Source organism: Paraburkholderia graminis (genome assembly GCF_003330785.1).
GTDB lineage: Bacteria > Pseudomonadota > Gammaproteobacteria > Burkholderiales > Burkholderiaceae > Paraburkholderia > Paraburkholderia graminis.
In genome coordinates this window covers 1-57,671 of sequence record NZ_CP024935.1, presented here as the reverse complement: position 1 = coordinate 57,671, position 57,671 = coordinate 1, and the positions used below count along the sequence as shown (strand labels likewise).

Annotated in this window: 44 protein-coding genes (1 of these 44 running past the window's edge); 17 read left to right on the top strand and 27 right to left on the bottom strand. The window is 57.0% G+C overall.

Features of this window, described 5'->3' with window-relative positions; all coding sequences use genetic code 11:
- From CUJ91_RS18445 to CUJ91_RS18420, 6 genes are all read left to right on the top strand, one after another.
- Positions 1-1,076: the 3' portion of a nucleotide-binding domain-containing protein gene (locus CUJ91_RS18445; protein ID WP_114156799.1), read on the top strand. Its footprint begins 283 nt before the window's first position; the window shows 1,076 of its 1,359 coding nt (coding positions 284-1,359); the start codon falls outside the window, past its left edge; it ends in the stop codon at positions 1,074-1,076.
- 467 nt (positions 1,077-1,543) lie between these two features.
- On the top strand, positions 1,544-6,859 hold the full coding sequence (locus CUJ91_RS18440) for a DEAD/DEAH box helicase (protein WP_114156798.1): 5,316 nt from the start codon (positions 1,544-1,546) through the stop codon (positions 6,857-6,859).
- Positions 6,860-6,864: 5 nt separating this feature from the next.
- Positions 6,865-9,708: a helicase-related protein gene (locus tag CUJ91_RS18435; RefSeq protein ID WP_341868930.1), complete on the top strand. Its 2,844-nt coding sequence runs from the start codon at positions 6,865-6,867 to the stop codon at positions 9,706-9,708.
- Positions 9,709-9,739: 31 nt separating this feature from the next.
- Complete coding sequence (locus CUJ91_RS18430) at positions 9,740-14,647, top strand: Eco57I restriction-modification methylase domain-containing protein (protein WP_114156796.1); 4,908 nt, start codon at positions 9,740-9,742, stop codon at positions 14,645-14,647.
- 9 nt (positions 14,648-14,656) lie between these two features.
- Complete coding sequence (locus CUJ91_RS18425) at positions 14,657-16,642, top strand: coiled-coil domain-containing protein (RefSeq protein ID WP_114156795.1); 1,986 nt, start codon at positions 14,657-14,659, stop codon at positions 16,640-16,642.
- 168 nt (positions 16,643-16,810) lie between these two features.
- Positions 16,811-17,629, top strand: coding sequence for an HNH endonuclease (locus tag CUJ91_RS18420; RefSeq protein WP_114156794.1), 819 nt, complete (start codon positions 16,811-16,813; stop codon positions 17,627-17,629).
- Positions 17,630-17,985: 356 nt separating this feature from the next.
- On the opposite strand, the gene CUJ91_RS18415 is transcribed toward CUJ91_RS18420, so the two are convergent.
- Positions 17,986-18,717: a DUF6710 family protein gene (locus tag CUJ91_RS18415; protein WP_114156793.1), complete on the bottom strand. Its 732-nt coding sequence runs from the start codon at positions 18,715-18,717 to the stop codon at positions 17,986-17,988.
- Between the two features lie 276 nt (positions 18,718-18,993).
- Here CUJ91_RS18415 and CUJ91_RS18410 point away from each other — a divergent pair, with 276 nt between their 5' ends.
- Entirely contained in the window at positions 18,994-19,632 is a 639-nt protein-coding gene (locus CUJ91_RS18410) for an SEL1-like repeat protein (protein ID WP_114156792.1), read from the top strand.
- 247 nt (positions 19,633-19,879) lie between these two features.
- Here the strand turns inward: CUJ91_RS18410 and CUJ91_RS18405 are convergent, their stop codons facing one another.
- Together CUJ91_RS18405 and CUJ91_RS18400 are read right to left on the bottom strand one after the other, a co-directional pair.
- Positions 19,880-20,512 (bottom strand): hypothetical protein, encoded by a 633-nt coding sequence (locus tag CUJ91_RS18405; RefSeq protein ID WP_114156791.1) that lies wholly within the window; start codon positions 20,510-20,512, stop codon positions 19,880-19,882.
- A 65-nt stretch (positions 20,513-20,577) separates the two neighbouring features.
- Positions 20,578-21,042, bottom strand: a complete 465-nt coding sequence (locus CUJ91_RS18400; RefSeq protein ID WP_153067640.1) for a hypothetical protein — start codon at positions 21,040-21,042, stop codon at positions 20,578-20,580.
- 672 nt (positions 21,043-21,714) lie between these two features.
- On the opposite strand from CUJ91_RS18400, the gene CUJ91_RS18390 reads away from it, so the two are divergent.
- The 3 genes from CUJ91_RS18390 (at position 21,715) to CUJ91_RS34025 (ending at position 23,547) form a co-directional block, all read left to right on the top strand.
- Positions 21,715-21,906, top strand: coding sequence for a hypothetical protein (locus tag CUJ91_RS18390; RefSeq protein WP_114156788.1), 192 nt, complete (start codon positions 21,715-21,717; stop codon positions 21,904-21,906).
- Between the two features lie 72 nt (positions 21,907-21,978).
- Positions 21,979-23,177 (top strand): IS3 family transposase gene (locus CUJ91_RS18385; RefSeq protein WP_167450682.1). Its coding sequence is split into 2 segments (ribosomal slippage): positions 21,979-22,294 and positions 22,294-23,177, totalling 1,200 coding nucleotides; the frame shifts between segments, so codons are not numbered across the junction.
- A 61-nt stretch (positions 23,178-23,238) separates the two neighbouring features.
- On the top strand, positions 23,239-23,547 hold the full coding sequence (locus CUJ91_RS34025; RefSeq protein WP_153067639.1) for a hypothetical protein: 309 nt from the start codon (positions 23,239-23,241) through the stop codon (positions 23,545-23,547).
- A gap of 139 nt (positions 23,548-23,686) precedes the next feature.
- On the opposite strand, the gene CUJ91_RS18380 is transcribed toward CUJ91_RS34025, so the two are convergent.
- The 8 genes from CUJ91_RS18380 to CUJ91_RS18340 form a co-directional block, all read right to left on the bottom strand.
- Positions 23,687-25,135, bottom strand: coding sequence for a PIN-like domain-containing protein (locus CUJ91_RS18380; RefSeq protein WP_153067638.1), 1,449 nt, complete (start codon positions 25,133-25,135; stop codon positions 23,687-23,689).
- Positions 25,136-25,241: 106 nt separating this feature from the next.
- Positions 25,242-26,207 carry a DUF2971 domain-containing protein gene (locus tag CUJ91_RS18375; RefSeq protein ID WP_161966584.1) on the bottom strand — a complete coding sequence of 322 codons (966 nt, stop codon included), beginning with the start codon at positions 26,205-26,207 and terminating at the stop codon, positions 25,242-25,244.
- A 261-nt stretch (positions 26,208-26,468) separates the two neighbouring features.
- Positions 26,469-26,603, bottom strand: coding sequence for a GIY-YIG nuclease family protein (locus CUJ91_RS35205; RefSeq protein WP_341868940.1), 135 nt, complete (start codon positions 26,601-26,603; stop codon positions 26,469-26,471).
- 434 nt (positions 26,604-27,037) lie between these two features.
- On the bottom strand, positions 27,038-29,674 hold the full coding sequence (locus CUJ91_RS18360; RefSeq protein WP_114156782.1) for a UvrD-helicase domain-containing protein: 2,637 nt from the start codon (positions 29,672-29,674) through the stop codon (positions 27,038-27,040).
- A gap of 760 nt (positions 29,675-30,434) precedes the next feature.
- Positions 30,435-31,145 (bottom strand): H-NS family nucleoid-associated regulatory protein, encoded by a 711-nt coding sequence (locus CUJ91_RS18355; protein WP_114156781.1) that lies wholly within the window; start codon positions 31,143-31,145, stop codon positions 30,435-30,437.
- A gap of 29 nt (positions 31,146-31,174) precedes the next feature.
- A complete protein-coding gene (locus CUJ91_RS18350) occupies positions 31,175-31,438 on the bottom strand; it encodes a hypothetical protein (protein WP_114156780.1) in 264 nt (87 codons plus the stop codon).
- A gap of 13 nt (positions 31,439-31,451) precedes the next feature.
- Positions 31,452-31,976 carry a P-loop nucleotide/nucleoside kinase family protein gene (locus CUJ91_RS18345; RefSeq protein WP_114156779.1) on the bottom strand — a complete coding sequence of 175 codons (525 nt, stop codon included), beginning with the start codon at positions 31,974-31,976 and terminating at the stop codon, positions 31,452-31,454.
- Positions 31,977-32,053: 77 nt separating this feature from the next.
- Positions 32,054-32,857, bottom strand: coding sequence for a lipid II flippase Amj family protein (locus CUJ91_RS18340; protein WP_114156778.1), 804 nt, complete (start codon positions 32,855-32,857; stop codon positions 32,054-32,056).
- Positions 32,858-33,271: 414 nt separating this feature from the next.
- Between CUJ91_RS18340 and CUJ91_RS18335 the strand changes: the two genes are divergently transcribed.
- From CUJ91_RS18335 to CUJ91_RS18325, 3 genes are all read left to right on the top strand, one after another.
- Entirely contained in the window at positions 33,272-33,766 is a 495-nt protein-coding gene (locus CUJ91_RS18335; RefSeq protein ID WP_153067637.1) for a hypothetical protein, read from the top strand.
- Positions 33,767-33,904: 138 nt separating this feature from the next.
- Positions 33,905-34,855, top strand: a complete 951-nt coding sequence (locus CUJ91_RS18330) for a dienelactone hydrolase family protein (RefSeq protein ID WP_114156776.1) — start codon at positions 33,905-33,907, stop codon at positions 34,853-34,855.
- A gap of 756 nt (positions 34,856-35,611) precedes the next feature.
- Complete coding sequence (locus tag CUJ91_RS18325) at positions 35,612-36,646, top strand: phosphotransferase enzyme family protein (RefSeq protein ID WP_114156775.1); 1,035 nt, start codon at positions 35,612-35,614, stop codon at positions 36,644-36,646.
- Between the two features lie 639 nt (positions 36,647-37,285).
- On the opposite strand, the gene CUJ91_RS18315 is transcribed toward CUJ91_RS18325, so the two are convergent.
- From CUJ91_RS18315 to CUJ91_RS18285, 6 genes are all read right to left on the bottom strand, one after another.
- Complete coding sequence (locus CUJ91_RS18315; protein ID WP_114156773.1) at positions 37,286-37,570, bottom strand: PAAR domain-containing protein; 285 nt, start codon at positions 37,568-37,570, stop codon at positions 37,286-37,288.
- 46 nt (positions 37,571-37,616) lie between these two features.
- Positions 37,617-38,723 (bottom strand): Imm72 family immunity protein, encoded by a 1,107-nt coding sequence (locus CUJ91_RS18310; protein ID WP_114156772.1) that lies wholly within the window; start codon positions 38,721-38,723, stop codon positions 37,617-37,619.
- Entirely contained in the window at positions 38,720-39,151 is a 432-nt protein-coding gene (locus CUJ91_RS18305; protein ID WP_167450659.1) for a hypothetical protein, read from the bottom strand. The genes CUJ91_RS18310 and CUJ91_RS18305 overlap by 4 nt, the downstream gene beginning before the upstream one ends.
- The gene (locus CUJ91_RS18300; protein ID WP_244231058.1) at positions 39,102-39,479 is read right to left on the bottom strand and encodes a hypothetical protein; all 378 of its coding nucleotides are present in this window, start codon (positions 39,477-39,479) and stop codon (positions 39,102-39,104) included. The genes CUJ91_RS18305 and CUJ91_RS18300 overlap by 50 nt, the downstream gene beginning before the upstream one ends.
- A gap of 1,195 nt (positions 39,480-40,674) precedes the next feature.
- Entirely contained in the window at positions 40,675-42,105 is a 1,431-nt protein-coding gene (locus tag CUJ91_RS18290; RefSeq protein ID WP_114156769.1) for a hypothetical protein, read from the bottom strand.
- 121 nt (positions 42,106-42,226) lie between these two features.
- Positions 42,227-42,862, bottom strand: a complete 636-nt coding sequence (locus CUJ91_RS18285; RefSeq protein WP_114156768.1) for a hypothetical protein — start codon at positions 42,860-42,862, stop codon at positions 42,227-42,229.
- A 200-nt stretch (positions 42,863-43,062) separates the two neighbouring features.
- Here CUJ91_RS18285 and CUJ91_RS18280 point away from each other — a divergent pair, with 200 nt between their 5' ends.
- On the top strand, positions 43,063-43,623 hold the full coding sequence (locus tag CUJ91_RS18280) for a hypothetical protein (RefSeq protein WP_114156767.1): 561 nt from the start codon (positions 43,063-43,065) through the stop codon (positions 43,621-43,623).
- A 690-nt stretch (positions 43,624-44,313) separates the two neighbouring features.
- Here the strand turns inward: CUJ91_RS18280 and CUJ91_RS18270 are convergent.
- Positions 44,314-44,898, bottom strand: coding sequence for a TetR/AcrR family transcriptional regulator (locus CUJ91_RS18270; RefSeq protein ID WP_006046896.1), 585 nt, complete (start codon positions 44,896-44,898; stop codon positions 44,314-44,316).
- 117 nt (positions 44,899-45,015) lie between these two features.
- Here CUJ91_RS18270 and CUJ91_RS18265 point away from each other — a divergent pair, with 117 nt between their 5' ends.
- Positions 45,016-46,005: an SDR family NAD(P)-dependent oxidoreductase gene (locus tag CUJ91_RS18265; protein WP_114156765.1), complete on the top strand. Its 990-nt coding sequence runs from the start codon at positions 45,016-45,018 to the stop codon at positions 46,003-46,005.
- A gap of 61 nt (positions 46,006-46,066) precedes the next feature.
- Here the strand turns inward: CUJ91_RS18265 and CUJ91_RS18260 are convergent, their stop codons facing one another.
- From CUJ91_RS18260 to CUJ91_RS34170, 3 genes are all read right to left on the bottom strand, one after another.
- The gene (locus CUJ91_RS18260; RefSeq protein WP_114156764.1) at positions 46,067-46,930 is read right to left on the bottom strand and encodes a hypothetical protein; all 864 of its coding nucleotides are present in this window, start codon (positions 46,928-46,930) and stop codon (positions 46,067-46,069) included.
- A gap of 79 nt (positions 46,931-47,009) precedes the next feature.
- Positions 47,010-47,417 carry a hypothetical protein gene (locus tag CUJ91_RS18255; protein WP_114156763.1) on the bottom strand — a complete coding sequence of 136 codons (408 nt, stop codon included), beginning with the start codon at positions 47,415-47,417 and terminating at the stop codon, positions 47,010-47,012.
- 1,280 nt (positions 47,418-48,697) lie between these two features.
- Positions 48,698-49,135 carry a nuclear transport factor 2 family protein gene (locus CUJ91_RS34170; RefSeq protein WP_161966583.1) on the bottom strand — a complete coding sequence of 146 codons (438 nt, stop codon included), beginning with the start codon at positions 49,133-49,135 and terminating at the stop codon, positions 48,698-48,700.
- A gap of 1,198 nt (positions 49,136-50,333) precedes the next feature.
- Between CUJ91_RS34170 and CUJ91_RS18240 the strand changes: the two genes are divergently transcribed.
- Both CUJ91_RS18240 and CUJ91_RS34875 read left to right on the top strand, forming a co-directional pair.
- Positions 50,334-50,633, top strand: a complete 300-nt coding sequence (locus tag CUJ91_RS18240; RefSeq protein WP_114156760.1) for a hypothetical protein — start codon at positions 50,334-50,336, stop codon at positions 50,631-50,633.
- A gap of 53 nt (positions 50,634-50,686) precedes the next feature.
- Positions 50,687-50,935 (top strand): hypothetical protein, encoded by a 249-nt coding sequence (locus tag CUJ91_RS34875; protein WP_114156759.1) that lies wholly within the window; start codon positions 50,687-50,689, stop codon positions 50,933-50,935.
- A gap of 70 nt (positions 50,936-51,005) precedes the next feature.
- Here the strand turns inward: CUJ91_RS34875 and CUJ91_RS18230 are convergent, their stop codons facing one another.
- From CUJ91_RS18230 to CUJ91_RS18210, 6 genes are all read right to left on the bottom strand, one after another.
- On the bottom strand, positions 51,006-51,785 hold the full coding sequence (locus tag CUJ91_RS18230) for an H-NS family nucleoid-associated regulatory protein (RefSeq protein ID WP_114156758.1): 780 nt from the start codon (positions 51,783-51,785) through the stop codon (positions 51,006-51,008).
- Positions 51,786-51,921: 136 nt separating this feature from the next.
- Positions 51,922-52,206: a PAAR domain-containing protein gene (locus CUJ91_RS18225; protein ID WP_114156757.1), complete on the bottom strand. Its 285-nt coding sequence runs from the start codon at positions 52,204-52,206 to the stop codon at positions 51,922-51,924.
- A gap of 45 nt (positions 52,207-52,251) precedes the next feature.
- Positions 52,252-53,178, bottom strand: coding sequence for an Imm72 family immunity protein (locus CUJ91_RS18220; protein ID WP_244231057.1), 927 nt, complete (start codon positions 53,176-53,178; stop codon positions 52,252-52,254).
- Entirely contained in the window at positions 53,139-53,330 is a 192-nt protein-coding gene (locus CUJ91_RS34870) for an Imm71 family immunity protein (RefSeq protein ID WP_244231100.1), read from the bottom strand. Before CUJ91_RS34870 ends, CUJ91_RS18220 begins: the two co-directional genes overlap by 40 nt.
- A gap of 32 nt (positions 53,331-53,362) precedes the next feature.
- Positions 53,363-54,901: a hypothetical protein gene (locus CUJ91_RS18215; RefSeq protein WP_114157988.1), complete on the bottom strand. Its 1,539-nt coding sequence runs from the start codon at positions 54,899-54,901 to the stop codon at positions 53,363-53,365.
- Positions 54,786-57,671: a type VI secretion system Vgr family protein gene (locus CUJ91_RS18210; RefSeq protein ID WP_244231056.1), complete on the bottom strand. Its 2,886-nt coding sequence runs from the start codon at positions 57,669-57,671 to the stop codon at positions 54,786-54,788. The genes CUJ91_RS18215 and CUJ91_RS18210 overlap by 116 nt, the downstream gene beginning before the upstream one ends.

The window sequence follows — 57,671 nt, the reverse complement described above, 5'->3', positions numbered from 1 at the left end:
ACGTCACCACTATGTTCATCGACGTGAAGGATTCGACGCGCCTCGGTCTGCGATACCCGCTCGAAGTGGTTCAACACATCAAGAATTCAATTCTGCGAGCAGCATCGGAAACGGTGCGCGCAATGGACGGTCACGTGCATCGCTTCATGGGTGATGCATTGATGGCCTTCTTCGGTGGGAAGGACCAGACCAAGGAGTCGTCTGCGATGGCGGCCATCTCTTGCGCCGCTATGCTGCAAGCTCTCATGCAAGAGTCTGTGGTTCCTGCTCTTACGAAGCGGAACATCGACGCGCAAGATATCGGTTTCCGTGTTGGCCTCGACTTTGGCGACGACAGCGAGGTCCTTTGGTCATCCTATGGCTACACTGCGGTGAACGAGGTGACGGCCACATCGTTTTTTGTAGATGTGTCGGCGAAACTGCAGTCAATGGCGTCCAAGGACACTGCCATGCTCGGCCAGAACCTGATGCAGTATCTCGATTTCCCCGAAGCACTCGTTCGCCGCAAAAAGGAAAAGCATGGGGACGAGATGGTTCCGGTGCCGTACTTACGCCCGAATTATGAGAAGCAGGACGGGAGCTTGCTGAACTACGCGGTTCGTAAGCTTGATTTCAGGGCGTTCGCGCGGCTGCTGCCGCTGCCGACCGAGTTCAAGCAAATCATCTTGCCTGACATCAAGGCGCGAGCAGGCTTCAGTTTCCGCGCGAACGTGCTTGGGGGCGCCACTGGCGCGAGGCCTTATCCGTCGCTGTCGGAATGCCTGCCGAAGAACGTCGAAGTCGCATTCACTTTCCGCGCGGAGCCGCATGCTCTTGATGGATTGCGCCTACCTCTGTCAGGCAAGTTCATCAAGCAGAACCACGGCAAAGAGGCTGACGAAGAGAACTCCCTGCAAGCCGAGTTCGAGGAATTCACGATGCGGCCGGTCTTTGACGCCTACAAAAACGCCAAGGTTTGCACAAGAACCTTCAAGCGGCATACCGCGTACCGCGGAATTCATACGGTGACTGTGCATGTCGTGGACGCCGCCGGCCAGGTCGTGTTTAACGACACGATTGCCGTGCACATCCGTTAGGCTATTTGACCTGCGCGGTCGCGTCGCATCAGGGCGTGTTTCCGGCGCCGCAGCTGATACCGCGGAGTTTTAGATGGAGAGTCCCATGCCGAATGTATTCGTCCCATTTATATGAGCCCGCCGTCGTCCGTGGAACAGAACTGCTTCCGAAGTGTCTGCTGATGTAACAGGTGGGCGACGCAACTTGAACGGGCAAATCGGTTGAGGAATCTTGCCGACAAGTGTCAAGCCGAAAAACTGTCTTCAACCGACGGGGTGATTGACGCCGGCTGGATTCGCCGCGCGGCAGATTGGTTGGACCCGACTGTAGTGCGCCGCTGGGATGATATGGATGGTCCAGCAGTCGTTATTGCTGGAAAAGCGCCGTCGTGTCGGTAGAATCATTGGCCACAACGAAAATATTCGGCGACAGACCAAGTGCTCATTCTCGTGGGCGTTCGACCGGCCGACCATCGAGGGCAAACAAAATGGACGTTTTTGAGTTTCGGGGAAAACTCGTTTCTGATTACGAGACATTCACGAGAAGCTTCACCCGTATCAAAGCGGCAGACATCAAGGCGTACGTCGACCGTGCGTATGACTCCGAGCGGTATTGGCCGGCGCCGCTAGTACAGGTAAACCCTAATTTCAAGACGGCATCCACGGTAGATGCGCTCGTAAAAGAGGGAACCCTTCATAAAGAATGCTCCCGCATTTTCCGTGCCGGAAAATCGGCTTCCAGTCCGGGCGTTTCGCTGACTCTGTTCAAACATCAAGAACAAGCCATAAGTTGCGCTCAGAATGGGCAAAGCTACGTGCTGACGACTGGTACAGGCTCGGGGAAGTCGCTCGCCTACTTTATTCCTGTAATCGACGGCATTTTAAAAGCCAAGGCGTCAGACAGCACGCCGCGTACGCGTGCGATTGTCATTTACCCGATGAACGCGCTGGCGAATAGCCAGATGGAGGAGCTCGGCAAGTTTCTCGCCGACTACGGCCAGCATTCGCCTGTGACATACGGTCGGTACACGGGCCAAGAAAAAGACGAAGAACGTCAGCGGCTGGCCTCAAATCCGCCGGACATACTGCTCACGAACTTCATGATGCTTGAGCTCCTGATGACGCGTCAGGATGACAAGGATAAGGCCGTTATCCGCAATGCTGAGGGGCTGCGATTCCTTGTCCTCGACGAACTGCATACCTATCGCGGCCGACAGGGCGCAGACGTCGCATTGCTCGTTCGCCGTGTGCGAGAAGCTCTCGCCGATGAGCTTCAGTGCATCGGGACGTCGGCAACGATGGCAACGGAAGGGTCAGAGGAGGTGAAAAACGCGAAGGTTGCAGAGGTGGCGAGCCGACTCTTCGGCACTAACATCAGCGTTGCCAATGTAATCACTGAAACCCTGCAACGGGTGACTCCTGAACACCTGCTCGTCGAACATGTTCGGCACGAACTAGGGGACGCGATACGAGCAGGGATTCCCTTCGAGCCCTCCTTCGAGGCACTAGCTAAACATCCGCTCGCTGTCTGGGTCGAATTGGACTTGGGGCTAACGCGAGACGTAGGGCCGTGGCGACGAGCTCGGCCAATAACGTTGACTCAAGCTGGCAAGCGGCTCGCCGAAGACGCGGGGATTTCTGAAGAGTTGGCGCGGAGTACCCTTGCGGACTTTCTGCTGCTAGCGTATCGAACCACGGACAAGCCCCCGCAGGATGGCGGCCGGAGCTTGTTCGCCTTCAAATTGCACCAGTTCATTTCGGGAGGAAGCAAGGTCTACGGGACTCTTGAAGCCTCAGATAAGCGCTACCTAACTCTTGATGGCAGCCAGTATGTTCCGGGTGAGCGCGACCGGCGTCTATTTGCTCTGCATTTCTGCCGCGAGTGTGGACAAGAATATGCACCTGTGTGGGATGAGCACACCTCGAGCGGGCGCATGTTCAACCCACGCGGCATCGAAGAGCGCACGCACGAAGATGAAGACATCAAAAGTGGCTATTTCATGCCCGACACAACGGGTGTATGGGACGACACGCTCGACCGCTACCCGGAAACTTGGCTGGAAGCGAAGAAGGACGGCGACCTGAGGCTTAAGTCGACCTTCAAAAAGCGCCAGCCCCAGCACGTCCGCGTCGACGCGGAAGGAAAGCAAAGCCCCGACGGTACGCCGGGATGGTACATGCCCGGCAATTTTGGATTCTGCCTGCACTGTGGGGTGGTTCATCAAAGTGCAGGTAAAGAGTCGCTGAGGCTTACGGGGCTTTCAGGGGAAGGAAGAAGCTCGGCGACGACCATGCTCACGCTCTCCGCGTTACGGTACTTGTACGAAGAAGACGAACAGCTGAAGGACGAAGCTAAAAAGGTCCTCGGTTTCACGGACAATCGGCAAGACGCCGCGCTACAGGTCGGTCACTTCAATGATTTTCTGCAGGTTTTGCTGCAACGGGCTGCTCTATTGGCGGCCGTCGAAAAATCAGGTGGCTCACTGAAGGAGAGTGATATTCCTCACGCCGTGTTTACCGCCTTGGGTTTTGAGCGAGATGACCCTGGCGTGCGGGCGGAGTACATGCAGGAACCCGACGTTAAGGGCAATGCACGTCGCCAGGTACAGGATGTCATGCGGGCGATTCTGGGCTACCGTGTCTATTTCGACCTGCGCCGTGGTTGGCGCTTCAATAATCCGAACCTGGAACAACTTGGGCTCGTGCGCATTGAATACCAGGACCTCGATGACCTTGCTGGTGACACTGGAGAGTGGGCGACAGCACCTATGGTGCTGCAAGCAGCTTCAACGGTTGTCCGAAAAAAGCTTCTCAAGATGGTTTTCGATGCGATGCGGCAAGGTCTATGTCTATCTTCTCGCTATCTGGACCGTACTGAGCTCGACAAGCTCAAGACGGCGAGCTTTGCCAACTTGCGTGAGCCATGGGGCTTCACCGAGGAGGAAAACCCGGTTGCCGCGAATTGGTTCATAACGACCGGCCGGCCACGTGACGAAGACAGGCGAAATGTCGAATACCTTGTCTCCGGGAGCTCCCGTTCCAAATTAGGCAAGGAAATCAAACGGTCCAGCACCTGGAAAGAGGTCGACGCGAACGGGGTGGAAAGTAGCAATCCTCACGCCACCAAAATCAAGGATGCTGACTACAGCGAAATCGTCGCGGCTTTGCTGAAGGCGGCCAAATCCTATGGACTGGTCGTTTCGGAGGAAACGGAGTTTGGCATGACCGGCTACCAATTGAACGGTACCGGCTTAGTGTGGACGTTAGGCGAAGGAAAAAGCGAACGCGTCGCTGATGACAACGCGTTTTTCCGTAGTCTTTACGGCAACATTGCAGGCATGCTTGCCAACCCAGTTCATCGGATGTTCGATTTCGAGGCACGTGAACACACCGCACAGGTAGAGCAAGACGACCGCATGGAGCGCGAGGCTCGCTTTCGCTTCACGCCGAAAGACCGCGAAGATTGGCTCAACGCCAACGGCAAACCGCTTGAATGGCTTCCGGTTCTGTTTTGTTCGCCGACGATGGAACTCGGTGTCGACATCTCGTCGCTCAATACAGTCTACCTGCGGAACGTTCCGCCGACGCCAGCGAACTACGCACAGCGCAGCGGCCGTGCCGGTCGTGCCGGGCAACCAGCACTGGTCATAACATACTGCGCGGCACAGTCGCCTCACGACCAGTATTTCTTCCGCGACCCTGTACGTATGGTGCATGGTCAGGTGAATCCGCCGACGCTCGACCTGGCAAATCGAGAGCTCATTCAGAGCCACCTGCATGCGATTTGGTTGTCCGAGACCGGCAAAAAACTCGACAACAGCGTGCGTGGCCTCTTAGACATGAATGACCCGGCAGCGCCACTTACCGATGATTATCGCCAGGCGATGGACGCCGACGGACCGCAGCGGCGCGGCCACGCACGCGGCTTACGCGTCCTCGACATGCTTTCCTCAGAACTCACCGCTGATAAGGCTCCGTGGTTCACCGAAAATTTTCCAGAGCAGGTTTACCGGCGCGCCTTCGATTCGTTTGACCATGCGCTTGACCGCTGGCGAGACTTGTTTGCGGCGACCAAGCGGCAAATGGAAATCAACCAGAAGGTGATGAACAACCCGGCTGCGAGCGAGCGCGAGCGCCGCGACGCGAAACAACGTCACGACGAAGCGTTCCGTCAGCAGTCGCTTCTTCTGCAGGAGTCAGGGTCAGCGAATTCGGATTTTTACACCTACCGGTATCTTGCCAGCCAAGGCTTCTTACCAGGCTACAACTTCCCCCGCCTTCCGTTGATGGCTTATATCCCGGCACGGAAAGGCAAGGTCGGACGAGAGAACTTCCTTTCTCGTCCGCGCTTCCTCGCTCTTTCGGAGTTCGGACCGTACAGCCTCATCTATCACGAAGGCAGTCAATACAGAGTGACGAGAGCTCTGCTGTCGGTCGGTGCAGAGGACCAAGTCTCGTCGGGCACGAAGCTTACGACGGAAGTGGCACGCATCTGCCCTGCCTGCGGCTATGGGCATTTTCGCGGTCAACGCGACGCCGACAGGTGCATTTCATGTTCTGCGCTGTTGGCCGATGCTGTCGCAGTGAAGAACCTCTATCGTATCGAGAACGTCAGCACCAAACGTGCCGAACGCATTACTGCCAACGAGGAAGAGCGAGTCCGCCAAGGCTATGAAATGCAAACGACTATCCAGTTCGGCGAGCAGGATGGAACCTTGCAGGTTCGTCATGCAGAGTTGAAAGACAAAGACGGAATTGTTCTGGAACTGCAGTATGGGTCAGCGGCGACGGTCTGGCGAATGAACTTGGGTTGGCGTCGACGCAAGGAAAAAAGCATTCACGGGTTCTCCATAAACCCAGTGTCAGGTCATTGGATGGGCGGAGCGAATGAAGAAGGGGATGCTGACGGTGAGGCGGCTCCAGATAAGACGCCTGCGCAGCGAATTGTTCCGTACGTCGAAGACCGTCGCAACGTGCTGATTATCCGGCCGGTCGAAGAATTCGACATAAAAACCATGGCAACGCTCCAGTACGCGCTCAAGCGGGGTATTGAGGCGGTGTATCAACTCGAAGAAAGTGAACTGATGGCAGAGCCGCTTCCGAAGTCAGACCTGCGACGTTCAATCCTGTTGTATGAGTCGGCTGAGGGCGGTGCGGGCGTTCTCACGCGGCTGGCCTCGGAGCCCGGCGCGTTGGCGCTGGTCGCGGCCGAAGCGTTGAGCATCATGCATTTCATTCCGCCGGTGAACGGAGATTGGGTGTCCGGTGAGCTGGAAGAGCACAAGGATGATGAGGGTAAGCCTCTATGCGAAGCGGGCTGCTACAAATGCCTGCTCTCGTACTACAACCAACCAGACCACACTCGCATCGACCGCCAAGACGTCGACAATGATGGCAAGGTATTGGAGGTGCTGCGCAGGTTGACGCGAGCTCAAGGCTCTGTTGGTTCCTTCGGGCGGACACCGGAGGCCCAATCCGGAGAGCTAAACCGCATTTCCGGGAGCTCGCTTGAGCATGCGTGGCTGAAATATGTTGAAGAGCACGGGTATGTCATGCCGGACCGAGGGCAGGAGCGGATTGAGCGCTGCAATACAGCGGCCGACTTCTTTTATGCCGATTGGAAAGCCGCCATCTTCATAGATGGCCCCTATCACGATGTGGAAAAGCAGGCCGACGCCGACGCAGCAATCAATAGATGCCTGGAAGGGGCCGGCTACTACGTTGTGCGCTTCCCCAAAGAAGTTGACCGCTGGTCGGAAATCTTTGCGACTCACGCTTCGCTGTTCGGAACAGGAAAACAATAAGAATCATGGTTCAAGCTACGTATCAACCGGGCAGCCTTGTTTCCGCGCGTGGGCGTGAATGGATTGTGCTTCCTCAGTCGACCGAAGACACACTTCATCTTCGCCCGCTCGGTGCGACCGAGGATGACGCAACACTCATCTACCTGCCCATCGAACCGACGCCAGTTGGTCCGGCGACGTTCCCTTCGCCGACCGTACAGCAGGCGTCAAACTTCGCGGCCGGGCAACTGCTGCGCGATGCGCTCCAACTAAAGCTACGAACTGGGGCGGGCCCCTTTCGCAGCTTCGGGAATATCGCCGTCGAGCCAAGGGCATATCAACTCGTGCCGATGCTGATGGCTCTGAAACAGGATGTCGTTCGCCTCCTGATAGCGGATGACGTCGGCATCGGCAAAACCATCGAAGCAGCGCTCATTGTTCGAGAGCTTTTAGACCGCGGTGAGATATCACGCGTCGCGGTCCTTTGCCCGCCGCATCTTTGCGAACAATGGCAGCGGGAGCTGAAAGACAGGTTTCACATCAATGCGGTTGTTGTGCGTAGCACTACGGCCAGCCGTCTTGAGCGGGGGTTACCGGCGAACCAATCGGTGTTTGAGGCCTATCCGTTTACTGTGGTGAGCCTAGACTATATTAAGTCCGACCGTCGACGGGACGAATTTCAACGAGCCTGTCCCGAGTGCGTCATCGTCGATGAAGCACACACTTGCACTTATAGCGGCCAAGGCCGTCAGCAGCGTTACGCCTTGCTGAAGGGGTTGAGCGAAAATCCAGAGCGACACATGGTGTTGCTTACGGCGACGCCACACTCTGGAGACGACGATTCTTTTTATAACTTACTTGGCTTATTGAATCCTGCCTTCCGCGAGTTAAAGGACATCCCGGCGGACGGCCGCAAGCAACTACGCGAAGAGCTTGCTAACCACTTCGTCCAGCGTCGCCGACCTGATATCGAAGAGTGGCAGGACCGCCAACTCTTCCCCGAGCGGCTGACGGCTGAAATCTTTTACAAGCTCACTGGCGAGTGGGGCAAGCTCTTTGATGACGTGCTCGACTACGCACGCGAACTTGTCATCCGGGCGGAAGGGCAAGATTTGATGCAGCAACGCATGAGCTGGTGGGCCGCATTGGCGCTTCTGCGCTGCATATCTTCCTCTCCCAAGGCCGCGGTGAACGCTCTACGGACCCGTCTTCAGGGGCGAGCGCTGGCCGGGCAAGATGATACGGAAACGCTAACGCTCGAGGATGCGGAGGTACAGGGCAAGGAGCGCGTACTCGATGGTGCAGAAGACAACCTGACAACCCAGGATATCGAGCCGGGCGCAAAAACGGAAGACGGCGCGCTGTTGGCGGACCTCGTCGCCCGCGCCGAAGAGTTGTCCGGCATAGTCAAAGACCCCAAGCTAAAGCGCCTTATCGACCACCTGAAAGAACTCACCGGTGCAGGCTTTCAGCCAGTGGTTTTCTGCCGCTACATCGCTACGGCCCACTACGTCGCCGAGCAATTGCGTTCAATTTTCCCGGACCACGAGGTCAAGGCCGTAACTGGCCAGTTCGCGGCGGCGGAACGGGAAGCCGCCGTGGAAGCAATGGGCGAGGCGGAGCGGCGTATCCTTGTTGCCACAGATTGCCTCTCGGAAGGTATCAACCTTCAGAATCTCTTCACGGCGGTGGTCCACTACGACCTGTCGTGGAACCCAACCCGCCACGAACAACGCGAGGGCCGCGTTGACCGGTTTGGCCAGGAGGCACGCGAGGTCCGCACCACCATGTTATACGGTCAGGACAACCCGGTCGATGGGGCGGTGTTGCAGGTCATCCTGCGCAAAGCGGAGAGCATCAGGAAGGAACTCGGTGTGCTCGTCCCCATGCCCGATGACCAAGGAAAACTGACCCAGGCACTCTTAGGTGCCGTGTTGTTGAGAAAGGGGACAACTGCCGCCAAAATGCCCCAGCTCGGTTTGGATTTCGGTGCGCCTGAAGAGGCCATCGACACGGCTTGGCAGTCTGCGCGAGAGAAGGCTTCGAAAAATCGCACCCTTTTTTCTCAACGCCGCCTCAAACCGGAAGACGTCCTTCCCGAGTGGCAGAAGACGCTGGCTGTACTTGGTGGTGAAGCTGATGTCGAACGCTTCGTCAAACGCGCTGCTGTGCAACTCGGAGCACCGCTCGAGCAGAGCATTAGGGGCGGCGCCAAACATTGGAAGCTTCATGCGGCTAGCTTGCCATCAGGGATACGCGAGCGTCTTGAACGAGAGGGGCTCGCCGGCACTTTGCGTATCGATTTTCACCAACCCGTCGCGGCGGGCGGTCAATACATTCATCGCACTCATCCGCTGGTGTCCGCGCTGGCTGACCATCTGCTCGAAACAGCGTTGGACGAATGCAGAGAGCCGGAGGAAGTCGGCGCAGATGCTGTGGCCCGTGCCGGCGCCATTTTTACCGAGATGGTCGATGTTCGTACCGCAGTGCTACTCATTCGTCTGCGCCACCAATTGACGGTGACACACCGCGGCAAGTCTCAATTGCTGCTCTGTGAAGAAGCGTTGGCTGTCGGCGTGTCGGCCGAAGACGAGTCCAACCTGCTGGACGACGCAACAGCGCGTGCGCTGATGGCTGCAGAGCCCGCCCGCAACATGCCTCGGCCCCTGCGAGACCAGCACCTCGCGCGGGCGCTTGACCAATTACCCGGTTGGCAGCCTGCGCTGGAAGACCTAGCTCGCACCCGAGCCCAGTTACTTCTTGACGACCATCGCCGCGTTCGGGAGGCTTCCGGCGCACGAGGGGAGTATCGCGTCACGCCGAGCCTTCCTGTAGACCTAATGGGTGTCTTTGTCCTCATTCCGGCCTAAGGCCAGCCCACGAACAGGAATTTAATAGAAAATGGCTCGCCGCTTAACACAAGAACTCGCCTTCTCCGCCCTCGCCATCGAAGGTGGCCTGCTGGCGCCCGACTTCCTCAACAAGGTCGCCCGTCTGGAAGCATCGGAGCAATCCGAGGCCGATTACGACGTCCCTCGCGGGCTCAAGCTGCGTGACGAAATCGGTCGCTACTGGAAAATTGCCCAGAACCTCTGGCAAGACTTCGACGCCAAGCGCCGTCGGTCTGACCTCGATACGCATGCCATCACCGTGCGGGAGTTTCTGGAGCCCCTGTGTCGGCAGGTGTTGGGTTTTTCGGATTTACGGCCAATCGGCCAAGTCGTGCTTGATGAGCGTGTCTTCCCGATTGGCTTCAGCGCAGGGGAGGGACGGGTGCCGGTGATTTTCGCCGCGTATGACCAGGGGCTGGACAAGCCGAGTAGCCGCCATGGAGACGGAATCCGCCGCCGCTCTCCGTTTCTGCTCGCTCAGGAATGCCTGAACGCGTGCGAACAGGCGCTGTGGGCGGTTGTTAGCAACGGGCTCAAGTTCCGCGTCCTGCGCGATAACCCAAGCCTTACCCGCCCTGCGTATATTGAAGCGGACCTCGAAGCCATCTTTAGCGAGGGACTGTACCCAGACTTCACCGCGTTGTGGCTACTGACTCACGGCACCCGCTTCGGCAAGGTGGGGGCTGAACCGGCTGACTGCCCGATTGAGCGCTGGCGTAACACAGCGCAAGAGGACGGCGTCCGCGCCCGCGACCGCTTGCGGGTTGGCGTCACCGAAGCGCTTCGTGCACTCGGCACAGGTTTTATCGCGCATTCGGCCAATAGTGCGTTGCGCAAACGCATCGAGGCGGGTGAGCTTTCCACCCAAACGTACTTCGAGCAACTCCTCCGCCTGATTTACCGCCTTATCTTCCTCGCCACAATCGAGGACCGTGAACTGGTGTTCGCGCCGGATGCCAGTGCGCAGGCCAAGACCCGCTACCAAGCCGGCTACAGCCTGCAGCGCTTGCGTCAACTCGCCGCACGCCGACGAAGCTATGACCGACACTTCGACCTGTGGCAGGTTCTCACCATTACCGTCGCTGGCCTGAGCAACGGCCAAGCTGCACTTGGCTTGCCAGCCCTAGGCGGCCTGTTCGACGCCGGCCAATGCCCTGACCTCGACAGGGCCGTATTGGAAAACCAAGCGTTGCTTTCGGCATTGTTCAGCCTATGTTTCTTTCGAGAGGGAGCGGCGCTCTCACGGGTGAACTACCGCGACATGGATTCCGAAGAACTCGGGAGCGTCTATGAAAGTTTGCTGGAGCTGGTGCCGGTCGTCACGCTCACGGGCGGAGCGCGGACCTTCCGCTTCATCGGCGATGACGACGAGGGCAGTACGAAAGGCAATGCGCGCAAACTCACCGGTTCCTACTACACACCTGACACCCTCGTACAGGAACTCATCAAGAGTGCGCTGGAGCCGGTTATCGAACAAACGTTGAAGGCCAATCCGCGCGAGCCAGTCAAGGCGCTGCTCGATTTGACAGTATGCGACCCTGCTTGCGGCTCCGGACACTTTTTGCTTGCGGCCGCCCGTCGCATCGCCGAAGAAGTCGCAAGGCTTAATGCGGCTGACGGCAACCCGTTGCCGGAGGACTACAGGCACGCGTTGCGTGACGTTGTCGCCCACTGCGTCTTTGGCGTCGATAAGAACCCTATGGCGGTGGAGCTCTCGCGCATGGCGCTGTGGCTGGAAGCTTACACGCCCGACAGGCCGCTGACTTTTCTTGACCATCACCTCCAATGTGGTGATGCGCTTCTCGGAGTCCTAGACCCCAAAATTTTGGAGGGGGGCATCCCGGATGAAGCCTTCGCTGCGCTTTCAGGCGATGATAAGCCTACCGCATCGGCGTTGAAGAAACAAAATAAGGCCGACCTCAGGAGTTGGAAATCGATTGCGGCCGGAGACCTCTTCACTAAGACCGGGCTTGCAAGCCAAGCCGATTCTGTAGAGCACTTGGCAGACGACAACCTCACGAGCATTGCTGCAAAACGCGATGCGTGGAAGCGCAGTTCCACCTTAGCAAAGGAAAGCTTGTTAGCGAAACTAGCCGATACCTACGTGGCGGCTTTTTTAGCGCCGAAGGTGCCGGCCGAGGCGACACGTGTTCCGTTGTCGGGCTATCTATGGGGTTTGTCTACTGGACAGGTTGCCAGTCAAGATATCGACAATGCGGCGAGCGCTATTTGCGCGCGTCACGGAGTCTTTCACTGGTGGCTTGCCTTTCCGCAGATAGCGGCGAAGGGTGGCTTCTCGGTGATGCTTGGCAATCCGCCATGGGAGCGTATCAAGCTGCAGGAAGAAGAGTTTTTTGCCAATCGCAGCCCATTGGTCGCGATGGCCAAGAACAAGGCGCAGCGCGCGGACCGCATTGAGTTACTGCAGCAGGGTTTGTTGCTTCACACACTCTATCCGGACGTCGAAGCCGCCGAAGGTCTTTCCCCCCCGAATCAAGCAGAAATGCAGCTTTATGAGGCCTTCATCGAGGCCCGGCGGGGTGCCGAGGCCGCGAGCTTATTCGCTCACGATAGCCGACGGTATCCTCTGACGGGACTAGGTGACGTCAATACCTATGCATTGTTCGCAGAAACCTTTTTACAGCTCGTTTCACAAGAGGGCCGCGCGGGTTTCATCGTGCCGCTGGGCATTGCGACCGACGACAATACCAGTCAATACTTTGAAACCGTCTCCGAAGGACGACTCGTCAGTATGTTCGGTTTTCGGACCGGCCCGGGGATGTGGGCCGACGTTGGCCATCAGACGTTCAGATTCTGCTTGGTTACCATCGGTAACGTTGCAGTCGGCAAGCTCAGTTTTAACGCATTGTCCGTCGACGAGCTTCATGACGAAAGACGTGTCTTTTCGTTAAGTCCCGACGATTTTAGGCTCATCAATCCGAATACACGGACTTGCCCCGTGTTTCGAAGCCAACGGGATGCCGAATTAACCAAGAAACTCTACCGTGCCGCGCCTGTACTTATAGAAGAAGGTCGCTCGAACGACGACGGTAACGTTTTGGACGACGTGAATCCATGGGGCATCCGCTTTTTTACAATGTTTCATATGTCGGCCGACAGTAGTGTGTTTCGCGATGAGGCTGCTGGAGCGAGTGATTCGACACGATTGCCGCTATACGAGGCGAAGATGATTCATCAGTTCGACCACCGTTGGGCCACATACGTCGACGCCTTCGGCAAGCCGGATGGGCTGGACACTGAAGACTGCACTGAATCGCAGAAGCGCGACCCGCGATTCACTGTTCGGCCACGTTACTGGGTGGATGAACGCTTGGTGCTTGCACGCATTGCCCGAGTGCCAGGCCGTATCGCCAGCGCTTGGTTGGCCACGCACGCGGCTGGCACCGGCGAACCGCCCAAACCGGAGAAATCGCTGGAGGTGGCGATTGCGAGCTGGGTGGCGGGCGAGTTGTTTCGACGTGCGGCGGGGACGCCAGACAGAAAGACGGGCTGGTCCGGCAAGACCCTGGCGCAGGCCTTCCAGACGGCCCAGAGCGAGATGGAACTGCGTTTCTCGCGGCTCGCGCAGGCGCTGCGGGGCGTTGGTATCGATGGGAAAAAGTCGTTGAGCGAGTTTCCTCGCTGGGCAACGCTGGATGCCGAAGTAGGGCTGAGTGACCGTGAGTTGTCGGACATAGAAGATTGGAGCCAGCGCCAGTACGGGTTGTCGGACGATGAATATCGTGTGCGAGGCCTTCTCGACCGGATGGACTGCTGGATGGACGCACGCAGCCCCAAGTGGCTGATGGGTTGGAGAGATATATCTAAAACCCAGAACGAGAGGACGTTAATTGCGTCCGTCATGCCGCGCGTCTGCGTAGGTCATACCCTTCCACTTCTTTACACGTGCCAATCTCCCTCGCTGCAAGCCGCCCTGCTCGCCAACTGGTCGTCGCTAGTATTTGACTACGTGGTCCGTCAGAAGGTTGGAGGTACTCACCTGACGTACGGCTACCTGAAACAGTTCCCGGTGTTGCCGCCCGACCGATATAGCAAAGATGACCTTGAGTTCATCGTGCCCCGCGTGCTCGAACTCACCTATACGGCCGACGACCTAAAACCGTGGGCCGAGGACCTTGACTATCGCGCTGCGCCGTTCTCGTGGGACCAAAATCGCCGAGAGCAGTTACGGGCCGAACTCGATGCGTACTTTGCACGTCTTTATGGTTTGAATCGAGAAGAGTTGCGTTTCATTCTGGAGCCCGCCGACGCGATGGGTGCCGACTATCCATCTGAGACCTTCAGGGTTTTGAAGACCAATGAGACGCGGCAGTTCGGGGAGTATCGGACTCAGAGATTGGTTCTTGATGCATGGGACCGTTTGGCGTCGGGTGACCTGGTGTCTGAACCCATCCGAACCAACGGGGCGCCGGTCGTTTATTCGGAGCTTGCAGTCATCCGTACTGAGAGCGAAGCCGAGCTTGCAGGGCTAATAGCCGCGCTGGTGGCGCAATATGAGAACGGCATTTCGGTCGCTAGCTTACAGGACGTGGTCGCTCGCACGGTGGCCCCGGGTTACGCCGAGTTGTTCCTTGAACCCAAGGACGCGGAAAGAATGCAATTTCTGGTCAGAGACATGAGCGTGCTGACTTCCTCTGCAAGCTTGGCTCAGATTCCGCTACTTGTACGTCGTCTTGAGGGGAGCGGTGCAATTCGTCCCGAACGCAAAGGTGTTGCGACTATTTTCGTTTCCGGGGCCAGCCCGCTTCCGACGGACGTGCGAAGCTTGCCTGAACACCCTGAGTTGGCTGGCTTGATGTTCAAGCTTGAGGCGCGGCGAGAGCTTGCACGAAAGAATGATGTTCGTCTGAATGAGTTCGGTGAGCGCGGAACTGACGCCGGTACCGGCACCCGCTAAGGAGGAGCGATGGGAAGTTGGCTACAGGCGTACCCGCCGACCAGGGAGTTACCTCGGCTTTGGGTTGAACAGTTATGGCTCGTTAAATCGAAGGAGCCGCTGGCCATCGTCCGTAAAGTCGACCTGCACCCGGGCGTGAACATAGTCTGGGCCAAGGAGCCCGAATCCAGCGACGCGTCTGGGCTGGCCAGCGCCGGTCATGGGGTTGGCAAGACTTCCCTTTGTTTGCTGCTTCGCTACTGCTTGGGGGATGACGCCCCCTCTATCGCCGCACTTCGCGAAAAAGCTGCGGCGTCCTTCCCACGGGGAGGTGTCGCGGCAAAGATTCATATTGATGGGATAGCCTGGGTTGTGTTCAGGCCGTACGAAACTAATAGCCATTCGACAGCAGGAGTCGATTGCGAACTCGAAGCTTTGTTCGCAGAAGAGGCAATGCCGGGCGGATTTCCATCGTTTCTCGCAGCCCTAAGCGAGTCCTTTATAGCAAGGCTCCCTGCGACCTCGCTCCCGGGAAGCAACCAAGCCCTGGAATGGAAGCACTTACTGGCGTGGTGCGTTAGAGACCAAAAAACGCGATTCGACGGGTTTTTCCACTGGCGGGATGGCGACGGCCTCGGGTTTCGCCGTTCTCGACAGGACCCGCCTCTATTCGTGCGAGCCGTACTAGGACTTCTCGAGGCTGAGGGAGACCGCCTCATTCGCGAGGTGGAGTCATCTCAGACGGAGCTCAAGCGCCTCGAGGAGCAACTGCTCTCGCTAGAACGCGAGCAGGCCTATGGGCTGACTTACGTCGAGGCGCGACTCCGCACTTGGCTTCGCGCTGGCGCTGACGTCCCAATCTTTACGAGCATCTTAGGACCTTCGCTGGAGGAGATAGTAGCCGACTTGAAGGCTAGGGCGGAGGCTTACGAGGCCGAAGTCGACAGAGAGTCCGAACGGTTAGAAGATGCGATTGCACCGCTAATTGTCAACCTTGGTGAACTGCGGCAAGAACTCACTTTGCGTACGAAAGAGACGGAAATCGCTCAGGCCTTACTTGACGCGAATCAAGCGGAATACACGCGCTTGCTAACCGAGCGTCAGGAGTTAAATAGTCTCGTAGGCCTATGTCGTTTGGGCCAGGTCGAGTTTTCAGATTGTCACCATATCTCGACAAGGCGCAGCACGTACAACTTGCCTCAGCTTATCAATCAGCGTGCGACAAAGGCAAATGAGCCACAGCGGCTGTTCGAGCTGCAGGAGGCCAGCCGACTCGAGAGCGAATGCCGAGAAGAACTTGAAACTCAAGAATCACTTGTCCACAAGAGGCGCGTAGAGGTTCGTCGGCTCCAAGTACGAAAGGGAACAAGCGAGGCACAACGAAACTCTCTCGAGGAGCTTTGGGATGATTTGAAGTCTCGCGCATTGGCCCGTGAGAACGGTCTCGCGTCGCAGTCGTTGGAGCGAGGTCGGACGCAACGAGACCTTCAGGCGCTAGACCTGAACGAAAAACGAGCCGCACTGCTCAGGCGAGACCACGAGCTCTCGGAGCGAGCGACCACTTTGCATCGGCTTACTCAAACGGTCGCCGCGCGCCTGCTCGGGGAGTCTGGCCAGGGCCGGTTCATTCCGGATTCGGATGACCGACTTTTCGAGCTCGCACTCGGCGGTGAAGCGTACCAAGTGCTCGAGGTCTTGCTTGGTGACATCACCTGTCTGATTGATTCTGCAACCACCGAAGAGAGTCACTATCCGGGCTTTCTGGTTCACGACTGCCCACGTGAGGCCGACATGAGCGAGCGCCTTTATCGGGAGTTCCTGTCGACCGTGGCTGACGCAGCTTTTGAGCTGTCCACCATCCAAGGTACCGTGCCTTTCCAATATATTGTAACCACAACGTCTCCGCCCCCGGAAGCTCTCAAGACGGACGCTCACCTGACGCTTGTTCTGCAACCGGGCTCCGATGAAGGGTTGCTTTTCAGGCGACGACTCGGGCCGGGAACGCTAAGTTTTTAGCCAGTCCCAAGCGGCGCCTGATAGCGGTGAGACAGGAGGCTTCATGCATAGTTTGCACACGTTCCAACCCGTTCCGGCACTAGGTAGCCTGTCTTGGACACCTCTTGGTTTGTGGAGGCCACATCATAGCGTTCGCGTAGGGAAGTCGGCGCCCGCACGAGGCTCGATATGAATGACACAGTCGGATATTCCAGTCTCGATGCGGTACCGCCGTCTCCGGTTCAGTGGAACATTCTCGAGCAAACTCGTGTCGAAAAGGCCGCGTCTGATGGAGGTTTCGACATTACTTTGACGCGTGAAGGAAGCTGGCTCGTCTTTCGGTCAAGCGCCTTCTCCCAACGCCTTGGCGTTGAACAGCAATCCGCCCAAACCTACCGCGTGGAGTTTTCAGACTTGACGTGGGGAAAGACAGTGGCGGAAGACTGTTCGCTTCTCGTCCTGCAGCAGGAAGGGCTGTGGCCCATAGTCGCAAGTAACGTGACAGGCTATGACTTCCTCCATCACGTGCTGCTTCGCGCAGCAAGCCTGTGTCGCGTCCTAGCGAACGAGACTTTCGGTCAGTTTCGGGCTGCCACCGTTGACTTGCCTGCTTCCACTGAAGCTGAAAGACTGGTAATCCAGCGGGTGGGCCAGGACATCTTCCGACGCGGCCTCATCGAATACTGGCAAGGCCAGTGCGCTGTAACGCAGCTCGATGTTATTCCATTGCTGAAGGCGTCCCACATTCGACCGTGGGCTGCCTGCGATACGGATGTGCAGCGACTGGACGTTTTCAACGGCCTCCTCTTGGCGCCACACGTAGATGCCTTGTTCGATGGAGGCTGGATTTCTTTCTGCGATAGTGGCGAAGTGATTGTGAGTGAACTGCTGCCCATCCCGGCTCGGTCGCATCTTGGCGTGCGACCCGACTGGAAATTGGCATCTGTGACCGACTGTCACAACTCATACATCGCTTACCATCGCGACAAGGTATTTCGCAAGCACTAGACTTTGGTGAGTTGCAGGAACGAAGGGGAGCCCTACCTGCCGCGGCTATACATTTGAACGCCGAAAGTCGCTATCGGTGGCGTATGCTCAGCAGGCCGTGACAGGTCTGGCGCCGGGCGCGAGACCTAAATGGCATCAACACGGAGTGCATTTCGACGACGTATCTACGCAAGCCTCCTATGGAGGCACCACACTAAAGGTTGCGACCGGCATTGGCGGCGCAAATGGCAACCGGCGTGACGTACGGCGGTGAAGCGCAATTCGAAGGCTTCACCTGCGCTCAGGTCGCCGGAACCTGGGCGACGCCAGTTGGTTGAGGACCCACCACTTAGAGGCTTGGCGGGTCATGGTCATTTTTATGACACGAGCGACTTCGGGCGGACGAGAGTGGTTGGCGCCAAGCCGTGTGCCAACATAAGCCGGCCAATTTCAAACACGGCCGCAACCCTTTCGTCTCTGACCGTCGCAATAATCTGATTCGTCGCAGTCTCTCGGAAATGCTGCCCGTCACAGTGGATAAGCCTGAGAAGGTCCGACATGTCGTGTACCTCTCCGGGAATCAATTCGCCTTCGCCAGCGACAATTCCGACCGCGAGTGAATGGTTTCCACCGCCGACGAAAGTGATTCCCCACGGAAGCCAGAGAATCAGTTGATGATTTCCGAAATCCTGCCTCCACTCTCCCGCTCGCTTTCCCTTCCCTATGAAGGCCAAAGCGCTCGAGATGCGCTGCCTATTCCACGGCCACGGCAATACAACGTCGGTCGCAAGCCTGACCATAAAATCTTCTGCGGGCAGTTGCTTGCCAATGCCATAGACAATGGATTGAATGCGGCGGTCATCGAAGAAGAACGTCGACGGATGGATATTCCCCGGCGCCTCATGAGCAGCGTTCTCGATGACGCCGACCAGCGCCGCCGATTGAACCGGGCGCAGTAGAACCTTGACGAGGTCGTAAAGCGCAGCGGGGTTCTTTTCAGCGATGTCCCGTGCCATCTCCATGACGTTCTGGAAATGCGTTATGGACGATTTCCTTTTCGACAGGCGTAGATGTCCACGGAGCAACGCCTTGAATTTAGCAACGTTCATGCTTTCCTTTTTTGGTAACAAGCTCAAAAACTCAGGCGCACACGCCATACGCAACAATCAACCTTTGTCGGGACTTACAATCCGAAGAATTCATCCCGCACATCGGTTTCGACGGTGGCCGAAGTAGCCGGTTTTGCCCCCTTCTGTCTTACGGCACCAAAATTCGATTCTTTAAGTCGAGCAGCGGCGAATGCGGCGTCGCCATGCCTGAGACGTCGGCGTCAGTAGCGGTGAGGTATCATCGCCCTCATCACTCACCACGGGGCGCCAAATCTGATGTCCGTAGATTCCAGCTGGTTTAGCCAGATTGAACACGAGTGGGCGCAACTTCGCCAATGCGACCCGTCGCTCGACGTGGAAAGGTTCTTCCGGCACGTTGTATCGGCAAACAAGGTCGGATTTCTTTCACTTGAATCTATCGCGGCTATTGCGAACGGCCTGCTGACAAGCTCGTTGTTGGGCGCGCCTTATCTCGGCCGGCGACTGCTTGAACGGGTTGGCCCTGGCCGGCACCCCTCCCTTCGGGTCGCGCTTGCGCTGTCTCTTGTCACCGAGACAGGTGGTCCTGCGGATTACGAAGGCGGACACCTCATTCTGGGCGATGTGCTTAAGGACGATACGGCGAGCGACCCGCTGCGCGGCATGGCGGCAGCAGCTCTTGCGGACAGTGCGCGGGTTGGCCGCGGCATGGACGCCGACCTCGAGATGGCCAAGGGCATGTACGCCACGGCGGTGGAGCTTGGGCACCGGGCCGCCGCGTACAACTTGGGCTTGTACTGGGAGGGTCACTGGGACAGAAGTGCTCCCGGCGACCTCCTCCCCGACCGCACTAAGGCAGCACAGGCATATAAGCGCGGTGGTTCGAACGCAAAATGCGCTGCCCGTCTCGACGCATTGCGGACGCGTTCGAGGTAAACGACGCCAATCGCGCGTGATGACGCAACGAAAAGCGAGCTCTAGGCGCTCGCCTTCACGTCGTTTACGCAGCAGCTTCCAGCGCGGCCGCGACATTCATCTTAGCGCCCATCTTTTTGGCGCCAACCAATTTCTTCGTCAGTGCCTTCTTCGCCACACTGTCTTTGTCGCGGGCTTCTCCGCGACGGCCTCCGACTTGGTCGCAGCGGCAGAATGCGCAACTCCGCTACCCAACATAAGCAACGGCTTATTCGATAACTCCATGTTGTCGCAACCACTGTCCGTGCTCAGAGACAATGGTCGAGAACGGCGAAGGATTTTCGCGGTACATTACCTTGAACAAAGAGAGGCAATCCGGGGGCGACTTGTCTGTGCTGACACTTTGTACTGACGCGTCAACTAATGAACTTGTGGGACCGAGCTGGATGGCCTTCTCAGCAGCGACGGTCGTTGACATCATGTCGTCGGTACCCTGTAGCGCACATGTTCGGAAAGCGCTGCGGGCGGCCACGTTAAAGGCTGAGCTTCCTTTAACTTGTCCGAACAGTCCGAATTCGATGTTCATGCTCTGGTGCCATATTTCCAGCTGTACTTTTTGCCTTTCCAAGTCGGCGCCGGGCGTTTCGGAGAACACCGATACTATCGAGAGACCCGTACAGAGGGCAGCACCTGCGTCCCACCACGGTGAACGCAAAGAATCGATGAAGCCCAGCATAACCGCCGCGCCGACCAAAATCCCGCACAGAAGGGTCGCTGCCGCACCAACGTACTCAGCCGCAACCAGGGGTTTGATAGCAAGGCCCACTCCCAACAAAAGAGCCGCAGCCGAAATAGTAGCTCGTATTCTCATAAACTTGTCGGTAGCATCTTCGCGAATCATCAGCAACCTGCCAACCGTCGCCTAGCTTGAACGAAACGGAGCGACGCGCGCCAGGGTCTTAGAAGCTAGTTAGAAGCCGCTTTAGTCCTGACGGCGCTGGGTTCGCCCGTTTGCTTGAATATGTCATCCATCAAGTCTTGGACGACGCCGTCGGCATTTGGAAACTGATGCAAAACCGAATTTTTCCAGTGCCCGGACGCGATGAGACCGCCGTTTGGCGCCTTGTAAAAACGGATGTCCATCGACCGCAGGTACATGACGATGTCCCAAAACCAACTGTCGCTGTACGTGACGTTCATGTCTGCTTTGTCGCACGCGGGGGCAACCGACACCGACACGCCGTGGTTTTCCAGGTTGCGTTGTATGGCTGCGTCCATATCCGCCGACCTGCCTCCATGGGCCGTGAAGCACGCCGTTGTCATCGGAGAATTCTTTACCTGCGGTCCAGCAGTGACGTTTTGAGTCGTTGAACATCCAGAAAGACTGGCGAGCGCCAACACAGCGGCGACAGCGGAGACCAGAGTGCGCATTTTATTTTTCCGGTTTGAATGCAAAAACGGCACTCTGAATATCGGCAGCTACGTCGCAGACTTGAATAAGCGGCCCTCCGCCGACAAGAGTAGCGCCTTCCCAACGAACCGTTCCTGCTTGCGGTCAGCGGCCCCGGGCTATTTCCGTACCGTCGCGGGTTCGTGCAGAATTACCGTTCCGCGGTGTGTGGGTGCGTCAACCGGATAATAGAACCAGGCTGCCCAAACATGACATACCGGGTGACAAACGTGATTTTTGTGCCGTGGATTGGCGCTAGGTACGAGGCGGGGGGCTTTCGTGGGCTGCGAACATAGGCGTAAGCCGCATCGCGCGCATCGTCTCTGATGAGCGCGAGTTGTTTCTCATGCTTGACGCAACCGGATGCGACAGTTTCCGCGCCGAACATGGCAGCTTCTATTTCGAGGGACGCGATGAAAGTTTCCGCGTCGAGGTAGCGTGGGTCGACATGACTGGCAAGGATGCCGAGGCAAAGAAAGCCGATGCCGCTCCGACACTGAAGTCAGTGTTCCAGCGCTACCTGCCCTACCGTCAGGCGCTACCTGGTAACGTATCGGAAGCTCTGCTCGCTGTTGGGGGTACCGGCAGCCAATTCGACCTGGCATGCACGCGCAAGTTACCAACGCATCGAGGCGCTTGCCACAGGGCAGGCCATGACTATCGCAGCGCTAGCGAGCAAAGCAGAAGTCGCCTTCCGCGACGTGAAGCGGCTGCAGGATTTCGAACTCGCCGCGCCGGCGCTGATTATCAAACTGGCGTTGACCCTAGATGTCGCGCCCGGCGATTTGCTCACGCAACACGAAAATGGTGTTGGGTTCGCTGCTGGAGCAGCCCCACGTATCTGAGGACACAAGGACCCTCTTAAAATAACGGATAGTCTTGTGTCTAACAGTAAGCCTAGTCATTACGTGGAACCCATCGAAATTCTGAGTGAGCCGGAGCGCCGTCGGCGGCGCACGGCGCAAGAAAAAATCGCCATCGTGCAGGAGACGCTGACACCCGGCGCATCGGTGTCAGCCGTTGCCCGACGGCATGGCGTGAACCCGAACCAGGTGTTCGGCTGGCGCAAGCAATATCAGGAAGGCAGTCTGGCGGCAGTAAAAGCGGGCGAGACCGTGGTGCCGGCATCAGAACTCGCCGCAGCCATCAAGGAAATCAAGGAGCTGCAACGACTACTCGGGAAGAAGACGATGGAGGTCGAAATCCTGAAGGAAGCCGTGGAATGGGGCCGCTCAAAAAACCTGATTGCGCGCTCGCCCTTGCTGCCGGGGGACGACCATTGAAAACGGTCTGTGAAGTTCTCGGCGTGGCGCGCTCTGGTGTAGCAGCAAAACAGGCTCGCTCGTCGGATTGGCAAGATGGTCGTAGCGCCAGACCGACCGACGACGCTGAACTGGTCGAGGAAATCCAGGCCCACGTCGCGCACCTACCGACCTACGGCTACCGACGCATCTGGGCACTGCTGCGCCGTAGTCGAGAACAGACCAGCGCGCCTTGCATCAACCACAAGCGGGTGTATCGGGTTATGCGTGAGCACCAGTTGCTGCTGCGTCGTCCCGGCGTGCGGCGAGACACGCGGCGGCATGACGGTCGAGTTGCCGTGGACCGCAGCGATAAACGCTGGTGCTCCGATGGCTTTGAGTTCCGGTGCGACGATGGCACGCCGCTGCGCGTAACGTTCGCGTTGGACTGCTGCGACCGGGAGGCGATTAGCTGGGCTGCGACAACGGGAGGCCATAGCGGCGACGTGGTGCGCGACGTGATGCTCGCTGCCGTCGAACAGCGCTTCGGCACTACGCAGGCCGCGCAGCCCATCGAATCGCTGACGGACAACGGCTCCGCATACATCGACCATCGCACGCGCAGCTTTGCGCGCGAACTGGGCCTGCAGCCGCTGACCACGCCCGTGCGCTCGCCACAGAGCAACGGTATGGCTGAGTCGTTCGTGAAGACCATGAAGCACAACTACGTCGCCTATATGGATAAGCCTGACGCGCCAACGGCCCTCTCGCGTCTGGCCGTTGCGTTTGAACACTACAATGAGCGCCACCCACACAAAGCACTGAAATATCGCTCGCCTCGCGAGTTCAGGCGTGCTGCGAAGTCATCAATCTAACGGTGTCCGCGTGTCCTCAGTTACAGGGGCAACTCCAGCTGCTGATACCGGCGACCAGTTCATGAAAATGGTATCTGGAGCCATGGCGTACCGATGTCTAGAAGGTAACTCACTGCGCAACGATGATTTCGGTGACGCACGAAGCCTACTCGAAACAGCAAAAGACATTGCAGAAATCGCGGCATTCGAAACCGGAGAATATGCGAACAGTTCTAACTCATTCGACGAACTGGCTCCGCGCTTCGAAACGATGGCACAAGAGCTGTTGGAAGGCGCAAACAGCTGCGGTATCAAGCTAATTTTCAGCCGGGAGGTGGAGTTTGTTCAGTCACGCGAAGGACATTGGGGGACGCGGGCTTTATGGCAATGAACGTCCTGACTATCTACGCGGAGCGGGCTGATGGTGCAACGTCCGCAATGTGGACGTCTATTGACTAGCACCCACACGCCCGGGCAGCCCGTCAGGCTGCTCGGATGTGCAATGGACGCTGAAGTCATCAAATTTTTTGTCAGCGAGCCGACCCGTCGGCGTCGTAGTCGCTGCCTATGACGCTGCTATCGATTTGTGACACTGCGGAAAATCCATCGCGTCCTACAAAACCCACGAGAGCAGAACAGAGTGGATATTTGCGAACAAGGCTGAACAGAACCTTACGTATTCTTCGAGCCTCCTCGGACTCAACGACCATCCACTGCTCATTGAATTCCAGAACCACCACCACCGTAAAGGCGTCGAGTTTCCCCTGACTAACCTCAGCGTAGCCCTGTGCCAAGGCAAATTCAACTGACCGCCGGAACGGCGTTCGCTCAAGTGCCTTGATGAATCTAACTTCATACCCGTGTGCGCCGCCTTCTGTATCCACTCCTAGTATGTCGGGGAAACCTATTGCTTGCGCAGAGTATTCACCCTCTTTTTCTTTCTCCAACCACTCCAAAAAAGCGAACTTTGCCCACTCGCCGGCTTGCTCGACCGGCGAGTTGGGGGCGGATATGCCTTCTCTTTGTCTAGCCCCCCGCTGAATCAGTTCCCGTGTGTGAGATATGCCCTCGACCTGAGTGACTGCTTGCTCCGAGACCTCTGCGCCGAGGTAACTGGCTGCGTGCTTAAGCAACTGGTCTGCGGTGTACATCCAGAAATGTTCCACTTCTGCGACGGCCTTAATCTCGCGAATTAGCTCAGGACGAGGACCAAGAGTTCGGCCATGCTCCTCCCACCACCAGTCCTCCTTTCTATCGGATGTGATGAAAAGAACTAACTTCGTCTTGCTCGCTTTTGTATGGTCGAGAAGCTGACGCCAGATGATGAGGTCGCCGTATTGGCGCTCATACTTTAATCCATCGAAAAGAAAGTGTGCGTCGGCCGGGTTCTTGGCCTTTCCAGCGTCTCGATACCCGGGAGGAATCTTATCGGCGTAGCGTTGTGCTCCGTCTCGCACGAGCGCATCCAGCCCGTCTTGATTCTCCGGCGCCGTGCCTACGCACCCATCACCCAACAGGTCGTCCAGCGCTGTTCGTACCGGGTCATGAGATGAGATATCCATCTGCTCGTTGTGCGCCTTCCTCACTGCTTCGACGATTTTGGCATTCGCTGTCTCGAGTTCCAACAGCATCCCGTCCACGTCGACATCGATGCCCCGCTTCTCCAATTCTAGCCGTTGAAGTTTCTTCCGGGCGTCGTCTACCGTAGCACTAAAGCTGGTCAAAACTTTTTCCGTTTCTGACCGTTCATTCCAAATTGCTGACAGGCGACGCCGTTGGTATTCAAGAGCGACGTGATGCGGAATCCACAGCCGACCCTTGAGTCGCCCCAAGGCCGACAATAGTGCTTCGCGACCCAATTGGGGGAGGCGATAAAGGTCAAGCAGGACATTGGTGTCAAGAACAATCGTACCTTCCAGCCAAAGCTGCGAAAGCTCATCTGCAGTAGGCGGGTAATAGCCTGAAAAGCTCGAGCGCATTTTTATACTCTGGGGTGATTTGGTTGCCGATAGCAACAGCGAGCGGGTAGCCGGAGTAGTCTCGTCGCTACAGCGATATGCGTAAATTTCTTAGGTTGAGCACGGCCTAGGCGGCCCTGTATGGAATCGTGGACGACAGCAGTTTCGGCACAAGCGCTCCTCGTCCGATGCGTTCCAGCATGCGTGCCACAGACAGTCGATGAATATCCGCGGCGGACGTCGGCCCCAAAATAATTTTGTGGACTATTTTATCTATTAACACCGCTTCATCCGCCACGCCCTTAAGGGGTGCGATGTCAAATTTCAACTTCGGCTCAGCACCACGCGGACCGATATGATAGTCGAGCATCTTCGCCAACAATCCCTCTTGGTCTCGATGCTGCATATACACAATCCGCCATTCTTGCTCCTCGTGAAATCCGGAATGTTTTGTGTACAGCGTGAAAATCAGCAGTCTCTCGAACAGTATCCACGAGGCGAACCGTAATTCCTCGTCGGGGACGCTGTGCGCTTGCAGAATCTCAGCAAATGTTGCGATGATGCCGTCTATCCACTCAATGCGCTCGTTGCGGCTCGCGTATTCGACTTTGCCAATGATTAGAGGCGACTCATCCACCTCATTTAGCTCGCTGGTATCGAAGACGATGCATGCACCGTTTCCGTTGGCCCCGTAGCCACGCCACATTGACAGTAGACCGTCATCGTCGTTACGCCGGTGTTGAGCGAAGCAGGCGATATAGACGTCAAACGCGCCCTCCTTCGCAAAGCCATCAAAAAGATTCTCCAAGAGGTTCTTGAAGTCGTTGTAACGGGACTGCGAACCCAAGGCGACTTTCAACTGCTCGTTGCTACGGAACCTTTCACGGCCAGTCAGCATGCCGAACCGAAGCTCCTCAAGGTCGTTCATGAGCAACGGATTGGAGAACCAGATTTGGCGATACTTGAGTATCGATTCGAGTGTTGATGTGGAGCAGTAGTGAGAGATGAGCGGCTTGGTCGCCGGAAAATTCTCTCCTCGCACGGTCCGTTCTGACAAGAGCGAACGAATCTCCCGCAATGTGACTTCACTCATGGCCAACCTTCCTAAATTTGCAGGCCGCCCTCCGGCTGCGATTTTGTTAAAGAATGCATCACTCATTGTCAAAAAGCGACGTCCTGGCTCTCGACGGATGCGCCTTCGTCTTCACCTATCGCTGCCTCGTATGCAGTGTGCTGCCGAAAACCATTTATCCAGCATAGCTGGGTCGGCCTCAGTTCGACGCACTATCGCGAAACTTTCCCGATACTGGGTCGCAGCTTCCGTGCTGGTCCAGGAGACTTCGAGGTCCATGTCTTAGGCTGTCTCCCGGAGGTCGGCGAGACCCACGCGGAAGAACTCTTTACGAGGAGTCACCTTGTTCACTTGGGCCTCCACGAACTTGCGATGAAGCGTTTTCTCTAGGACCGGCGCGTTCTCCAACCAAGTCATCGCTTGTACATCGGATGCAAATGAAATGGTAGCGTCGCCCGTTTCCCGAACTCGGTCCACATGCGAAGAGCTCAATCAGCCGCCCTTGCTCTTGAACAGGCGCTCGTGCATCCACCCCTCATTGGTTGCAACCAGCACTGCCTTGTCTCCAGGGGACCCAGTCACATCATGCTGGACTGACGGGTAATCGCTTTTCGCTCCCCGCAGTGAGCCTGACTCTACTGCGACCGTTGTGCTTTCAAATAGCGCGCCTGCCAGACTGCAGATTGAGGCGGAACGCCCTATTGATGTGCTCGGGCAGCGGATGCTTTGACGGCGACCCGAGGCGTGATTGGGCGAGACCTGATTGCTCGCCTGAACCTCTTTTCGACACATTTAGTAATATGGCCCTCGGGACGAACTCGGACTTGCGGTATCTGTCCGTGTGCGGCACGTTAGCGCTTCAGAGTCAGAATTCGGCGACCCGTCGCTGGCTTTGGCTCGACCGAGCGAAGCGCTAAGCGGCCGTGCAGACCAACATACTCATCCCACATTGCACGGCTCACGAAGTTTGTCGTGTGGAGCGCGGGTGACTTGCGAAGCGACTCGAAAAACGAATCGAATGTCTTCCACCCAATCTGTTTGTTTCCTCGATAGCGATTGTTTCCTGCCACGAGCTGGGTCAGCTTTTCTTGCGCCGCGCTGGACAATCCAACGGCCTCGGGACACATGAGGACGGCCTCGCCATCGAGCTCCGAATTTTGCAAAACCGGTTCTGCGGAAAATCGTCCTGACCGTATTCTGAGGGTCTTTTGTTCGCGTGCATCGGCGTAGTCATGCCATTCACCGATTGTGAAGAGGTCAACAACTTTGCCAAGAAAGGCCGACGCTTCTCTCGAGTAGGAGATTATGAGCTCCCGCTTCGCGCGAGTCATTGCCACGTATAATTTGCAGAGCTCCCGGTACGATTCTTCCGCAGGGAGGTGCGGATGCGGAATTGCCGCGGCGGCACAGTTAAGAATAATCATGGAGTCGAACTCAAATCCTTTCGTTTGCTCCAAATCGGACAGAAAGACCTTGCCTGCGACGACGTTGGTGTCCCCATTCAAAACGTCCAGAGAGATTTGCCTCGAAAGGTCCTCAAGCTCGGACTGTGCGAGCCCGCAGACTGCGATGCACGACTTAAACGAGTGATTAACGCTGTCATTGTGTTTAGCATGAAGATGTCCGAGGGCGAACAGTACCTCGTCTTTCAGTGAAGGCGCGGTCAGAAGGAGCGGCGGAGAAGATGAGAAATTGGCGAACTCAGGGTCCAGAATCTCAATCCCTGGAGCAGACGCGAACATATCTTTGTTGCGCTTGAAGAGCTCAGAGGCGGCGTTCAAAATCTCTCGGCTATTACGATAGTTCTTGAGTATAGAATGGGAACGCCCCACGACGTCGATTCCCGCGTCTGAAAGCCGGTGGTACTTTGTGAGGACGCTCTGTGCTGGGTCGCCTGAGAGAAAGATATCGTTCACGTCCGGCCGGACCAAGTTCCGGACAATTTTTAATTCGACGGAGCCGAAGTCCTGCATCTCATCGACCAAGATGCATCGATAGGACGGCTCCAGCTTTTCGAGGTGTTTGTAGAGAGCAGTCGTGAGGCCGAGATAGTCGACCGCGCCGACATCGGTCATTTTCCGCTCCCATGCTACGAGTCCATCGATGACGCACCGGCGGTAGCGTTCTTCCAAAGGAATCGCACGCCCCTCCCGTTCCAAGGCAAGATATTGTTCCCGCTCAGACGGTGCGAGTGCGCTGCGCAAGTAGTCAAACTCCTGGCGGATATAGTCGCAAGGATAGATGCTGCGCACCAGCAGCGTGCGATGTAACGGCGCTAAAACCTTTGCGTCGCGGTTGTTATTCCGTTGTTCGTAATATTCGGCCCAGATGTCATCGATGTACTCGCTAACCGCGAAGGGATTGGTCGCCACCGTCTTGTCGGTGTACAAGAGGTGGTTATGTGGTTCAATCCCAGCCAATTTCTCTCGGCACAGTTCCCAAAATGACTTCACCTCCAAGTTCAGCGGCGTACCGTCGCCCAAGGCCAAGCTTACTAGGTCGTGAATCATCCGTGATAATGCACGATTCAACGTAAGTACCAGTACCTTCTCATTCGGATACAGGCGAGCGAGGCGGATTGCTCGGTGAATCAGCACTGATGTTTTGCCTGACCCGCTGACGCCAGTCAGTTTCGTCGGCCCATTGAAGTCCTTGTTCGCGAATCCACGCTGGCTGGGATGAAGGTACATCATCCACTTCTCGTACGACGCAGTTTTGACGAAATGTTCAAACAGGACGGGGTCAACGTCTTCGACCAACATCACTTCATCGCCGGAGACAGCTGTTTCCAACGCGGCCGGGCTCGCGTTCTCAAGGGGCACTACGCTCCCTTCAAATCGGTCGACACGGGCTTTCGCCTCTTGTACGAATCCACCACGAAGTAGGTCGAACACATCGTAGAGCAGGTCACTCTGTCCGCTAGTCGGAGCCTGGCAGGCAAGCGGAACAAGTTCTTCGTCTGACACAATGGACGAAATGGCCTTCAGTTCGGCCACCAGTTCGGGCGCGAGCCCCACCGTCATGGTTTCGAAGTAGCGCAGCGGCAGTTTTTCCCAAAGTGCTCCGGTAGAGAAATCCGAGACGGTCTGCAATCGGCTTGCGGCGTTCGCTACGCTCTCGGTGACACGTGTCGACTGAATAATCCGCCCATCTTGAGTTTCCTTCAAATGGAAACGCTTTCCTTTGTTTGTTTCCAACCACTCATCGCAGCCTTCATGGTCGCCGGCAAACAGCAAAAGACAGATGCCGTCATGCTGGACGGTAATGAGGCGACAACTGCCTTGAAGGTCGTATTTCGTACAGTGCTGTATCCGCGACTCGCCGTGATTTGTTGTAACCAGGCCCGCAAACACTTCCGCCAGTTCTGTCTTTCTTTGGGATAGTCTGAGGACGCCTATCACTTGAGCGGCAGCTCGTCCGAATTTTCCACCCTTGATAGTCAAGGTTTGCAGAGACTGCATAAAGTCTTTGTCGGTCGCGAACTTCATCTTTGTGGTTTATATTTCAGTTATAGCTGACATCTCGCTAGCCAGAAGAAGTCCGCATGACGCGCGGGGCCTTTTCACCAGCGTAAGTCACGACGCTAAGCCATCGGAAAGCGTCGATGCTTCGGTCATGATGCTCGCAATGAAAGATTCCGGTTTTCACCAATGTCTTTTCGGCACCATAGCGCAAAACTTGAGAAATTCTGCTGAGCGTTGTGCAACGCTTTTGCGCTTCGTCGCAGACGCTAGCTTTTCCGTCCATCATCTCAGAGCAAGGTCATAAGGACTCGCGCGGCCATCCGATGCTCACATAGTAGCGAGCTGTACCGTCGAATTCGGCAATGCACCGCCGCCTGCCCGTGTTGTATTCCCACCACTGCGGTCGCTGCCGCGTACGGCGACGATTGGCGCGAACATGAACGCTGCAACCACGAAGGGCGTGAGCACGATTGCCGGGCGCATCAAGAATAGTGCGGCTATCGGAACCACGTCGGACAACAGCACGTCCGAAGAATACAGCCTTTGAGTGACCGAACTCTAAAAACTCCGCCTTGATAATAACCACGCCACCCTTCACAAGAATGGACACGGCGCACGCGCGGGTCGCCTCAAGGAGCGATGGTCTGTCACCCTGCCAAGCGGCACGTGCAACAGCGAGCTCAACAGTAGAGCGCGCACTTCAAGCGGTCCGGCGCAACGGTCGTTCGCATTTTTTCCCGTGTACCCACAAATCGCTGGTCCACCGGGCACCTGACAACTACGATTAGGTCGTCAACTCGACGCCCGACTTGACCGTGGCCACCGGAGCGGCCGCGGTTACGCTCTTCTGCGGTGTCGCTTTCGCCAAAGGTTTTTTGGCCGAGGCCTTGTTCGCCGACACCTTCGCGCTCGCGGACTTCTTGGCAACAGTTTTCTTCGCCGTCGGGGCTTTCTTGGCAGCAGCCTTTTGCACCGGCTTTTTGTCGGCTGCGGCCGCACCCTCAATTAGGAATTTGGTACGGTCCTTCGCGTTAGCAATCCAAGCCGGCGGGCGTGCACGCCCACTCCACGTCGCGCCAGTCTTTGGGTCACGATAGAGCGCCGGCTGCGGGCCTCTGACGTAGTTGCCAGCCTTCGCGGTCTTCTTGATAGCAGGAGTCGACACTGCGGCGTCGTCTCCGACCAGAAACTTACTGCGGTCCTTCGCGTTTGCTATCCATCGGGGCGTACGGCCGCGCCCTGACCAAGTCGCGCCGGTCTTCGCGTCGCGATAATAAGCTACTGCACTCGGAGCTTTGGCTGCAGCCTTGGCGCCCGGTTTGGGTCCACGTTTTTTGCCGCCAGTGTGCGCATCGATGTCAGCAGTCGTTAGTCCGTGTTCTGCCATCAAGTTTTTAATCTTCTGGATTACAGCACTCGACTTTTTCGCGCGGAGCGCATCGGCTTGCGCCTGCAGCCTCTGGATTTTTGCTTGCAAGGATTCTAAGGTCGCCATTTGTCGTTTCTCCCATTGAACTGCCTGCACTATGCCATGTGGATAAGCGCGTCGGCTAGTTCTGCCTTCCACAGGGCCGACGCGATTCCACGATTGAACGCCCGACGAATAGACATCAGGTTTCTGCAGAACGTATCAGCAGGCAAACCGCCGATGATGCCGCCAGCGTCACGTGCAAACACCCGCAGCGCTGCAAAGTCGTTTATCGCGAGCTCGGCGTTATACGCTCGAAGCTGCGCCAGAACGAAACCGTCGTGCTGCACATCGCGGTCATCCGTCAGTTCAATTCTCATGGTCGCTGCGAGCCTAGCGATTCAGGGCTTTCGGAGACGATTTCGACACGTGACGCTCGATTGTTTCGACGGCGTGCTCAACGGAAACTACGGCTGTGTCGACTACGAGGCGCTCGCAGTTCCACGGGTCGTATTGACGTTCAAGCACGCTTTTCCAGTTCGGGAGCATGTGGTCAGGGATATCGGCCCGTCTTCCCTCCACCCTCTGACGATGCGTCAGCACATCGGAACAGACGATTTCAACTTGCAACGCGGGCGCACCTGCCTGAAGCGCCACATCTGTCCATGCACGACGAGTCACATGCAGTGCATTAACCGAGTCGGCGATGACAGTCAAACCGAGGCGCAGGTTGTCGGCCGCGACTGCATAGGCGGCCATGTAGCCGGCAGGCCCGATAGCAAACTGACCGCCCGCGGACTTTATGAATGCCTGCTCGAAAGTATCGATGCGCAGGTACACTGCGGCGAGCTTGCGGGCAAGCGCTTGCGCTACCGTTGTCTTTCCAGTCCCCGGTAGTCCCGCAAAGGCTATCAGCATCTACTACGCTCCTGACAACGGGGAAAGTCATTCACACTACTAAGTGTGTGGTAGTGAAATCGCTCAAACTACAAGGGCTAAATGAGTTCCGCAACTCGCGCGATGACAAGCGCCGCTGGTACAAGTAAAAACTGCGCAAACAGTGTTCCGAGAACACGCGCCGCGGAAAGTGCCGTAATAGCGCGCCTAAAGCTGTTCTCGGTAATGCGGCCTTCAATGACATCATCCGTCATTACGGAAACTTGCGGGTCGATGACCACTGCGAGCACCACAGTCGCGAAACCGTTAATGACGGAAGACAGGTTTGCGCAGGTCACCCTCAGTTCCGGCTTCATGTAACCTGCGTAGAGTGAGGCAAAAACACCGACCGTCCAAACGGCCATCGCAAATACATTCAGCGCAATCACGGTCCAGGGAACGCCGATACCGGCTGCGAGCTGCGCGACGTTTCGTCCCGAAGGAAAGCGAGCGCCATCGCGCAGATAGTTGATGCCTCCCCGACTGAACACGTGAAGCAGCAGGCGTGGAACCGAACGATGTGTCTGGAAGTGCTCGACGGCGCGGCTGAAGTATCGCTGAAACGTCGGTATCAACAACGTGCCGACAATGGTTGCCACGGTCGCCGTTATCAGAAAAAGACGAAAGTCGCCAAGAAGGCCGTGTTCGAGATGCCAGGCTATGTCGAGCTCCACCCGCTTTGCGACGAATGGGCCTTGAACCGAGTTGGCCGTTCGAGACACGAGGGCGATGATTCCAAAGAGGGAGAACGAAACTGCAATCCGGCGAGTGCGGACGCCGGCGATACGCACCGCATACGCCAACGTTGCAATGACATGGATTACAAATGTAAGTCCACAGATAATCAGCAGTTGAGCGTCCATGGAACCGCTTCGGGAGTTATCGCTAGCTCGACTATACCGGACAGGTGCGGCCACGCGAAACAGCACATTGTTCGCCGCAGATGAGCTTAGTCGGCGAATGGTAGAGCCCTGCAGGCAAATACCTGCCGTGACTGCTATGCGCACATTAACCAGTGCGCACGACTCCGGATATGCCAGCGCGGGGAAGCAGCGCAACATCAAATTAGCATTGCAAGAAGAGCACGTTCCTAAAACCGGGTATCAGCCACCAATTAGGTTAACGTTCTCCATTCTGTCGCTTACAACTAGCTTCGCGGCATTCCTTTTATTTGCTTGACCAATTAGGGCCTCAAATGCTCTTATTGCGAGAGAAAACTTAGTACGCTCAAAAGCAATTCCAATATCACAAGCCGCAAGACGGACGGGGAAGCAAAAATGACAAGAAACACCATGGCGAAGCTTGCGGTGCTTACGGCTCTTGCGTCAGCTCAGTGGGCTGCGGCGCAGACAATTCCGCTTCCCGACTTGGGATTCAAACTGGGAGACGACCTGTCGACGGCGAAGACCGCACTGAAGACAACTGCGGAGACTGAGCCGATGGTAAGAAACGCTGCTCTACCCCCCGGTATCCCTGACCCAAACAAGGGTAGGTCTGTCCTGCATCTTCGAACAAAAGGCGTTTGGGCATTCTTCAATGCGGCCGGAACTGTGGAGTCGATTCGCATCGACGCACCTTTCAGTGGCAACGTTCTTGGCATCAAACTGGGCGACGACGCACGGAAGATTACGTCCAGGCTCGGCAATCCTATCAAGAAGCCTTACCCCGCATTTTTTGTCATGCAGGGATATCAGTACGCGCTGGACGACTCTGCGTACGCGACGTTTGATGTGAATGACGACGGAGTTCAGGTCATTTTGATATCCAGATAGCCTCGGGACTGCGAGCAGTGTCTTCGTAGCATGGAACGACCGGCACAGCGTTGTCTGGATTACCCGGCGCGCAGTACCGCTCTGAAACTCGCCGCAACCGCTACTGACAATGCGGGGTAGCCGGCCACTGGAGGAGCTATGCAAACCAGCTTGCGTACGTTGTCCAAGCTTGTGAGCGTCATGATTCTTTTGCATTTGCCCGTTGCTGACGCTGCGGAATCGGACCCAATTGCGACCGATTTGCACGAAACCGTCGTCGCGGTACCAACAACAGAAAAGGGCCTTTTCGGCATAGGCCAGCGTGAGCTGGTCGCTACGACCTACATGCCAGATGGGCCCGGCCCGTTTCCCCTCATCGTTCTCAGCCATGGCAATCCGCCCAATGCGCATGACAGGATAAAGATTGGGCGATATCGCAAGCTCGCGCAGATTCGCGAGTTTATCCGCATGGGATTCACCGTTATTGTTCCAATACGACGTGGATATGGAGCCACCGGTGGTACGTTTGCCGAGGACACTGGCTCCTGCCGTGCGCCCGATTTCGAAGCGGCCGGAGCTGAGGCGGCGAAGGACCTGCTAGCTACCGTCAACTTTGCAGACACACTCCCGCAAGTCGACCGGGAGCGAGTGATTCTGGTTGGCCAATCCGCAGGTGGGTTCGCGTCACTAGCTGCGGCAAGCTACGCTCCCAAAGGTCTAATCGCGGTGGTCAATTTCTCGGGCGGGCGCGGCGGCCGTCCCGCTACGCATCCCGGAGAGCCGTGTGCGCCGGAAAGAATGGCCGACGCAATCGGCCATTTTGCAGCCACGACACGTGTTCCAGTGCTCTGGCACTACGTACAAAACGACATGTATTTTTCACCTGATGTCGTTCGAACGTGGTTCGACGCCTTCCAGGCGGCGGGCGGAACTGGGCAGCTCGTGATTGAGCAACCATTTGGCCGCGACGGACACGGGATGTTCGCTGTTGACAGCGCCATTCCAATATGGGAACCAGGCTTTGAAAAGTTTGTGTCTTCCGTGTTGCCATCAATCGACGGTCACGATAGTGATGCACCGAGCCGCGGCAGGCAAGCCGCCCAATACTGACAGACCCCGCCGAAGAATTTACTTCACGAAACCTATGACATCAGATTGGATTTCGAAGTTTGCTGTGATTGTCACGCTTTTCTTTCCGCTTGCATCACACGCCGACTGGACAGAACTCGGTGCGCAGTACAGGTGCGACGCGCGTCGGTCGCTGGTAAGTTTCATGGCGTATGAGCAGAACAGCTCTGACTATCGAACCGCTGTACCCCGCGGCTACAGAGTCTTACCCACGGGAGATTACACTCTTACTTGCCGTACTCAAACCGGGACAATTCGCAGCACCTTGCGTATCTTGCCTGCAAGCCCCGGCGAGTGCATGGGCTCCGGCGCTGTGTTAATCAGCGCAATCGTTACCAGAGGAAAAAACATTATAGCCGGCGAAAGTACGCGCCTAAATTTCCAGTGCGTCTTCAGCGATTACTATCTGTCGCGTCTAAATGTGAAGCTACTGAAGCAGTCTGCAGTCGTGACCCGCTGCATCAGCCATGTATTCCGAACGACCAATGAGCTCGGCTGTGCCGATGAGTCAGTAGCGCTTCCATGACATATTCCGCAGACAGCGACGGTGCTTCGCAAGATGCTCAATTCTCGAACTCATCCGGGACGTCGTCGCATGCTGGCCGCAAGTGCACTTCGCTCCATTTGCCGACGCAGGTTGACCAGCGATGCTCCGGCCCCGTTCGTGGCAACGCAGCGTGTCGTCCCACTCACTAAGGGCGATATTTTCAGGCTTAACCGCCTTCCTGGACACTAGCGATGAACCTCTCAAACAGAGAAGGGACTCTTGACGTTTGTATCGTTCGGTCTATGGTTGATGCGCGGAGCATCGGCCAAATTGTCGAGAGCGAGTTTCCGATTGGTCCAATTGAAGACTGCAGTCTCCTCCGCCGCGGCTTTAACGACGTCTACGAGGTCCGACTCGCCAATGGCGGCCGTCGTGTTGCTCGGCTGAGCGCATTGCGTTCGCGTGGGCAGGCGAATATTGCATTCGAGCTTTCCTTGCTGGAGCACCTGAAAGCCAACGGCGTTGCTGTCGCCGCTTCTTATAAAACCCGGAGCCACACGTTTGCAGCGGAGATTCCCGCACCGGAAGGCAAACGCGCGCTCGTGCTCTTCGACTATCTCGAAGGTGACCCAGCTGGCGACGATGCGGATAACGTGCGCTCGACCGGCGCAGAGTTGGCGAGAATCCATGTTGCCGCGTGCACCTATGACGGCCCCGCGAGTAGATATACGCTGGACGCCGGCCACTTGATTTCGAAACCGCTCGCACGCATCGAAGCGCTCCGGCACCTAGATTCGGCACTCAAGGCCGACTTTACAGACGCTGCCGCCGCACTTGCCGATAGCATTCTGGGAGCCGCGCTCACGAAGGTCGTATGCCACGGTGACTGCCATGGCGGCAACACGCTGGTCAGCGAGAGTGCTGATGGCCATCGCAGAGCATGGTTCTTCGACTTCGACGACAGCGGGCCAGGTTACCTGGCTTACGACCTGGCCGTGTATCTCTGGGGCAGGTTGCTGCAAGGTAATTTGAGCGAGCCGGACGAAAAGGTTGGCGTAATGTGGAACGCCTTTCTCGATGGTTATCGGTCGGTCGCTGACATCGCGGAGCCCGACCTCGATGCAATCTACACTTTCGTAGCAATACGCCAGCTCTGGTTATTGGGTGAATACGCCAGCCACGCCACGTACGTCGGGACTCAGAATTTACCCAACAATTGGTTTCGCATGATGTTTCAACTACTCGAGAAATGGCAGGCGCTATCGAAACAGGTAACAGGCGGGTAGCTTCACCGTTCTTGCGTCCGTCAGTCAGTACTCGGATGGCGGAGATTCCTTTGCCGTTTTTCGTCCGTATGGCTAGGAAGTCGCTTGTGACCCGCATGGGCTTTTCATGACTGTTCGCTCAACAGACGCAGCCTCCGCGCTTGCCTTGGAAGCACAACGTAAAGAGCAGCCGCTATCTGAGTGAGGAAGACGACAAAGTGGGCCGGTAGGCCGTAATGCGTACCGCGAAACGGCGAAATTAGCAGATTCAGTGGTATTCCTGTAACCACGGACCATCCCGCCGTTGTCAGGCCGACCATAACCGCCTGCCAGAACGTCAGACGCTCGGGTGCAACTAGCCCCTGCACAGCAAAACCTCGGCGCGCCGTGTATCCAATCAACGGGAGAGAGGCGAAGAAACAGATTGGCAGGACAACCGCCAATGCGGCCAATACGGAGGCGAGCCAATGATGGTGCGGGCGCTCGCGCGTGAATACCCATGTGGCGGCGAGCCCGAGACCGAGGCCCCAGAGTGGCAATGTGAATAGCAACTGCCGCCATAGGCATGACCACCAGACGGCCAGGCGTTGGCGAAGGTTCATAGCTGGCAGCATCCGAAACATAGTCGCTCCCTCCGGTTTGTTACTTTCTCTGCGACTCTCAGGTCAACAATGTTCCGGTTGCCTGCGATGCCACGAGTTTCGGCAAAGGCTCGCATTTGCACTGACTTAGGTCGTTTTCCAGCGCTACCTGCTTGCCCATCACTGTCATCGTTCGGGGTGAGCCGTCGCCGACGATGGGGCCCTCGGCTCCGCAGGTATTGCAAAAAACGGCAGCGCCAAGATAGGCCAACGGACGGCCGTCGAAGGATGAGTCAGCAATGCCCTCTAGCACCAGGCCGTTACGGTCCGTCTTGTCGCCCTTAAGGATGAACCGGCGGTTCATGTATTTGCTTCCCTTTTCTGAATCGAGTTGTCGACAACGCGTCTTATCACGCTTGCCTGACGAGACGCCACGTGACCCAGTGAACACGGCGCTCACCGGAACCGGGCACGCTCGCGAGAACGTCGGGCATGACCTTGCCCTTCGATACCTCGATGCGATGATTTTCGAAGTCTTTCGCTTCCCAAATGCCAGTTACCGGGCAAACGTCACCTGTCCGTACCTCGATTTCCTCCGCGGGTTGGCCGTGGTCCGTTGGCGCGTCCGTCGGCGCATGTTCAAGGAAATATTCAGATTCGTCGGGAATGACACCGTCCTTGTATCGGGTGTCTTCCCACACGAGCCGCCAATGGGTGCTGACCTTGTCTACCTTGCCTGTCGCCGCATGAACTTCTCCCGTTATCGTGGGCGCTCGCGTGCCAGCTACGAGATAGTTAAAGCAGCCCTCATTCGTTTCTCTTTTTGCGCCGAAAGCGATAACCCCAAGTACTTTCTCGCGACTTATTGCTACCGGCTCCCAAATCCCATCGACCGGAACTTCCTGACCGGAGCGCACAATCTGCTCCGTACCCGGAGGCACTTCTGGCAAGTTGCTTGGAAACACCGGATAGGGGAGCTGGTAGAACTCGTACTTATAAGCGTCTGGGTTCAATAGTCCGCCGGGCGATGTCCAGTGTGCCGATAGATGCGGAAGATATGGCACCTCGAGAGGAGACTGCTCGCCGTGATACTCTGAAGCGCGCATCAGGCGATTTAGCGCCTCCACCTTAGGCGGATAAGGAGCCTCCTGCTGACCGCGCTCCCAATAACGGGGGTCTGTAAAGAAGTAGCTCGTGACAGTATAGTAATTCGTAATTGCCGACCGAAATGGTTGGCCTTCGCGCCAGACGAAACGTCGGCCTTTCGCCAACTCGTCCAAACCTTTGTTATAGAGACTTAACATCTCGTAGATGGTTGGGAGCAGGTCCGCAGACATCTGCTCCGGGTCGCTCTTTGGCCACGTCTTGACCGCCTTGTCGTAGGCATTCGTAGACGTTTCCCATGCGTCTCGCTTTCGCGCCCAGAGCGAATAGCTGCTCAACCTCTTCAGTAACCTGAATACTTGACGTCGTGTACTGTCGTCCTGCATATCGTACTGCGTCACCAGATAGCTCACTGCGCTCGCTCCTCGTTCGCGCTTTCAACGCGTAGGCCAGCTGTCGCCTTGGCATTTGTCACTTTTGTCTGAATTTCGTCACTTGCCAGTCTCCTCGTTTTCACCGCACCGTGAGTAGTCGAGGAGAACTTGCTATAGCCATACACATCTTCGACGTTTGTCCAATGGGTAGGAAAAAACTCCATGCGCACTCCGTCTATCATCATCGATTCTGCTTTCTCCGTTTCTTTCACGCGTTCATCAACGACGTTAATGTGCTCGGCAAATTTTCCAATATCAATGACAAGCTGGTGCGCGCGCCCCAGCAATGTGACTGCGGTCAGATTCCCACGATGTTCTCGTGAAACCAGTCGTTGAACGTGTCGAACCCTTGCACAGTTAATCCAAGTCGATTGGAGTTCTCGCAGGCACGCACCAGCATCCAGCACGCGGCTTCCTCAAGGTCCGCACGAAATGCGGCTCGTCGGCGCTGTCAAAGTGCCGCAGCGCGTTGAAAACTCGGTTCTCCGTTTCGGCAAAATTCTGTTTGGTCAGCGGCTGTCCGTGAAGCTGCATATGCACCAAGGCTAACAGGTCGAACTCCCAGTCCAGCACTGCCTGCTCACCTCTGTGCCGCAATGCCTGCCCAAGCACACGCTCGGCAGCGCCAGACAACGTGATGGCCGAAGCGAAGCTTCGATGCTCGAGGAACAGCACTAGGGCTGACTCGAGCTGCTCGCGCGCGACGTCAATCCGGTTGCAAGTTTGCGAGGTCATCAAGGAGTTCCTCAGGATGTACGGGAGACGATACGGTCATTATGCGAATGCTGCGGCGTCAATCCGCCAGCGGTTGCAGAACTTCGCTTCTGGTGACCGCAGCGTCGGAGCCGGAAGCGATGCCAGTCCAACGACTTTTACTTCGTAAGTCGCCAACCTGGCGCCAGATTGCGGTGCTCGCGAATCACGTTTTGGGCAATGCCTAATGCAGCGACGCCCTCCAGTCCGTTCGTCGAGCGTTTTGGCGTGGGCGCACTTGCGAACCGACAGCCGCTGATTGCAGTATCGGTAAAACGCGTTGCCGACGGATGGGCGAGTGTTCGGAACGGTTCGTCAACCCGGTGACGAACATAGTGGGTCGCAGCACACAGGACCAGCTTTGAGACCAGGGAGCCGCCGTGTATTATTGTTCTCGATTTGCCGTGCGGCTCCAAGGCCTAGTGCAATTCAATCGTTGCTTGGCATAGTTGCAGTTTGTGTTGACCGCGTTGCCAAAGCGCGATGACGTACAGACGCTCGGGCTGATGGAAGCGTTGCAGCTTCGGCCCCCGCGGGGGCACGCATTTTAATGCGACGCTGGTCATGCAACCGAGTGCCGCCCCGGGCGGCACGGCAGACGGCAAATGTCTCAAAGACATCGCGAATGTCAGTGCATCCATATCAAACTTTGGGCTTACAGATGCGCCATGTCTATCTTGACCACAACTTCGTCACGCGACAGCAAATGGCGTTCGGCCGTTGTGGCAATAGTGGTGCGAGTTCGAACCGTCATCACGCGCGCTCCGCGTCGTGCCTGTCTTGATGTCAACGCTCACACCATCGACAGCTCACTTCGGCTCACGATTCGATTGTGCGGAAAGGACCGCTCTTATGTGAGGCCTGAGTCGCCGTACCTGGAACTGGAACACGAACGTATAACTTAAGTACAAGGTCACGGAAGTAATGATGGTCAGATTGCTACTCGAAATTCTGGGCTCTGCTAGGCGATTGAAAAGAACTGTCGATACTCCGGCGAAGACAAGCCATCCTAAGAAAAGCCGGAACTGGCTGCGGCCTTCCGCGGTCCCCGCGAGCGCCCGCGCAGCCTTCCGTATGACCTCCTTACGCTCTCCGCGAGGAACGGAGGCAAGTTCCGGAACCGAGCTGTACGAGAAGTAGATGTGCATCGTGATGTCCGCTGCGCCAAACGCTCCCTCTATCGCTCTATCGTCACATCATGGACGCGCGACATCGTCAGGCCGTAGTTGTCGATTTCGAACAGCCTGACGGAGATGTTGTAGTCATAGAGAAAGGCTTCTCGAACCTGATACTTTGGTTCATCCGTGCGAGATACTGCCCGGCAACTAACGTCCACCGCATCGCCCGTCAAACCTCGAAACAGCTTTGACGCTGGATATTTCCCGTACGTTTCACATTCGTAGTTACTGACATCGTCAGTTGATGGCTGCGTTGCTGGCATCTGGAACATGCTGTCGGGTTTAGGCACAAAGTTACTTTCGCTCGCCTTCGGAAATTGCGAACGAGGAAACAACTGTGGTGACAAAATTCGAATTCCAGTCCCGACCTCCTGATTCCTCAATCCTGCGAACCCGTACTCTGTCTGAAAGAATCCCCAGACAGTCTGCTTGCCTTCATCAGCACGGCTCAAAAAGCTCGCGACAGTGCCCGAGTCGTCAAGATTCCAGTACGTTTTGCGATACCTACCAGCGACTTCAGGGTGTGAGCGGTTCTCCCACTCTCCTTTTATTACCAACCTCCGGAAACCTAATTGTCGGGTCCTCGGCGGCGGGAGTCGGCTGGCTAGCTCCGCAGGCAACTTGTCTCGCCCAAACTCATCGTTGGCGTAATCGTCCGCTGTCTGCAGGACATGCGCGCTGGCAAGACCATGCCAAGGCGACGATAAGAAATCCCAAGTCGCCACGGTCCTAGCAGGCTCTGGCGCATTAAGAAATGCACGAATTGTTGCCAATGCCGCGATGCACGAATGCTTGCCCTCGAAGATTGCGGGCATGTCTTGCATCTCGCTCGCATCAATCTCTTTGGTCTTTCGGAGTTCCGCCTGGCTGAGCATTTCGACGGTGCTGTCTGCATCCAGCGCCTGAGCGATTGAGTACGATTCCTTCGGACCCTCGACGTGCGCCGTCCTTTGGACGGCGGAATTGACCACCGACAGAAGGGCATCAAGCTGTTTGGCCGACAGGACGTTGGCGCCAACCGGCGGTCCGTCTCCTCCACGCATCTTGCTGCACTCCTCTGCCTTTAATCCCGATATTGCGCTCAGAAGCACACGGAGCAGCGCCTCGCGCTCACGAGGCGATAACGCGGTGCCCAACCGGCGCATCAAGGAACCGCTGCCGCCCGGCTCGCCGCTTGATGACGCCACGACTGTCTGCCACGCCGGGTCTGTTGCAATTTGAATCAACCATCGCTTAATGACTTTTCCAGCGTCGCTGTTTGGCTCAAAACCAGACCGCCTTACCTGCGCATTAAGCATGTCGTCGGCGGGCGCGGGAATGGCAGGCGCTGCAGCTGTCACGGCGTATGGGCGAGCTCCATCCACGGCAACAGCCGCTTGGCCCGACAGAAAAAGACAGACGCCGACGGCGAAAAGTGGGAGCTTGCTCATGGATTGTACTTGGGTGATAGGCGGCGCCGACGAGAGCTACTGATATAAGGTCGTCCGACAGTGATAACCCACATACATGCGGCGCGCTAGTCGGAGAGTTCCTGCAATCTAGGCAGATTTGTCAGCCACCTTGCTTCTTGAACAGTCGCTCGTGCATCCAGCCTTCGTTGGTTGCAACCAGAACCGCCTTGTCTCCAGGGGACCCAGTCACATCATGTGGGACTGATGGGTATGCGGCCTGTATTGCAGGCTGGTTCATCCACGCCGGAGTGTCATCGACCTCGTAGAGGTAGTTGACCTGCGAAATCTTAGTGCCGAACATGTCCGCCGGCTGAGTGAAGTTCTCGACATCCTTCACCTTGTACTTGCCACCACAGAAGGCATCCCAGTTGCCCAAGTTGCCGGCCGCACCCTTGACGAGATACTTCTTGCCCTCGTCGGTTAGCGAGTATTGCACCCCCGGCACCAGCTGATTGCCGAACATAGCCTTGACCTCAGTGTCTTTGGCCGTGAGTAGCCCCGCGCTCACCAGCGCTGCAGCTTTCTCTGGCGCGTTAATGAAGTCCATGCCGCCCGACTTCTGAAGCGTGAAAGGCAATTCTTTGGCGGGCACCATGACGCACACGCCTTTCTTGGTATCAAGATAGTCTTGGATAGCAGACTGGAAGTTGCTCTTATTCGCATCCTGCTTGCTACCGCAGCCAGCCAAAGCCAAAAGACTACAAGTAGCGGCCGCAATAACACTTGCCTTCAACATTCAATCACCCCTATGCGTCATGGATATTTATTTGGTCGCGTTCGACAACGCGCGGCAACGATTATCTCTGTCTTATGTCTCTGCTCCAAGCCGGTTGTGATTATTTCCCCTCAATTTGTTCAACCTGCTCTAAAGGGCTAAAGACTTCAGGCACCGTAGCCGATAACCAGAGGTCACAACTCGTTGAACAGGATTAACTCGTGAAGTTGCATCTTGCTTTGACCGCAATCGCGGTCGCATGCGCCGGTTGCGCAGAGACAGGCGCTGCGTTGCAAAGCCTCAACAACGGACTCGTTCAGGTCAATCAGGCAATGGCGCCGAACGGCAGCGGCACGCCTGCGATGTTTGGACCATCGCTCTCCACCGAGCAGCAGGGACAATTGCGGAACGCGCTCACGGCTTCGCTGTCGTCGCGCGATGCCGCATTCCGCAACGCGGTTGGCTCTGCGCAACCGGTGATGCTTTCAGTCATGTCCAAGGCCGCGTGCTATCAAGACTCAAATGACTCCCGCGTCCTTAGCATGTATACCTCCGCCAGGATTGGCAACGGATACATCCCCAGCCCATGGGTTTCGATGAAGTACGCTCCAAAGAACCGCTGCCTCAGCGTTCTGCGCACGGACTCGTGGACGCAGAAGTCGCTCAACGCTTTTCAGTATCGGACCGTCTACTACAGCCCGGAGAGCGGCGAGAGCCAGGCTCTGTTCTATGAGTTCATAAATCAGGACGGTTCGTGGCTATTGAATAACGCGTACTACTGACCGGACTAACATGGTGCCGACTCTATATCCAGAACACCCCGCAGCTGGTCCGCGCGACAGCGACATTGTTGTCGTATTGGACTCATACCCGTTACCAGCATCGGGCGCAACAGAGCCGTTCGTTGTTGGCAATGAAGGTCAGGTGGCATTGGCATATCGAGTCGCGCCAGTCGACGTGGAGCGATTCGGACTTCCCGCCGATAATAATGAACCATTCTGCGTTCTGCTCTTCCAGAGGGCGGCGTTTCATCGGCTTGGCCCTCCGAACGATGAAGGGTTAGGTAGACATCCGTTGGCGGCTGCGGGGCTGCAGTGGTACTCGATACACGAGGTACTTAACTCGTCCTTTATGAGGAACCATTGGAAGCTTGTGTCTCCGCATCACCTAGGTCGCCATTTTGTTTTGACGTTTCAGGACAGCACGTTTGAGTGCGTGGCGGCCGACTGCGTTATGGCCGGAGTGTATGGCTCAGGGAGCATCGCTGCCCGGGAAGCGTGTGGTCACTTCTGCTGACGACACGCGCGATGAGCGCCTGGCAGCGCACATCCTCGACTGTGACTTTCGAACGCACAGGCTTGTCCACTCCCGAGCAGCCACCCCTTACGGTGTTACCAATTTCGCACCGCCGTTTTACCTGTGTCCAATCGAACCGTCGACCGAACTCTTCGACCGCATCTGCTGGGCACGGTTCATCTGTTACTTGGTCTTGACCCAAGCAACAGAATGTCTACCAGTCGCTTCGCACTTTGCTGCCAGTCGGGAGCTGAAGCAACGTTCGCCACGCCGACCAGTGCGCGCAACAAGTCCAAAGGTTCCACGTCTGCGCGGATGTCTCCACTCTCGACCGCACGCGACACAAGTGTCTGGATTGCCGCCTTGATTTGCTTTCCCGAAGATTCGAACAGCTCCGTCGTGGCTCCGCCGACGATTGAGTTCAGCGCCGTCGCAATGATTTTCTTCGTCGCGATGTAGTCGACGAACAGCAACATCCATTCTCTCAGCGCCTTGTCAGCTGGCAGCTCCTGTGTAAGCCGTCGCTCCTCTTCCGCCAGGCTTTGGACCTCGGCGCGGTAGACGCTCTCAAGCAATGCCTCGCGGGTTGGGAAGTGGCGATAGAGCGTTCCGGGCCCTACACCAGCCTGCCGCGCGACCTCATCGAGGCTAATGTGGCCTCCTTCGTTGGTGAAGGCCTTCTTTGCCTCTTCAAGGATGCGCTCACGGTTGCGCAGCGCGTCGGCTCGTGGCTTTTTCTCTTTGGGCGTGGACGCAGTCATGGTGCAATTCGCACTTGCAGACGGAGGTACAGTCCGCTTAGTATATTGAAAACGGAGACGGTCTCCGTTTTATGGAATTGTAAAGACGGCCTCAATCTTACAGTGACGAGGGAAAGCATGACGAAGCAGTTGGGAGCGACATCGACGACTGACGATGTATTGTCGGGCACACGGCTGGACGGAAAGCGGATTCTCGTCACGGGCGCATCCGCGGGACTTGGCGTCGAGACCGCGCGAGCCCTCGCGGCACACGGTGCAACGGTGGTCGGCGCTGCGAGAGATTTGGATAAAGCAGGACGTGCAATCACCGCTGCGCGGCAGGAAGCCGTTGCGGGCGGCGGCAGCATCGAACTGGTTGAACTGGACCTGGCGAGCCTTGCTAGCGTTAGGGCCTGCAGTGACAAACTGCTCGCCGAGGCTAAGCCGTTTGACATCATCATCGCGAATGCGGGCGTCATGGCTACACCTTCGGGAAAGACCGCGGACGGCTTCGAGACGCAATTTGGGACCAATCACCTAGGGCATTTTGTGCTTGTGAACCGGCTCGCGTCCCTGCTCCCGGACGGAGGACGCGTGGTGGTGCTCGCGTCTTCAGGCCACCGGTTCGCGAACGTTGACCTTGACGACCCGGGCTTCGAGCGTACGCAATACGAGCCGTTCGTGGCGTACGGCCGCTCGAAAACCGCGAACGTTCTTTTCGCAGTTGCGTTCGACCAGCGGCATCGAGCCAGAGGCGTACGAGCGGCGGCTGTCCATCCCGGGGGAATCCGGACCGAACTCGGACGGCATATGGGCGAAGAACAGCTGACACATATGGTCGACGCGATTAACAAGCAACTCGCGTCTGAAGGGAAAGCGCCTTTCCAGTTCAAGACCATCCCACAAGGCGCGGCCACGTCTGTCTGGGCTGCTGCGGTAGCGTCCGGTGAAGAGGTCGGTGGCCGATACTGTGAGAACTGCCATGCGAGCGAGGTTGTTCCTGACGATGCAGTGATTACCCCTGTTAGCGAGGGTGTTCGAACCTATGCCCTCGACCCGGCTAACGCGGAGGCGCTCTGGCGTAAGAGCGAGCAATTGGTAGGAGAAACGTTTCCTCCGGCTGCGTGACCGTGACAACGGGTCGCCAAGTCTAGCCTACAGAGGAGGTCGCTAGTGGCAGCCTCCTCTCTTATTGGCTGCGTGCATACTTCGATGCAAGCTCACGGTCCAGCACGCTGTCGAAAGAGATGCCGGTTATGTGGTCGCTAGTTGCTGCCAGTGATTTGATAAAAGTGCGCACTGCAGCCGGCGGCTTGTTGTAGCTCGGTGACCTGACCCGCAGCGGATAGCCGCTATCCACCAGTGGCGCGAGCACAGCGTCCAGCGCGCTCTGCCGAATCAAACACCGGTCCTTCGCACTGTTGTGCGCCACCGAATCTGACGAGAGTTCGTCCCGCACCACGAATACGGCTCGGACCTCGGGGATGAGTTCCGGTATTCCATCGGCCCAAGCTACCGCAGTTGTGAGTTCTCCGTTGACGGCAAGCAGCATGATTCTCGGCACAAATAGCGATTGGCCGAACTTCGCCTGCGTCTGCTCGATGAGCAAGTTCCATCGCCAGATGCGTTCGAGGTCGGCGGAAGGCAGCGTATAAAGTTTGCGCGTCGGTTGCTGCGTCTGAAGGATGCCTTCATACGCGGCCTCGTTGCCCGTATTCCATCCCGAGAGAAAGCGCTCTCTCGCGTAGGAAACCATCCCGCCCATCTGGGGGTCCTCAACTTTGGGCGAGAAACGAGCAACGAACGCGCGTACCTCTGGTTCGGCCTCCAGGCCGAATACGTGGGGCCGGAAATAGTTCATGTTGAAGGCGACGCGGCTAACGCTGTCGCCTGTCGAATTGCGCGACCAGTTGAACTGGAAATACACTCCAGTATTTGCGTTTTGGTAAACGGCTGCGTCATTCACCTGATAGTGCGGCCGCTCCCTGAAATGATGCTCAATGTCCGCGCAAGGCGTAGGCTGTGCAAGGTCAAAATAGAGGTCGTAGCTCATATTAGCTCTTGTCGATTATGTGGCGCTGATGCCGGTGACTTGCGGTGGCCATCCAGATTCGTTGGCGTGTGACCCTTGACTATCTGTCCCTGTCGATGGACTCAATGTGCACGCCGAGTCGGCTGATGGACTGATGCACCAGAACTGCGGTTGCGCCGCTCCAATATTGCGCGCCGTACGTGTCACAGACCTTGACTGCGTGCCGCACAGTCGGCTCCTGCACGACCAGGAATCTCTTGCAACCCTTGCGCGTATCGCGCATTTCCATCTGAAAAGGCTGCTCGTAGACGTATTCTTGCGCCGGAGCGATGCGCATTTCGAACGACTGCGCGTAATGACCAACGACTGTTGTAGAGCCGGCGATAAGCAACACCGCCGCAGCAATGTCGCTAAGCCAGACGGCGGCATTAGCGCGGACCGGGCGCGCGAACCACTGGGCTACAACAAAAATCAAGCATGCCGTGCCCAAAGCTGCAAAGACGGCCATTGCGGACGTTGCCCAACCTCCATACGGTGCAAGCCCGTCGAGGTAATAGCGGTCTCCGTCTAGCAAATAGTCCACTATTGGCAAGCAGACTGACGTGAAGAGGCAACCACCGATGAGCCAACGTTGGCTTAATGAGCGTCGCCGCTCCTGCGGCAAGTTATCGTCGGTAATTCGTGAGCGTGACCAGGCGTCCAGCCTTACAGCGACGCCAATCGTATCCCCTTCGGATTCGCTACCGGCGAATCGTTGACGAGCGCCAGCGTAATGCAGTTCAATCTTGAAACGTGGGACCTTCCTGGTAACCTTGACACACGTGGCAGTGAACGGTCCCGGGTATCGCCATGTCCAGAAAGCCTGCCTAACCGCCCCTGAAGCCGTTATATGAATTGGCGACCTAAGAACGCCGTAGTGAACAACGGCATGTAAGAGGACGCCAAAACCTAGCAGGCACACGGGAACAAGGAGCCAGCCTTCCGAGAAGAGGCTGGGTCTCGCAACGCATGCTGCATAACCGACGAGTGCGAGAGCCATAGCTGCAGCGGCGATGCAAAGTGCAGACGACCACTGGGACCCGCGAGAGTAGCTGACAGTAACGCCGTTATAGTCTTCGTTCAACCGGAGCATTTCTGACGTTCTCTCTGTCCAAGACCAACATTCGCCGGTCATGTGCCGCATAGATGCACGTCGTTCACCGTAACTGGCACACGCGTGATGCGTCCTTCATTTACCTGCAGCTCATCGATGACAAGCCGCGTCGGATTTTGGGGGGACGTGAACACTGTCAACTCATAGTCCTTGAGTGCCATTCCGACACCCCACGAATTCTTTCAACGGAGTCAATAACGGCATAATCAACGCAAGACTTTAACCGCACAACGTGGCGAGGTCGGCAGCTTTGTCTCAGTCGTGTATTGACAGGCCGATGACAAGGACCACGGCGTCGACTTGCAGACTCGAACTTCAATGTACTCCTGCTTCGAGTCGGAGTTGCTCTTGCACAATTTGGCGGTCCGAGGGTGCGACGAATTATGTCAGGTCTATGTCTCTGGGTGTGACTGCACTGCGGCGGTCCGAATGCAACAGTCCAGCCAGCGGTCGGCCCGCTGGAAAATTCAGGCGAAGCCGGGCATATGGCTACGCATGCAATCGCTCTTTCTCTGCACGGACTCCAGATAGCTCATACACCGCGTCGCGGCCATGTAGATGCGGAAAACCGACGGCCACCGCACTTCTTCATTTTCCCCGAGCGCGAGAGCTGCTGGCCATGGGCGAAACTCTGCTCAAGTCGCCTTCGTCCTAGGGCTCGAAGCAGAGCTAGCCAGCGGCAGCACGCCCAACGCCATGGGCACGGACGAATCCAGAAAGTCGGACCAGCGCGTCCGCAGGCCGTCCTGGACATCGAAGATATGCACCCATTGAGATTTGAAGAATTCACCTGTCGACTTCGTTGCCGACGCAACGAAGCCGATTACGACAATCTGCTCACCCATGTCGATGAAGTCATCGGGCTCGAAGCTGGTGATTCTTTCCGAGGAGAAAAGGTCGCCAAAATACTTCTGCACGTCTACCGGCGTGCGGCATACGATGCCGTGCGGGCGACTTGCCGGCCCAACCATTCTCCATTCGATGCCCGCTGGAATGAGCGCGACGAGCGGGCCAGCATCGCCCCGAGCAAGTGCCTCGTAAGCGTCTGTGACGAGCGTCATCGCGATTCGCATATTGGTCTCCCTAGAGGCGATTGCTAAAGCAGTGAAGGTCCGCTGACAGGATACGCCGCGCTGCTCGATACCTATGCGTCGAATGATAGGGCGTGTTGCGCCACGATTCACGCTGCAGCGCAGTTGCCTCCTCGCAGCCCGTCGACGGTCACGCCAATGCGCCACGATGACGGACATCAAGGGGCAGTCACCGGAGCCCCCATGTTCAGTGCCGGGACGCGGCAAACCGACTGCTATCAATCTGCGCGCACGGTGTCGGAATAGGTTTTGCGCCGACGGCCCGGCTTCTCCATCGAATGGCTCTTGTCGTTTCCTTGACCTTACGCCGTTCCGTCCTACACTGGTCTTCATCCGAAAAAAAAGCGAATATCCAATGAGAGCGTACTTTGGATGGGATATGCACGCGCGGTCTGAACTGCTGACTTTTCTCGTGATATCGCATCTTTTTACGAAGCACATCACTGGTCGCTGCATGACTGTCGCGCATACGGTCGAGTCAGCCCAAAGCTGGGCGAGAAAGAATTCGCGCGAGGGAGACTTGCTTAGTCGTGTGAGGCTTGCGTGCTTGGCACAGAACGTCGCCGAGTGCATCAGCTCTGAGACCGGCGTTGCGCTGAATGCCAATTTCTTCGCGTCGATGTTTGATAGCAGACTTCGTCTTGACTTCGCGGCTCCGACGACGAGGAGCATCTATCGTACGTGCCAACGCCACCTGCTCGCGATATCAACAATGAACTAGCCGGAGCAATTGCCGGTCGCCGGTCGATTTATAAGGCTTTGGCAGTTTCTGCTGTGAACGGTCTTCGATTTAAATCGAGGCTGTGCGCGACACCTCAGCCTTGAGTACATCAGGTATGCCATCGTTGCTATCGATGCTGGAAATCTTCGCGCCTCCGCACTGATTGCCAGCAGTCGAAGCCAGTGCCAGTGGAGCATCAAAGCGTTGAGCGTCTTACGTATCTCGAGGCTTCCTCCTGGCCCTTGGGCCAGCCTCGCACAGTGAGAGCGTCCGCCTAAGTCGAGCGCCCCCAAAGAGCGGCCGTGTTGGAAGCCAACGCAGCTCATCTCTCCCCTGCGCCCTCGCCAGTAATTCGTTGTTACTACTGTCGCACCGCCGTTTCACATGTGTCCAGCGCCCGCTCCTAAACTCCGAACCATAGTGATTGACACTGCACCCGAATGTGCGAGGAGTGGGAAAATGAACAAGATTCTCGGCGCAGCAGTGGGCCTTGCAGTGCTTGCAGCCTCAAGCGCAGCTTCAGCACACGTCGACGTAGCTATCGGGCTGGGTGTTCCCGGAGCCGTGTATGTGCCGGCGGAACCGGTGTATGCACCGCCTCCTGTCGCGTACGGCCCCGCACCCGTGGCAGTCGCTTATGGCGATGACTGGCGAGCTCGCGAATGGCGGGAACGCCGCGAGTGGCGCGAGCGAGAATGGCGCCGTCATGAGTGGCGTGAGCACGAGTGGCGCGAGCGTCACGGATGGCGCGGCTATTGAAGCGACGCAATAAGGCGTCACATCCCGTCAATCGAAACTCTGAGCGTATTCGAATGAACGCTAGCTTGATAAGAACCAGCTTGATTGCAACGACCCTTGCCTTCGCAACGGCAGGCACGGCGAACGCTGCAGGATGCCTGAAGGGTGCCGTCGTCGGCGGGGTCGCCGGACACTACGCGGGCCACCATGCGGTGGTCGGTGCGGTCGGTGGCTGCGTTGTGGGCAGACACCTTGCCAAACAACACGCACAACAGCAGGCGCAACAGCAAGCCGCACACGGTCAGGCAGCACAGGCGCAATAAAACGGCGCCGGCTCGATATCCCCGGTGGAATCAGGAAACCGCTGGTCCACCGGGCAACTGACCACTACGACTAGGTCGTCAACTCGGCGCCAGAGTCGACTGCGGACACCGGAGCGGGCACCGCCACGCTCTGGCGCGACGCTTTTTTCGCCGCGGCTTTCTTTGCCGGTACCTTCGCGCTCATGGCCTTCTTGGCAGCAGTTTTCTTCCCCGCCGGGGTCTTCTTCGCAACTTCCTTCGTGACCACCGGTTTTGCATCGGCCGCAGTGCTGTTGCCATCAATCAAAAACTTACTGCGGTCCATGGCACCAGCCAGCCACGCCGGCGCCGGTCCACGACCGCTCCAAGTCGCACCGGACTTAGGGTCGCGATATTTGGCCGGCTGCGGCCCACGCACATAGTTGCCGACGGCTTCTGTTCGGCTGGCAGTCTTCGACGTCTTCTTGCCGGCAGGCTTGGATTTGCCCGCAATCCCCTTAGTCCCAGCTACCGTCGTTGGAGCGCCGTCTGCAATCAGGAATTTACTGCGGTCCCTGACTTTAGCAATCCACGCCGGCGGCCGAGCATGACCACTCCATGTCTCTCCGGTTTTCGGATTGATGTACTTGGGGGGCAACTTGCCCTTAGTTTTGCTGATTGCTTGCACCGCGTTTTTGGCAGCCTTGGCGCTTGGCTTGGGTCCCCGCTTTTTGCCGCCAGTGTGCGCATCGATGTCAGCGGTCGTGAGACCATGCTCTGCCATCAGGTTCTTAATCTTTTCGATGACTGCACTCGACTTTTTCGCGAGCAGCGCGTCGGCTTGCGCCTGTAGCCTCTGGATTTTTGCTTGCAAGGATTCGAGTGTCGTCATTGCCGTTTCCGCGGTTGAGAGATGCGGCACTATGCCATGTGAGTGATGAAATAGGCTAGTTATGCGCGGAGCTATCGTGTGAACGCTTTGGGCTTTTGTTACCGCCGCATCTGCTGCCAAACCTTCCTGTATTTGCTCACGGCGATAAAGTGCCAGTTGCTTGGGACGGGACGAGCTTCGGCAAAGGCACGCACTTACACCGGCACAGGTCGTTTTCCAAAGCCACCTGCCTTCCCATTACCTCCATTGACCGAGGTGAGCCATCTCCGATGATGACGCCCTCCGCGCTGCAGGTATTGCAAAAGACCGGAGCCCCGACATAGGCCAACGGACGACCGTCGAACGACGAGCCGGCAATACCGTCAAGCACCACGCCGTTACTATCCGTGTTGTCGCCCTTCAGGATGAACCGACGGCTCATGTCACTAGCTTCCTTTCCTAATCCAGTTGTCGACAATGCGTCCCATCATGCTCGCCTGATGAGACGCCATGTGACCCAGTGAACCCGGCGCTCACCTGAACCGGCTGCGCTCGCGAGCACGTCCGGCATGACCATGCCCTGCGATGCCTCGATGCGGTGATTGTTGAAGCCTATCGCTTCCCAAGTGCCAGTAATCGGGCAAACCTCACCTGTCCGTACCTCAATCTCCTCCTCGAGTTGGCCGTGGTCCGTTGGCACATTTATCGGCGCACGTTCAAGGAAATATTCAGATTCGTCCGGAATGACACCGTCCTTGTATCGGGTGTCTTCCCACAGGAGCCGCCAATGGGTGCCTAGACGCTCAGTGCGAGACTCCGCCTCGTTCCATTTGCCCCTGACATTGGGCGCCTTCGTGTCACTCACGAGATAGTTGAAGCACCCATTGTTCTCGATACTTCTCACCCCCAAAGGCACGATGCCGAGGGCCTTCTCTCGCTCGACCTTGACAGGCTCCCATATCCCGTCTACCGGTACGCGCTGTCCGGAACTGATTATGAGGTCCGTGGCCGCAGGCACTCCCGAAATCTCGGCTGGAAAGACGGGGTAGGGCAATTGGTAGAACTGGTACCTGTAACGGTCGGGGTCCAGCAACGCTGCCGGACTTGAGTAGCGAGCGGACATTCGAGGTATGAACGGCACTTCAATCGGTGCGTAATCGCCCTCATAACGGGACGCCAGTAGTAGCCGATTTAGTGCTTCGACTTTTTCCGGGTAAGGCGCAGTCTGTGCACCTCGCTCCCAGTAGTCAGGATGCGTGTACAGAAAGTTGCGAACCGTACTGCTTTTGTCCATCGCGGCATCAAGGGGTTGACCGGTCCGCCATACAAATCGATGTCCCTTCCCGAGTTCTTCAACCCCTTTTTTGTATAGACCTAGCGTTTCGTAGATTCCGGGGAGCAAATCGGGGTCCATCCGCTCGGGTCGTTTTTGGGCCAGGTTCTGACAGCGTTCTCGAATGCCCTGGAAAACACCTCCCATGCATCCCGTTTCTTCGCCCACAGCGAATAACTGGTCAGTCGCTTCAGCAACCAAAACACGCGTCGCCGAGTCTCGGAATCCTGCATGTCATATTCTTGCGTGACGTACCCCATCAAATTTACTCCTGACTGCTCGCGGCCGTACGAGACGCCGCGATTGTTTTGCTGTTCGCTACCTTCGTTTGTATTTCGTCGCTGCCGAGCCGGCGCGTGCGAGCCGAACCGGATACGTCCTCTGAAAATTTACTGTATCCATACACGTCCTCAACGTTCGTCCAGTTGGTCGGATAGAAGTCGACCCGAACTCCGTTGATAGTTTCAGTGAGTGCAGTACCACTTGCCTTCACACTCTCACCAATCCGCGTTATTTCGGTGGCAAGTGCACCCATGTCAACCACCAACTGACGGCCGCCCCCTTCCAGATATTGCGCAGGAATTTTGTCACCGAACTGCTCTGCAATCTGGCCAGCCCAAGCCTTTGCGGTTGGCATCCGCGTTCCGAAATCGCTAGGAAGATGTACAACGGCGAGGAACCCGTTGCCATTCCACTCATCCAACACGGCCGACCGGACTCTCCATTCTTCCGCATTTTTGGGCGGACTGCCGATTCCCCAAAACGCCGGCTGGCGTCCGCCGGCGGCTTTGCTGCCCCAAGGGGCGTGCTTCGAAGGGTTGCCGAATGCTCGATAGAGCGTCTGTCCCGCCAACTGGTCGGCGTCGAGTGCGGCAAGTTCGCCGTGGAATGTCGCAAGCGTGCGATACACCTGTTCGCCTCTAAATGCAGGTACATCCTCACTGACATCCGCGAGTATGTCAGGCCAGCCGGCATCTATTTTGGACTGGTACCTAGCTTTAATACGCATATCGTCCACGGCACATTCCGTTGAGGCAAACTTGCCCTGCCGTATCTCTCTCGCGAGCTTGCGCTCCTCAAGATACGCTTCAGCCTCACGTTTCACCCGTGGCATGCCGCCCGTAGCAATTTCATGAATTTCGCCGCGGTACACCATATTCTGGAGCGTCTTGAGCTTCGCATCCAGTTCCTTGACAGCCTTGGGAACCATCTGGTCAGCAAGGTCCTGAAGGGCGCGGAAACCATCGCCCACACGCGCGAGTTGCGCACGCCAGACCTCCGGCAGAAGTTGTCCAACGCGGGCTTTGAGAGAGCGCTCGATAGCCAGACGCACGGTTGCACAGAAGTCTTTAACCTTGGAGAGTAACTGTGACTGGTACTTGCCGATGTCGAGAGCCTTCAGCCATTGCGGCGCGTCGCCATGCCCCATCCGGTTCAGGAACTGTACAACCTCCTGCAGCAGTTCTGCATCCTTTGCCGCGTCACCCACCACTCGTAAAGCGAGCCGGCCAACGCCCTTGATAACGCCACCGACGACGGGAATCAGCGCGAATATCAGAACGACGAACAGAACCCACTGCATCACCTCCTGGCGTTTTCGCGGGTCCGAACTCATGCCTATACCGACGGACAGGAGGTCGCGTACAGCAGTGACGTCACCGACCAGCGGAATCATGCCGATGGCGGCGTCAGTGATGACCTGGCTGATAGTCTGCTTTTCGTTGAATGCGCCCTGCAGCGTGCCCCAGCACCACTGACCGACCTCCAACGAAGTCGCCTTGAAGTCTTCTACGCTCCAGCTCACTGTCATGCTCCCCGTGCTTCTGAATCAGCGAATCGATGTCGGCCTCGGACAGTTGCTTGCCTTTAAAGTCTGGATTGCTGGTCCTGTCCTTGCGAGCGTATGAGCGTGCGTCAGGTCCAATCTCGACCTTTACGGGGCCCACAGGGACGTCGCTGAGATTCATCCGTCCCTGTGCGTCCAAAGTGCCTTGCCGCGTGCTACCGTCGGATAGCGTGGCTATATATTTCGCTCCCTGCACCGGTTCGTCGTCGTGATACCGATACTGCATCGCCGTATCGTATTTGGATGTCGGCAGCGCCGGCAGCGGGTATGTGGTACTCGTGGGCCCATTGAATGAATGCTGGCTACCCTTGACGTCTATCTTTCCGGGCGCATGAATTTCAATGTTGCCGCCCGAAATACGGATGTACGCGCCACCGGAGGTCAGCAGAATTTCCTGGTTGGCTGCTGCCTCAACTTTCTCCGTGGCGGACAGTAACCGCAGGGTCTTCTGCGCGGTTATCTCGACGTTGTCCGAATGGGCTTGAATCTCCACCTTCCCCTTTGCGGCAAACAGTTTCATGCCGGCGTTCTGGACGAAGAGGCTGATACGTTGCGCCACGCTTGCGACCAGTGACTTGCCTGTCGCTATATGCGTGCTCTGCCCGCTGACAAAATTCAGCTGCTCGTCGGCTGCAACATGCGTGGAGCGTGGCGTCGACACTGCAATGCCTGCCGGGCTCGCGAACAGCATGATGGGTTCCTTGAAAGCGTTGGCGTTGCCGGTGCCTCCGCCAGCTGTGTTCCCTCCTGAGGACGCTCCCGAAACGCTGCTTTGTGTCGCATCGGTGAACGCTTTCAGCGACTCCCGTCCGTCCTTCAGGCTTTCAGCCTGATGCGTCTCGCTGGCATCCGATAACGACTCCAGCACACTCTCTGAATTGACGAGCTGCTGCTGCGCGTCACGAACATCAAGCGGCTGCCTCGCCGAACCGTTCGCCGGATGAGTCGACACGTACAGGCCTTGTCCGGCCCGGACAGCGCCGTAAGCGTCCGACTTCAGGTCGAATCCACTGCCCAGATATGAGCCGCGGTTGTTTCCCGACTGCTCGATGAGATAGCCCAGATGCAGATGCGCATTGGTGCTGGTCGAATACAAATGAACCCGATTCTGGCCGGTCGAATCGTCCATTACCAACTGGTTGTAGCCAGCGCCGCCGTACTCTTTGGACTTGTACCCTGACAGCAATCCATTCGAATGCCAGGGTGGCGATTTCTCAGCATTGAAAACACGGCCGGTGACGATAGGCCGGTCGCAGTCGCCGTCAAGGAAAGAGACGATGACCTCTTCGCCGACTCGCGGCACGTGAACGCCGCCGTAGGCACCGCCCGTGTCTGAATAGGCCACGCGCACCCAGCAGGAAGCGTTTTCATCGCCGCTGTTCAGCCGGTCCCAGTGAAAGCGGACCTTGATGCGGTTCAACTCATCGGTGAAAACTTCAGCGTTGGCCGGCCCGGCAACCGTCGCGGTCTGCATGCTCATCACCGGTCTCGCGTGCTCGAGCGGGCTGCGGAACGGAACGGTGCGGCGCTGAAGCTCCGCTTCAACGAGATAGAACCCTTCGCTCCCGTCGCCGTGGGCGACAACAAACGCGGGTCCGGCGCCTGCATGCGCCGCGCGCACCCGCGAAAGTTCTGCCCTGAGACTGTGCGGAAAATCGGCCGTGGTCGAAACAGGCAGATTGTTCTCCATGTACCAGTGCGTAGCGACGACTGCGAACTGCCGCTGTTGTTCGGCGTCCTTGTCATGTTCGGGGTGGCCTTCGAGCTGAAACCACTTTCCGGCATCGATGTTCCGTACGCCCCCAACAGCCATGAAGCGTTTCGCTCGCGACTCCCATTCCTCCATCCGGATTTTGGACAGGTGGTCGCCGCGGTCCTGCGTCAGATGCGTGTATGCGCCTGTGTACTCATAGACCTCAGCCTGGGCGGGCAGACTTCCGTGGGTTGACAACGTGGGCACGTTGGTCGACTTCTCATCGCCAGGAGACTTGTAGTCGAACGTCCTCGTCGATAACGAGGAGCTATGCAGCATGCGCGAACCCGCCCATTGAACCCACGCGTCAGACGAAGTATTCGTACCCGCCCGAGCGAACTGGACCGTCTCAGGTACCGCTGGCTTCAGCGAATACACGTCGTCCGTTATGACCAGTGTGTGCGATTTGCCGTCGTCGGCATGCTCGAAGTAGCCGAACAGACCTTCCGATTCCATCAACCGCTGGCAGAAATTCCAGTCGTCTTCATATTGAACGCAAAAAGACCGCTGCGGTAACGCCTTTCGCAAATCGAAGCGGAACGCGCCCTGCGCCTGAGGGTGGCCGTTGAAGACGGTCGCGAGTATTTCATCGACCGCTTTGTCCTGAAAGATGCGCGCGTCTTTTCGGAACCGCAGGAAATGCATCCACGACGACAACGTGAACTGGTAGGTAGTCAGGCTACCGTCAGAACCCAGGCGTCGCGCCGTATATACATATCCATGGTGAGGTAGATACCACCTGTTGCCGGTTTGAATCCAGAGAGTGACGGGCTGCGCAATGAGCGTTTTCAATTCCAGCGAATCGCGCGATGAGACGGCGTCAACTGTGAATTCGAAGTTACGGCCGATACGCGACGTGCCGGCGACCCGTTGAGGCAGCAGAACGTCTTCGCCAAGCGGCGTGTCCAGCTTCAGTAACCTTTCGGATTGAGTTATGCCTGCGTTAATTGCTGACACAAGGTCCTGCGCGCCCAT

Coding starts and splice junctions, on each gene's coding strand:
- CUJ91_RS18440 (WP_114156798.1), top strand. CDS start 1,544: ATGGACGTTTTTGAGTTTCGGGGAAAACTCGTTTCTGATTACGAGACA.
- CUJ91_RS18435 (WP_341868930.1), top strand. CDS start 6,865: ATGGTTCAAGCTACGTATCAACCGGGCAGCCTTGTTTCCGCGCGTGGG.
- CUJ91_RS18430 (WP_114156796.1), top strand. CDS start 9,740: ATGGCTCGCCGCTTAACACAAGAACTCGCCTTCTCCGCCCTCGCCATC.
- CUJ91_RS18425 (WP_114156795.1), top strand. CDS start 14,657: ATGGGAAGTTGGCTACAGGCGTACCCGCCGACCAGGGAGTTACCTCGG.
- CUJ91_RS18420 (WP_114156794.1), top strand. CDS start 16,811: ATGAATGACACAGTCGGATATTCCAGTCTCGATGCGGTACCGCCGTCT.
- CUJ91_RS18415 (WP_114156793.1), bottom strand. CDS start 18,717: ATGAACGTTGCTAAATTCAAGGCGTTGCTCCGTGGACATCTACGCCTG.
- CUJ91_RS18410 (WP_114156792.1), top strand. CDS start 18,994: ATGTCCGTAGATTCCAGCTGGTTTAGCCAGATTGAACACGAGTGGGCG.
- CUJ91_RS18405 (WP_114156791.1), bottom strand. CDS start 20,512: ATGATTCGCGAAGATGCTACCGACAAGTTTATGAGAATACGAGCTACT.
- CUJ91_RS18400 (WP_153067640.1), bottom strand. CDS start 21,042: ATGCGCACTCTGGTCTCCGCTGTCGCCGCTGTGTTGGCGCTCGCCAGT.
- CUJ91_RS18390 (WP_114156788.1), top strand. CDS start 21,715: ATGACTATCGCAGCGCTAGCGAGCAAAGCAGAAGTCGCCTTCCGCGAC.
- CUJ91_RS34025 (WP_153067639.1), top strand. CDS start 23,239: ATGAAAATGGTATCTGGAGCCATGGCGTACCGATGTCTAGAAGGTAAC.
- CUJ91_RS18380 (WP_153067638.1), bottom strand. CDS start 25,135: ATGCGCTCGAGCTTTTCAGGCTATTACCCGCCTACTGCAGATGAGCTT.
- CUJ91_RS18375 (WP_161966584.1), bottom strand. CDS start 26,207: ATGAGTGAAGTCACATTGCGGGAGATTCGTTCGCTCTTGTCAGAACGG.
- CUJ91_RS35205 (WP_341868940.1), bottom strand. CDS start 26,603: ATGACTTGGTTGGAGAACGCGCCGGTCCTAGAGAAAACGCTTCATCGC.
- CUJ91_RS18360 (WP_114156782.1), bottom strand. CDS start 29,674: ATGAAGTTCGCGACCGACAAAGACTTTATGCAGTCTCTGCAAACCTTG.
- CUJ91_RS18355 (WP_114156781.1), bottom strand. CDS start 31,145: ATGGCGACCTTAGAATCCTTGCAAGCAAAAATCCAGAGGCTGCAGGCG.
- CUJ91_RS18350 (WP_114156780.1), bottom strand. CDS start 31,438: ATGAGAATTGAACTGACGGATGACCGCGATGTGCAGCACGACGGTTTC.
- CUJ91_RS18345 (WP_114156779.1), bottom strand. CDS start 31,976: ATGCTGATAGCCTTTGCGGGACTACCGGGGACTGGAAAGACAACGGTA.
- CUJ91_RS18340 (WP_114156778.1), bottom strand. CDS start 32,857: ATGGACGCTCAACTGCTGATTATCTGTGGACTTACATTTGTAATCCAT.
- CUJ91_RS18335 (WP_153067637.1), top strand. CDS start 33,272: ATGACAAGAAACACCATGGCGAAGCTTGCGGTGCTTACGGCTCTTGCG.
- CUJ91_RS18330 (WP_114156776.1), top strand. CDS start 33,905: ATGCAAACCAGCTTGCGTACGTTGTCCAAGCTTGTGAGCGTCATGATT.
- CUJ91_RS18325 (WP_114156775.1), top strand. CDS start 35,612: ATGAACCTCTCAAACAGAGAAGGGACTCTTGACGTTTGTATCGTTCGG.
- CUJ91_RS18315 (WP_114156773.1), bottom strand. CDS start 37,570: ATGAACCGCCGGTTCATCCTTAAGGGCGACAAGACGGACCGTAACGGC.
- CUJ91_RS18300 (WP_244231058.1), bottom strand. CDS start 39,479: ATGACCTCGCAAACTTGCAACCGGATTGACGTCGCGCGCGAGCAGCTC.
- CUJ91_RS18290 (WP_114156769.1), bottom strand. CDS start 42,105: ATGAGCAAGCTCCCACTTTTCGCCGTCGGCGTCTGTCTTTTTCTGTCG.
- CUJ91_RS18285 (WP_114156768.1), bottom strand. CDS start 42,862: ATGTTGAAGGCAAGTGTTATTGCGGCCGCTACTTGTAGTCTTTTGGCT.
- CUJ91_RS18270 (WP_006046896.1), bottom strand. CDS start 44,898: ATGACTGCGTCCACGCCCAAAGAGAAAAAGCCACGAGCCGACGCGCTG.
- CUJ91_RS18265 (WP_114156765.1), top strand. CDS start 45,016: ATGACGAAGCAGTTGGGAGCGACATCGACGACTGACGATGTATTGTCG.
- CUJ91_RS18260 (WP_114156764.1), bottom strand. CDS start 46,930: ATGAGCTACGACCTCTATTTTGACCTTGCACAGCCTACGCCTTGCGCG.
- CUJ91_RS18255 (WP_114156763.1), bottom strand. CDS start 47,417: ATGGCCGTCTTTGCAGCTTTGGGCACGGCATGCTTGATTTTTGTTGTA.
- CUJ91_RS34170 (WP_161966583.1), bottom strand. CDS start 49,135: ATGCGAATCGCGATGACGCTCGTCACAGACGCTTACGAGGCACTTGCT.
- CUJ91_RS18240 (WP_114156760.1), top strand. CDS start 50,334: ATGAACAAGATTCTCGGCGCAGCAGTGGGCCTTGCAGTGCTTGCAGCC.
- CUJ91_RS34875 (WP_114156759.1), top strand. CDS start 50,687: ATGAACGCTAGCTTGATAAGAACCAGCTTGATTGCAACGACCCTTGCC.
- CUJ91_RS18230 (WP_114156758.1), bottom strand. CDS start 51,785: ATGACGACACTCGAATCCTTGCAAGCAAAAATCCAGAGGCTACAGGCG.
- CUJ91_RS18225 (WP_114156757.1), bottom strand. CDS start 52,206: ATGAGCCGTCGGTTCATCCTGAAGGGCGACAACACGGATAGTAACGGC.
- CUJ91_RS18220 (WP_244231057.1), bottom strand. CDS start 53,178: ATGGACCCCGATTTGCTCCCCGGAATCTACGAAACGCTAGGTCTATAC.
- CUJ91_RS34870 (WP_244231100.1), bottom strand. CDS start 53,330: ATGCAGGATTCCGAGACTCGGCGACGCGTGTTTTGGTTGCTGAAGCGA.
- CUJ91_RS18210 (WP_244231056.1), bottom strand. CDS start 57,671: ATGGGCGCGCAGGACCTTGTGTCAGCAATTAACGCAGGCATAACTCAA.